The 55,941-nt window shown below is 66.5% G+C and carries 54 protein-coding genes and 1 tRNA gene (2 of these 55 cut by a window edge); 34 read left to right on the forward strand and 21 right to left on the reverse strand.

The features are described from left to right. On the reverse strand, positions 1-529 hold the 5' portion of the coding sequence (locus A7V84_RS05415) for a LysR family transcriptional regulator (RefSeq protein ID WP_063491671.1). Its footprint begins 389 nt before the window's first position; the window shows 529 of its 918 coding nt (coding positions 1-529); the start codon lies at positions 527-529; its stop codon lies off the left edge, out of view. A 24-nt stretch (positions 530-553) separates the two neighbouring features. Beyond that, positions 554-1,360, reverse strand: coding sequence for a crotonase/enoyl-CoA hydratase family protein (locus tag A7V84_RS05420; RefSeq protein ID WP_063491672.1), 807 nt, complete (start codon positions 1,358-1,360; stop codon positions 554-556). Between the two features lie 293 nt (positions 1,361-1,653). Between A7V84_RS05420 and A7V84_RS05425 the strand changes: the two genes are divergently transcribed. Genes A7V84_RS05425 through A7V84_RS05440 form a run of 4 tightly spaced genes read left to right on the forward strand, consistent with a single transcriptional unit; the run spans position 1,654 to position 5,982 of the window. Further along, positions 1,654-2,814: an acyl-CoA dehydrogenase family protein gene (locus tag A7V84_RS05425; protein ID WP_033534333.1), complete on the forward strand. Its 1,161-nt coding sequence runs from the start codon at positions 1,654-1,656 to the stop codon at positions 2,812-2,814. A 20-nt stretch (positions 2,815-2,834) separates the two neighbouring features. Further along, positions 2,835-3,821, forward strand: a complete 987-nt coding sequence (locus tag A7V84_RS05430; RefSeq protein ID WP_033534332.1) for an acyl-CoA dehydrogenase family protein — start codon at positions 2,835-2,837, stop codon at positions 3,819-3,821. 1 nt (position 3,822) lies between these two features. Continuing rightward, a complete protein-coding gene (locus A7V84_RS05435; RefSeq protein ID WP_033534331.1) occupies positions 3,823-4,983 on the forward strand; it encodes a CaiB/BaiF CoA transferase family protein in 1,161 nt (386 codons plus the stop codon). A gap of 9 nt (positions 4,984-4,992) precedes the next feature. Then, on the forward strand, positions 4,993-5,982 hold the full coding sequence (locus A7V84_RS05440) for a Bug family tripartite tricarboxylate transporter substrate binding protein (RefSeq protein ID WP_025514993.1): 990 nt from the start codon (positions 4,993-4,995) through the stop codon (positions 5,980-5,982). Between the two features lie 72 nt (positions 5,983-6,054). Here A7V84_RS05440 and A7V84_RS05445 read toward each other — a convergent pair whose 3' ends face one another. The 3 genes from A7V84_RS05445 to A7V84_RS05455 all read right to left on the reverse strand — a co-directional run bounded on the left by A7V84_RS05445 (position 6,055) and on the right by A7V84_RS05455 (position 9,011). Then, a complete protein-coding gene (locus tag A7V84_RS05445) occupies positions 6,055-6,912 on the reverse strand; it encodes an SIR2 family NAD-dependent protein deacylase (protein WP_052125645.1) in 858 nt (285 codons plus the stop codon). Positions 6,913-7,179: 267 nt separating this feature from the next. Then, a complete protein-coding gene (locus A7V84_RS05450) occupies positions 7,180-7,668 on the reverse strand; it encodes a GNAT family N-acetyltransferase (RefSeq protein ID WP_025514991.1) in 489 nt (162 codons plus the stop codon). After that, entirely contained in the window at positions 7,665-9,011 is a 1,347-nt protein-coding gene (locus A7V84_RS05455) for an amidase (RefSeq protein ID WP_033534328.1), read from the reverse strand. The genes A7V84_RS05450 and A7V84_RS05455 overlap by 4 nt, the downstream gene beginning before the upstream one ends. Before the next feature lie 102 nt (positions 9,012-9,113). Between A7V84_RS05455 and A7V84_RS05460 the strand changes: the two genes are divergently transcribed. After that, positions 9,114-9,189, forward strand: a tRNA-Asn gene (locus A7V84_RS05460). Between the two features lie 65 nt (positions 9,190-9,254). Here A7V84_RS05460 and A7V84_RS05465 read toward each other — a convergent pair. Continuing rightward, positions 9,255-10,136, reverse strand: a complete 882-nt coding sequence (locus A7V84_RS05465; RefSeq protein WP_063492553.1) for a DMT family transporter — start codon at positions 10,134-10,136, stop codon at positions 9,255-9,257. Positions 10,137-10,381: 245 nt separating this feature from the next. On the opposite strand from A7V84_RS05465, the gene A7V84_RS05470 reads away from it, so the two are divergent. The 7 genes from A7V84_RS05470 to A7V84_RS05500 all read left to right on the forward strand — a co-directional run bounded on the left by A7V84_RS05470 (position 10,382) and on the right by A7V84_RS05500 (position 19,706). Next, complete coding sequence (locus A7V84_RS05470; protein ID WP_033534389.1) at positions 10,382-11,170, forward strand: helix-turn-helix domain-containing protein; 789 nt, start codon at positions 10,382-10,384, stop codon at positions 11,168-11,170. Positions 11,171-11,311: 141 nt separating this feature from the next. Then, positions 11,312-12,688, forward strand: a complete 1,377-nt coding sequence (locus A7V84_RS05475; protein ID WP_033534327.1) for a DUF2868 domain-containing protein — start codon at positions 11,312-11,314, stop codon at positions 12,686-12,688. Continuing rightward, a complete protein-coding gene (locus tag A7V84_RS05480; RefSeq protein WP_063491673.1) occupies positions 12,681-14,084 on the forward strand; it encodes a DUF3482 domain-containing protein in 1,404 nt (467 codons plus the stop codon). Before A7V84_RS05475 ends, A7V84_RS05480 begins: the two co-directional genes overlap by 8 nt. 269 nt (positions 14,085-14,353) lie before the next feature. Continuing rightward, positions 14,354-15,958 carry an ABC transporter substrate-binding protein gene (locus tag A7V84_RS05485; RefSeq protein ID WP_025514986.1) on the forward strand — a complete coding sequence of 535 codons (1,605 nt, stop codon included), beginning with the start codon at positions 14,354-14,356 and terminating at the stop codon, positions 15,956-15,958. Positions 15,959-16,046: 88 nt separating this feature from the next. Beyond that, positions 16,047-17,018, forward strand: a complete 972-nt coding sequence (locus A7V84_RS05490) for an ABC transporter permease (protein WP_025514985.1) — start codon at positions 16,047-16,049, stop codon at positions 17,016-17,018. A 15-nt stretch (positions 17,019-17,033) separates the two neighbouring features. Further along, entirely contained in the window at positions 17,034-17,960 is a 927-nt protein-coding gene (locus A7V84_RS05495; RefSeq protein ID WP_025514984.1) for an ABC transporter permease, read from the forward strand. Between the two features lie 9 nt (positions 17,961-17,969). Beyond that, positions 17,970-19,706, forward strand: a complete 1,737-nt coding sequence (locus tag A7V84_RS05500; RefSeq protein ID WP_025514983.1) for a dipeptide ABC transporter ATP-binding protein — start codon at positions 17,970-17,972, stop codon at positions 19,704-19,706. Positions 19,707-19,735: 29 nt separating this feature from the next. On the opposite strand, the gene A7V84_RS05505 is transcribed toward A7V84_RS05500, so the two are convergent. Beyond that, complete coding sequence (locus tag A7V84_RS05505; RefSeq protein WP_033534325.1) at positions 19,736-20,638, reverse strand: TPM domain-containing protein; 903 nt, start codon at positions 20,636-20,638, stop codon at positions 19,736-19,738. Then, on the reverse strand, positions 20,635-21,228 hold the full coding sequence (locus tag A7V84_RS05510) for a LemA family protein (protein WP_025514981.1): 594 nt from the start codon (positions 21,226-21,228) through the stop codon (positions 20,635-20,637). The genes A7V84_RS05505 and A7V84_RS05510 overlap by 4 nt, the downstream gene beginning before the upstream one ends. A gap of 265 nt (positions 21,229-21,493) precedes the next feature. Between A7V84_RS05510 and A7V84_RS05515 the strand changes: the two genes are divergently transcribed. The 4 genes from A7V84_RS05515 to A7V84_RS05530 are packed head-to-tail and all read left to right on the forward strand — an operon-like array spanning position 21,494 to position 25,934. Beyond that, positions 21,494-22,951 carry a DEAD/DEAH box helicase gene (locus tag A7V84_RS05515; RefSeq protein ID WP_063492555.1) on the forward strand — a complete coding sequence of 486 codons (1,458 nt, stop codon included), beginning with the start codon at positions 21,494-21,496 and terminating at the stop codon, positions 22,949-22,951. Positions 22,952-22,979: 28 nt separating this feature from the next. Then, the gene (locus A7V84_RS05520; protein ID WP_025514979.1) at positions 22,980-23,609 is read left to right on the forward strand and encodes a LysE family transporter; all 630 of its coding nucleotides are present in this window, start codon (positions 22,980-22,982) and stop codon (positions 23,607-23,609) included. 23 nt (positions 23,610-23,632) lie between these two features. After that, the gene (locus A7V84_RS05525; protein WP_063491674.1) at positions 23,633-25,240 is read left to right on the forward strand and encodes a peptide chain release factor 3; all 1,608 of its coding nucleotides are present in this window, start codon (positions 23,633-23,635) and stop codon (positions 25,238-25,240) included. A gap of 34 nt (positions 25,241-25,274) precedes the next feature. Next, positions 25,275-25,934 (forward strand): hypothetical protein, encoded by a 660-nt coding sequence (locus tag A7V84_RS05530; RefSeq protein ID WP_033534324.1) that lies wholly within the window; start codon positions 25,275-25,277, stop codon positions 25,932-25,934. 65 nt (positions 25,935-25,999) lie between these two features. Here A7V84_RS05530 and bfr read toward each other — a convergent pair whose 3' ends face one another. The 3 genes from bfr to rpoN all read right to left on the reverse strand — a co-directional run bounded on the left by bfr (position 26,000) and on the right by rpoN (position 28,633). After that, a complete protein-coding gene (gene bfr, locus A7V84_RS05535; protein WP_025514976.1) occupies positions 26,000-26,476 on the reverse strand; it encodes a bacterioferritin in 477 nt (158 codons plus the stop codon). 359 nt (positions 26,477-26,835) lie between these two features. Continuing rightward, positions 26,836-27,114, reverse strand: a complete 279-nt coding sequence (locus A7V84_RS05540) for a (2Fe-2S)-binding protein (RefSeq protein WP_033534323.1) — start codon at positions 27,112-27,114, stop codon at positions 26,836-26,838. Between the two features lie 109 nt (positions 27,115-27,223). Beyond that, complete coding sequence (gene rpoN, locus A7V84_RS05545) at positions 27,224-28,633, reverse strand: RNA polymerase factor sigma-54 (protein ID WP_459562052.1); 1,410 nt, start codon at positions 28,631-28,633, stop codon at positions 27,224-27,226. A gap of 16 nt (positions 28,634-28,649) precedes the next feature. Between rpoN and A7V84_RS05550 the strand changes: the two genes are divergently transcribed. Both A7V84_RS05550 and leuA read left to right on the forward strand, forming a co-directional pair. Then, positions 28,650-29,297 carry a hypothetical protein gene (locus A7V84_RS05550; RefSeq protein ID WP_082832945.1) on the forward strand — a complete coding sequence of 216 codons (648 nt, stop codon included), beginning with the start codon at positions 28,650-28,652 and terminating at the stop codon, positions 29,295-29,297. Positions 29,298-29,674: 377 nt separating this feature from the next. Then, the gene (gene leuA / locus A7V84_RS05555; protein WP_025514972.1) at positions 29,675-31,378 is read left to right on the forward strand and encodes a 2-isopropylmalate synthase; all 1,704 of its coding nucleotides are present in this window, start codon (positions 29,675-29,677) and stop codon (positions 31,376-31,378) included. A gap of 51 nt (positions 31,379-31,429) precedes the next feature. On the opposite strand, the gene A7V84_RS05560 is transcribed toward leuA, so the two are convergent. Then, on the reverse strand, positions 31,430-32,719 hold the full coding sequence (locus A7V84_RS05560) for an amidase (RefSeq protein ID WP_025514971.1): 1,290 nt from the start codon (positions 32,717-32,719) through the stop codon (positions 31,430-31,432). A gap of 243 nt (positions 32,720-32,962) precedes the next feature. On the opposite strand from A7V84_RS05560, the gene A7V84_RS05565 reads away from it, so the two are divergent. The 10 genes from A7V84_RS05565 to A7V84_RS05610 all read left to right on the forward strand — a co-directional run bounded on the left by A7V84_RS05565 (position 32,963) and on the right by A7V84_RS05610 (position 42,699). Beyond that, complete coding sequence (locus A7V84_RS05565) at positions 32,963-34,006, forward strand: LacI family DNA-binding transcriptional regulator (protein WP_025514970.1); 1,044 nt, start codon at positions 32,963-32,965, stop codon at positions 34,004-34,006. Further along, a complete protein-coding gene (locus A7V84_RS05570) occupies positions 34,003-35,001 on the forward strand; it encodes an ABC transporter substrate-binding protein (RefSeq protein ID WP_033534320.1) in 999 nt (332 codons plus the stop codon). Before A7V84_RS05565 ends, A7V84_RS05570 begins: the two co-directional genes overlap by 4 nt. Continuing rightward, a complete protein-coding gene (locus tag A7V84_RS05575; RefSeq protein WP_025514968.1) occupies positions 35,001-35,816 on the forward strand; it encodes an ABC transporter permease in 816 nt (271 codons plus the stop codon). Before A7V84_RS05570 ends, A7V84_RS05575 begins: the two co-directional genes overlap by 1 nt. Positions 35,817-35,821: 5 nt before the next feature. After that, positions 35,822-36,613 carry an ABC transporter permease gene (locus tag A7V84_RS05580; protein ID WP_025514967.1) on the forward strand — a complete coding sequence of 264 codons (792 nt, stop codon included), beginning with the start codon at positions 35,822-35,824 and terminating at the stop codon, positions 36,611-36,613. Between the two features lie 5 nt (positions 36,614-36,618). Then, positions 36,619-37,602 carry an ABC transporter ATP-binding protein gene (locus A7V84_RS05585; protein ID WP_033534319.1) on the forward strand — a complete coding sequence of 328 codons (984 nt, stop codon included), beginning with the start codon at positions 36,619-36,621 and terminating at the stop codon, positions 37,600-37,602. Positions 37,603-37,610: 8 nt separating this feature from the next. After that, complete coding sequence (locus A7V84_RS05590) at positions 37,611-38,432, forward strand: phosphodiesterase (protein ID WP_025514965.1); 822 nt, start codon at positions 37,611-37,613, stop codon at positions 38,430-38,432. Positions 38,433-38,594: 162 nt separating this feature from the next. Continuing rightward, positions 38,595-39,650 (forward strand): ABC transporter ATP-binding protein, encoded by a 1,056-nt coding sequence (locus tag A7V84_RS05595; protein ID WP_025514964.1) that lies wholly within the window; start codon positions 38,595-38,597, stop codon positions 39,648-39,650. A 58-nt stretch (positions 39,651-39,708) separates the two neighbouring features. Then, positions 39,709-41,004, forward strand: coding sequence for an ABC transporter substrate-binding protein (locus A7V84_RS05600; protein ID WP_025514963.1), 1,296 nt, complete (start codon positions 39,709-39,711; stop codon positions 41,002-41,004). A gap of 13 nt (positions 41,005-41,017) precedes the next feature. Further along, the gene (locus A7V84_RS05605; RefSeq protein ID WP_025514962.1) at positions 41,018-41,893 is read left to right on the forward strand and encodes a carbohydrate ABC transporter permease; all 876 of its coding nucleotides are present in this window, start codon (positions 41,018-41,020) and stop codon (positions 41,891-41,893) included. After that, positions 41,890-42,699, forward strand: coding sequence for a carbohydrate ABC transporter permease (locus A7V84_RS05610; protein ID WP_025514961.1), 810 nt, complete (start codon positions 41,890-41,892; stop codon positions 42,697-42,699). The genes A7V84_RS05605 and A7V84_RS05610 overlap by 4 nt, the downstream gene beginning before the upstream one ends. 22 nt (positions 42,700-42,721) lie before the next feature. Here the strand turns inward: A7V84_RS05610 and A7V84_RS05615 are convergent, their stop codons facing one another. Both A7V84_RS05615 and A7V84_RS05620 read right to left on the reverse strand, forming a co-directional pair. Further along, a complete protein-coding gene (locus A7V84_RS05615; protein WP_025514960.1) occupies positions 42,722-43,039 on the reverse strand; it encodes a hypothetical protein in 318 nt (105 codons plus the stop codon). 111 nt (positions 43,040-43,150) lie between these two features. After that, the gene (locus A7V84_RS05620) at positions 43,151-43,486 is read right to left on the reverse strand and encodes a DUF1840 domain-containing protein (RefSeq protein WP_025514959.1); all 336 of its coding nucleotides are present in this window, start codon (positions 43,484-43,486) and stop codon (positions 43,151-43,153) included. A 173-nt stretch (positions 43,487-43,659) separates the two neighbouring features. Between A7V84_RS05620 and argS the strand changes: the two genes are divergently transcribed. The 3 genes from argS to A7V84_RS05635 all read left to right on the forward strand — a co-directional run bounded on the left by argS (position 43,660) and on the right by A7V84_RS05635 (position 46,745). Continuing rightward, on the forward strand, positions 43,660-45,345 hold the full coding sequence (gene argS / locus A7V84_RS05625; protein WP_033534318.1) for an arginine--tRNA ligase: 1,686 nt from the start codon (positions 43,660-43,662) through the stop codon (positions 45,343-45,345). Positions 45,346-45,351: 6 nt separating this feature from the next. Further along, a complete protein-coding gene (locus A7V84_RS05630) occupies positions 45,352-46,047 on the forward strand; it encodes an SPOR domain-containing protein (RefSeq protein WP_025514957.1) in 696 nt (231 codons plus the stop codon). Between the two features lie 68 nt (positions 46,048-46,115). Continuing rightward, positions 46,116-46,745: a thiol:disulfide interchange protein DsbA/DsbL gene (locus A7V84_RS05635; protein ID WP_025514956.1), complete on the forward strand. Its 630-nt coding sequence runs from the start codon at positions 46,116-46,118 to the stop codon at positions 46,743-46,745. A gap of 84 nt (positions 46,746-46,829) precedes the next feature. On the opposite strand, the gene metC is transcribed toward A7V84_RS05635, so the two are convergent. Then, complete coding sequence (gene metC / locus A7V84_RS05640) at positions 46,830-48,026, reverse strand: cystathionine beta-lyase (RefSeq protein ID WP_025514955.1); 1,197 nt, start codon at positions 48,024-48,026, stop codon at positions 46,830-46,832. A gap of 152 nt (positions 48,027-48,178) precedes the next feature. Here metC and A7V84_RS05645 point away from each other — a divergent pair, with 152 nt between their 5' ends. Beyond that, on the forward strand, positions 48,179-48,805 hold the full coding sequence (locus tag A7V84_RS05645; RefSeq protein WP_025514954.1) for a LysE family translocator: 627 nt from the start codon (positions 48,179-48,181) through the stop codon (positions 48,803-48,805). A gap of 102 nt (positions 48,806-48,907) precedes the next feature. On the opposite strand, the gene A7V84_RS05650 is transcribed toward A7V84_RS05645, so the two are convergent. The 4 genes from A7V84_RS05650 to A7V84_RS05665 form a co-directional block, all read right to left on the reverse strand. Beyond that, a complete protein-coding gene (locus tag A7V84_RS05650; protein ID WP_063491675.1) occupies positions 48,908-49,891 on the reverse strand; it encodes a tripartite tricarboxylate transporter substrate-binding protein in 984 nt (327 codons plus the stop codon). Positions 49,892-49,973: 82 nt separating this feature from the next. Beyond that, positions 49,974-50,714, reverse strand: coding sequence for a sulfite exporter TauE/SafE family protein (locus A7V84_RS05655; protein ID WP_063491676.1), 741 nt, complete (start codon positions 50,712-50,714; stop codon positions 49,974-49,976). Positions 50,715-50,728: 14 nt separating this feature from the next. Then, positions 50,729-52,258 (reverse strand): M81 family metallopeptidase, encoded by a 1,530-nt coding sequence (locus A7V84_RS05660; protein ID WP_063491677.1) that lies wholly within the window; start codon positions 52,256-52,258, stop codon positions 50,729-50,731. Positions 52,259-52,270: 12 nt separating this feature from the next. Continuing rightward, entirely contained in the window at positions 52,271-53,263 is a 993-nt protein-coding gene (locus A7V84_RS05665; RefSeq protein ID WP_025514949.1) for a Bug family tripartite tricarboxylate transporter substrate binding protein, read from the reverse strand. A gap of 114 nt (positions 53,264-53,377) precedes the next feature. Here A7V84_RS05665 and A7V84_RS05670 point away from each other — a divergent pair, with 114 nt between their 5' ends. Then, positions 53,378-54,295: a LysR family transcriptional regulator gene (locus A7V84_RS05670; RefSeq protein ID WP_025514948.1), complete on the forward strand. Its 918-nt coding sequence runs from the start codon at positions 53,378-53,380 to the stop codon at positions 54,293-54,295. Between the two features lie 9 nt (positions 54,296-54,304). Here A7V84_RS05670 and A7V84_RS05675 read toward each other — a convergent pair whose 3' ends face one another. Next, positions 54,305-55,363, reverse strand: coding sequence for an MBL fold metallo-hydrolase (locus A7V84_RS05675; protein WP_025514947.1), 1,059 nt, complete (start codon positions 55,361-55,363; stop codon positions 54,305-54,307). Positions 55,364-55,435: 72 nt separating this feature from the next. On the opposite strand from A7V84_RS05675, the gene A7V84_RS05680 reads away from it, so the two are divergent. After that, on the forward strand, positions 55,436-55,816 hold the full coding sequence (locus A7V84_RS05680) for a MerR family transcriptional regulator (RefSeq protein WP_025514946.1): 381 nt from the start codon (positions 55,436-55,438) through the stop codon (positions 55,814-55,816). Between the two features lie 9 nt (positions 55,817-55,825). Here A7V84_RS05680 and A7V84_RS05685 read toward each other — a convergent pair whose 3' ends face one another. Continuing rightward, positions 55,826-55,941, reverse strand: the end of a protein-coding gene (locus tag A7V84_RS05685) for a Bug family tripartite tricarboxylate transporter substrate binding protein (protein WP_063491678.1). 856 nt of this gene lie beyond the right edge of the window; only the last 116 of its 972 coding nucleotides appear in the window; its start codon lies beyond the right edge, outside the window; its stop codon occupies positions 55,826-55,828.

Here is a 55,941-nt window from a genome sequence, read left to right on the forward strand (position 1 = left end):
CCAAGGCATTGGAGCAGGGGATGGCTAGGACGAAGCGATCCTCTTCAAGCGGCACCAGGCATCCCAGCGTGTCCTGCAGCAACGGCATCCGGATGATGCCGATATCCAGTTCACCGCCATCGACCGACTCCACAATGCGCGTGGAGGTCATCTCCCGCAAGCCGAGCTCCACCCCGGGGTAGCGGGCCCGGAACACCGGAATCAAACGCTGCAACAAGCCGTAGCTGGCCGACCCCACGAAGCCGATCGACAACGTGCCGCCCGTGCCTTCGGAAGCGCTGCGGGCCACCTCGACGAGTTGCGCACCGTGGAACAACAGCTTGCGCGCCTCGCCCAGCGCCGCATGGCCGGACGGGGTCAGGGCAATGCCGCCCGGGCCGCGATTGAAAAGCTTGACGCCCAGCTCGGCTTCGAACTTCTGGATCGACACTGTCAGGGGCGGCTGCGCCATGTGCAGCCTTTCCGCCGCCCGGCGAAAGTTCAATGTTTCAGCGACGACGACAAAGTGGCGAATACGCCGAAGGTCCATGCCTGTGGCCCCTGGTTGCCCGCATCAATCGATATGCGCCCGCGTGAAAACCGGTTTGCGGCGTTCAATGAATGCGGTCACAGCCTCGCGATGATCGGCCGTTTGATGTGAAAGAGCCTGAAACGCCGCCGACATCTCCAGCAGCGTATCAAGCCGCGTATGCAGACCTTCGCGCAGCAGGCGTTTGGTCAACCTGACGGCATACGGCGGATTGGCAACGATTTTCGCCGCAATATCCATGGCCGTGCCGAGCAGATTCTCCGGCTCCACCACCCGCGAGACCAGCCCCCACTGCAGCGCTGTCTCCGCGTCCAGGGTCATCCCGGTGAACGACATTTCGCTGGCTCGCGAAAGCCCGACGATACGCGGCAACAACCAGGCTCCGCCATCGCCGGGAATGATCCCGAGTTTGACGAAACTCTCCGCAAACGTGGCGCTGGAGGCCGCAATGCGAATATCGCACATGCAGGCCAGGTCCAGCCCCGCACCTATCGCCGGCCCATTGATGGCGGCGATCAGTGGCACCTCCAGGTTGAACAGCGCCAGGGGTAGTTTCTGAATCCCGCTGCGGTAATCCTGACGGATCTGCAGGCCCTCGCGCTCGCCACTGGCCTGCTGCAGCATCGCTTTGACATCGCCACCGGCGCAGAATGCCGGCCCCGCGCCGGTAATGACCACGGCGCGCACGCTAGGATCGGCTTCGATCCGGGCGACGGCCTCCAGAAACTCGGGCACCGCGCTGTTGCCCGTCAAGGGATTGCGCCGCTGCGGCTCATTCATGGTTAGCGTGACGACATGCTCATGCTGCTCATACTTGAGGAATGCTGACATCGGTCCCCCCGAAAGTGAAGTCACACCGAGCGTAGCGTCAGCCCGAAAGCGCCGTCCAATATCAAACTCAATAAAAATGATACCGATCGGATATCACCATGGAGAACTCGATTCCAGCACTCCATCTAGGGGAAAACGTTTAGCCGGAATACGACTTTAGTATCGGTAATGGACAAAACGATATTGGACTGCATTCAGGCGATCGCCTTAGCCTTAGGCCTCCTGTCAGATCCGGTGTCTCTCATGCCAACCATCCCTGTTGCGCAGGCCGCAAACCGCAAGGAGGCAGCAGTATGAGCAGTCTGCTCGCCTCGCTCTCGATCGCCACCATCCCCGCCGAGGCCGAACACTTCAGGTCGGAGGTCCGCGCATTTCTCGACCGCCATCTTCCGGCACGTGGCGCAGATGCGCGAGCACGCTCCTGGATGGGATTCGACAGCGCATTCAGCAGGCAACTTGCCGCACGCGGTTGGGTCGGCACCACGCTGCCCCGGCGCTATGGCGGCGCCGATCTGAGCGTGTTCCATCGTTTCGTGCTGGTGGAGGAGCTGCTCGCCTCGGGCGCACCGGTATCGGCGCACTGGATCGCCGACCGACAAAGCGGGCCGCTGATTCTGAGGTACGGTACCGAGGCGCAAAAGGCGTTCTTCCTGCCCCGCATCTGCTCAGCCCGCGCTTTCTTCTGCATCGGCATGAGCGAGCCCAATGCCGGTTCGGATCTGGCCAGCGTGACAACCCGCGCAACCCGGGAAGAAGGCGGCGGGTGGCGCGTGAATGGCAGAAAGATCTGGACAACCCACGCCCAGCATTGCGACTACATGATCGCCTTGCTGCGCACCTCCGGCTCGACAGACGACAGGCACAAGGGTCTGTCGCAGTTCATCATCGACTTGCGCCTGCCCGGCGTAACGGTGCGGCCCATCGTCGACCTGACGGGCGACGCGCATTTTTCGGAAGTCTTCTTCGATGATGTCGTGCTGACCAGCGGAGCCCTGATCGGCAGCGAGGGCGCCGGCTGGGAGCAGGTGACCGCTGAGCTGGCCTTCGAGCGCAGCGGACCCGAACGCATCTATTCAAGCATTGTCCTGCTGGATCGATGGATGGCATCGCTAGCCGGCCGCCCCGACCGTGCGCGATACGAGGCAGTCGTGGGGCGATTCCTGACCCAGCTTTTCGCCCTGCGCCAGCTGTCGATCGCCGTCGCCGCGCAACTTGCCAACGGCGCCAGCCCGGTGGTCGAGGCGGCCCTGGTGAAGGACATCGGCACCGAATTCGAACAAGCCATTCCCGCCGCCATCGAAGGGCTGCTTGCCGACGATCCCACGAACGATGTCGATATGGATTTGCTGCGGGCCGCTGCCTATGTAAGCCAGGTCGCGCCCACCTTTTCCCTGCGGGGCGGAACACGCGAAATCCTGCGCGGCATGATCGCACGCGGCCTGGGCCTGCGTTAACGACGAAAGGAATGCCTGATATGTTTGCTGACGCACTTGAAGCGATGCTTCGAGATCATGCCACGCCCGCCGATGTGCGGGCGATCGAGGCCGGCGGGGATTTCCTGCCTTTGTGGCATCGCATCGTCGAGGCCGGGTTTCTGCAGTTGTTGACGCCCGAGGAGCGGGGCGGAGCCGCGGCTTGCCCACAGGACCTGTTCCCGGTGTTCGAACTGCTCGGGCGCTACGCCGTTCCATTGCCGGTCGGCCAGTCGATCGCTGCGCAGGCCTTCCTGCCCGACGGTGCCGCCCCTGCGGGCCTGATCACGCTGGCACCCGCGTTGCGCATCGCACCCGACGGACGTCTGAGCTGTCCGGCGGTTCCCTTCGGGACGATCGCCGACTTCGTCCTCGCCGAACACGACGATAGCCTGTGGCTGCTTCCTTGTGCATCGGCGCTGCGACTGAGCGTCGCGCAAGGACGCAGCCAGTGCGCCACCCTGCGCTGGGACAAGCAGCCGGCCTTCGCCCGCTTTGCACGACCCGGCGCCTGCTTCGCGGCCTTTGCGGCGGCGCTGCATGCCGCCTTGCTGGCGGGCGCAATGGAGCGGGTTTTCCAGATGACGCTCGCCTATGGCAATGACCGCGTCCAGTTTGGCCGATCGATCGGCAAGTTCCAGGCCATCCAGCATCAGCTGGCCGTCATGGCCGAGCAACTGGCCTCGGCCCGAATGGCAGCCCAATCCGCATGGGCGACAGCGCATGCGCCCACGCTATTGCAGGGAGCCATCGCCAAGGCGCGCAGCAGCGAGGCCGTGCCGGTCATCAGCGCGATCGCCCATTCGATCCATGGCGCCATCGGCATTACCGAGGAATACGATCTGCAGCTATTCACCCGACGCCTGCATGAGTGGCGCATGGCGCACGGCTCCGAGGACTACTGGCACCAGGTGGTGGGACGCGAGGCACTGCGCGGCTCAATGCCTGCGGCGGCCTTCGTGCGCACGGCTGCGCAAGGAGAGCGCTGAGATGGCCGGTCCGCTGCAAGGCTTGCGCATTGTCGACCTGACCAATGTCCTGATGGGGCCGTTCGCCACCCAGATTCTCGGCGACCTGGGAGCCGACGTCATCAAGGTCGAATCGCCTGAAGGCGACACCGTTCGTCACCTCGGCCCGATGAAGAACCCCGGTATGAGCGCGGGCTTCCTGCACACGAACCGGAACAAGCGCAGCGTCGTGCTGGACCTCAAGACCGACAAGGATCGCGCGGTCTTCCATGCCCTGATCCGCAGCGCCGACGTGTTCGTGAGCAACGTAAGGCCCGCAGCACTGCGCAGACTGGGCTTATCTGCTGAAGCGCTCACCCGGCTCAAGCCGGATCTCATTTATCTGTCCCTGGTCGGCTACGGCAGCGACGGCCCCTACGCCAATCGCGCCGCCTACGACGACATGATCCAGGCGGCCTGCGCCATTCCGACGCTCATTGCACAGGTCGGCGACGGCGTGCCGCGCTACATCCCGCTGGCCATCGTGGACCGCATCGTCGGCCAGGCTGCCGCCACCGCCATCACCGCCGCCCTGGTCCACCGCTTGCGCACCGGCCAAGGACAGTGCATCGAAGTGCCCATGTTCGAGACCATGGTGCCCTATGTACTGAGCGAACACATGTCGGGCCTGACCTACGAACCCGCCATCGCACCGGCGGGCTACCCGAGGCTGCTGGCCGCTTCGCGCCAGGCCTACCCGACCAGCGACGGTTTCGTCTGCGCACTGGTCTACACCGATCGCCACTGGAAGTCCTTTTTCACGCTCATCGGCCAGCCCGAACGCGTTCAGAACGATCCCCGCCTGGCCTCGATCGCCTCGCGCACGCAGCATATTGCAGCGCTGTACGCCGAGGTCAGCGATGCGCTCAAACGCCACCCGACCGCCTACTGGTTGCAAGCGCTGGATGCGGCAGACATTCCCGTCATGCCACTCCATACGCTGGAATCCCTGATGGACGATCCGCACCTGAAGGCAACCGGCTTCTTTCGCACCCTGCATCATCCGACCGAAGGCCCCATCCGCGACATGGCCCCTCTGGGCCGCTGGTCGGCAACACCCACAGCGACCCGGCGACCCGCGCCGACGCTTGGCGAGCATACCGAGGAGATTCTTTCCGAGCTGCACAACAACGACCATAAATAGGAGACAACCATGCCGAACTTTCGTGCACTCGCTCGTGCCCTGACAGCCGTGGCCGCGATGACGATATTCACATCCCTGCCCGTGGCACATGCCTCAGAAAAATACCCCAACAGACCGATCCGCATGATTCTCGGTTTTCCCGCAGGCGGCCCCACCGATGTCAACGCGCGTCTTTTCGCTCAAGGCATGGCGGACCAGCTGGGACAACCGATCATCGTCGAGAACCGCCCCGGGGCCGGCAGCATCATCGCCTCGAACGCCGTCCTGGCGGCTGCGCCGGACGGCTACACGATTCTGTACAACACCTCTTCGCTGGTGCTTGCGGCCATGCTCTACACCTCCGCGAAATATGACCCCCTCAAGGACTTCCAGCCCGTCATACGAACGGCAGGAGTGCCTCTGGTGGTAGCAGTGAATCCAAGCATCGGCGCGACAACCTTCGAGGCGTTCATCGACCAGGCGCGTGCCAAGCCCAAAAAACTCAACTACGCCTCATCGGGGGCCGGCACCATCGACCACCTCGCCAGCGCACTGCTGGCCACCCAGCTGGACATCGATCTGGAGCATGTTCCGTACAAGGGCACCGCCCCCGCCCTGGTGGACCTGGTCTCCGGCGCCACGCAGATGTTCTTCACGACGCAGAACACGCTCTTGCCCTTCATCCACGACAAACGACTGCTGCCGCTGGCGATCGCGTCACTGCAACGCTCGCCGCTGATGCCCGATGTGCCCACCATCAGCGAAGTCGCCGAGCTGCCCGGATTCGAGATCACTGCCTGGAACGGCATCATGGTCCCGGCGGGTACCTCGCCGGTCATCGTGGAAAGGCTCAACGCAGCCGCCAACGCCTTGCTCAAGCAGGAGGATTTCGTGGCCAAGCTGCGCGCCACGGGTGCAGAGCCGTATGGCGGCACGCCTCAGGCCTACCGCGCCTATCTGGAAGCCGAAATTGCCAAATGGCGTGCTGTGATCGAACAGGCCGGGGTGCAGCCCCAGTAAACCGGGGACACCCTGCGCTCTGGCCGGCCAGAGCGCAGGGCTGCGCTGGCCGCGCCGCGTCGAACCGGCGTGCTAGCCCGGCGTCAGGCGCTGCGCGATAGCCGTGAGCGCGGGCAGGGCGGCCAGGGGCAGGGAGACGTCGCGTGCCGGGTCGGGCACCTGGGGTTCGGCGGGATTGATGCGGATGATGGCAGCGCCGAATTCGGCGGCGGTGCGATGCGAGAAGGCGCGTGCGGTGGGAATGGCGGTGCCGGCGCCGATATCCAGGATCACCAGGCCTTCGACAAAGCGCAGCCAGCGCCGCAGGTGCTCGTACTGCTGGCGCGTGGGTTGTTCCTGCCAGTCGTGATCGTTGAACATGTAGACGTTGGGCCGCGCCAGCCCGCCGCAGTAGGGGCAGTGCGGCGGCTCGTTCAGCAGCACGCCTTGCGCTTCGTCCACCTGGGGCACGAAGCCATCGGCCGGCCAGGTTTCGTTGCAGCAAGCCTCCAGACATTGCAGGCGGTGCAGCGATCCATGGCATTCGACCAGTTGCTGGGCATCGAAGCCTGCCTGCTGGAAATGGCCGTCGACGTTGCTGGTGAAAACCGCGCCGCCCATCGGCCGGGCCTGCATCCAGCCATGCAGCATCCCGAAGCCGGCATGCGCACGGGTGGCCCGGTAGAGCGCCAGCCTGTGGCCGTAAAAGCCCCAGGCCAGCTGCGGATCGCGCCGGAAGGCCGCGGGCGAAGCAATCTCGGCAAAGCTCAGGTTCTGCCGTCCCAGGGCCGGATAGGCGCGCCAGAACCCCTGGGCGCTGCGGAAATCCGGCAACCCGGAATCGATGCCCATGCCGGCGCCAGCCACGACCAGCAGGCTGGAGGCGGCCTCGATCAGCTGCGCGGCACGAAGCAATGCCTCGCCGGGGAGTTCAACAGGGGGATGGGTCATGCGGTGCGCCTGCGGTACGGAATCGATATGACCGGTCTGGCGCCAGGCGGCTGCCTGGTCCCGGCGCAGCAGGTCTGGGCAGCCTGGGCGCGATCGGTCCGCCGGGACGCCTGACGTTCGCGTGGGCGGCAACGTCCGGTGCACAGACCGCCATGCACGGCATGGGCGGCGTCCGGTCAGCGCAGAGCATAGAGGAAGCGCGCCCGAGGACCCAGATTTTTTTATTTCCCAGGCACGCAAAGTTGCGGCCTGACGACATTCAGGGGCTCAGGCGCAGGACAGTATCAACTGCGGCCGCAGACGCTCGGGTTGCCCGGGCAGGGGCGCCGCGATGGCGCCGGCACGGCGCGCGCCCTGCGAAAGATAGAAAGGTTCGGCGTGCGGATCGGCATCGATACGCAGCAGCCCGATGCCCCGTGAACGGGCCAGCGCCTTCGCATCGGCCAGCAAAAGACGACCCAGCCCCCGGCCGATGCCATCCGGCGCCACCCACAGGTTGTCCAGGGCCCACCCCTCCTCGTCACCCGCAAGCGGCTGCAGGGAATAGAAGCCCAGGCAGCGGCCTGCGCTCTCGGCAAGCACGAAGGGGCGTTGCGCGAGGCAGCCGGCCCGAGGGGTGAGCTCGGCACGCCAGGAGGCCAGCATGGCCGCGTCATAGCCCCACACGGCCTTGGACGCCAGGGCCAGGTCGGCCAGCATCTGGCGATCCGCCAGGGTGGCCGGCCTCAGGCTGACGCCGGGCAGATCCGCGCTCATGCCGCCAGCGCCGCCTCCACGGCCAGGCCAATGGCCAGCATGCGACGATCGCTGCCGTTGGCGCCGGCCAGCATCAGGCCCACCGGCGCGCTGCCTGGCGCATGGCAGGGCAGCGACAGGGCGCAACCATCGAGGAAATTGATGAAGGTGCAGTTGCGCAGCATGCGCATGTTGGTCGCGGCGAACAGCGCGTCGTCGGCCGCCAGAGGCGCGATCGGCGGCGCGATCCCTGCGGTGGTCGGCATCGCCAGGGCATCAAAGGGCGCGATACGCGCCTGCACAGCCGCGATCCAGTCGCGGCGACGTTGCAGCAGATCGAGGTAGTCGGCCGCCGAGATCGCCTGCCCGCGCAGGATGCGCGTGCGCACGCGCGGATCGTAGCGTTCGCCCTGGCGCTGCAGCAGCTCGCGGTGCCAGGCATAGGCCTCGGCGGCGGTGAAGCCGCCCTGGGCATTGATATCGGCCAGCTCGGCGAACTCGGGGATGGCCAGCGATTCGATGCGCACGCCGGCGCGCGACAGGCGCGCCAGCGCCGCCTCGAAAGCCTGCGACACCTCGGCATCGAGGTCATCGAGCGCGACGGTGGCGGGCACCGCCAGGCGCAGGCCGGCCAGCGGCAGCGGCTGGACGGCATCGCTGGGCTCGCCCGACAGAATGGCATCCAGCGTGATGCAGCAGCGCACGCTGGCGGCCAGCGGGCCAATGGAATCCAGGCTGGCCGACAGCGGCAGCACGCCCTGCATGGAGACGCGCTGCGCGCTGGGCTTGAAACCGGTCAGCCCGCACAGGGCTGACGGAATACGCACCGATCCCCCGGTGTCCGAGCCGATCGCCGCCACCGCCATGCCGTCGCTGACCGACACCGCCGCGCCCGACGAGGACCCGCCCGGGATGCGGCCGCTGGCGCGATCCCAGGGGTTGGCCGGCGTGCCATAGTGCGGGTTCAGGCCCAGGCCCGAGTAGGCGAACTCGGACATATTGGTTTTGCCCACGATGACGGCGCCCGCGGCGCGCAGGCGCCGCACAACCTCGGCATCGGCACTGGCCGGCGCTTCGGCCCGACGCGCGATCGATCCCGAGAGCGTCGGCTCGCCACGCACATCGAACAGGTCCTTGATGCTGATCGGCAAGCCGTCGATGGCCGAGCGCTCGATGCCGGCCGCGCGCAGCAGATCGGCGGCACGCGCCTCGGCCAACGCTGCCGCGGCATACAGTCGGGTAAAGACACGGGCGCCTTCGCCCGCCTCATCCTGGGCACGCGCCAGCGCGGCCTCGGTCAGCGAAAGCGAGGTCACGCGCTTCTCGCGCAGCGCATCCCTTTGTTGATGCAAGGTCGGCAACATGATCCTGAGGTCTCCATAGCAGCGTGGCCGTCCATCATAGCGGCGCGGCCCGCCATTTGCAGGCCGGATTGTTTTGATGCATAATTGCGCCCCTCTACCTTTTCCCCGATAGCTCAGTCGGTAGAGCGACGGACTGTTAATCCGCAGGTCGCTGGTTCGAGCCCAGCTCGGGGAGCCAAATTCGAGAAGCCCGCGCATTGCGCGGGCTTTTCTTTTTGCAGGCCGCTCTGGCCGTTTACCGTTTCATGCCGGACGCACGCGCCGGCGTGCGAACACCAGCACATTGCCCGCCATGACCAGCGCCAGACCGCCGATGCTGGCCCAGGTCCATTGGTAGCCTTCGGCGTAGGTCGAGATCGACAGCGCCACCACCGGGAACAATACCGTGCAGTAGGCTGCGCGCGCCGGCCCCATGCGTCCGACCAGGGTCAGATAGGCCGTGAATCCCACCACCGAACCGATGATGGACAGGTACAGCAAGGCGCCGGTATAGGCCCAGGACGGGTCGAAATCGAACGGCTGCCCGCTCGCCACGCAACCCGCCAGCAGGATAAGCGCTCCGTACAGCATGCTGTAGGCATTGCCGCTGCCCGGGCCGATGCCCGCCCGCTGTTGGGCCGAAGAAAGCATGTTGCCGGTGGAAAAACACAGCGTGCCCACCAGCGCCAGCCCCAGGCCGAGCAGGGTTTCGTGGCTGGCTTCGCGCCCGGCCAGCTCGGGCCAGAACAGCAGCACCAGCCCAGCCAGCCCGAGGGCGCCGCCCCCCAGCACCCGCGGCGAAATCGGCGTGCCGAACCAGAGCCGTGCATTGAGCGCGTTCCAGATGGTCGCGGCCGAAAACACCACCGACACCAGGCCGCTCGGAATCCAGCGGGTGGCGGCGTAGAAGCACAGAAAGTTCAGGCAGAACAGACATAGCCCCTGGCCCAGGCACAACAGATGCCCACGCCGGTCCAGGCGTTGCAGCCGGCCGCTGAGCCACATGGCGGCAAAAAGCAGCAGCCCGGCGAGGGCGAAACGATAGAAGATGGACACCGGAATGGCCACCACGCCGAGCTGCAGCTTGATGGCAATCCAGGTGCTGCCCCAGATCAGAACAGTCAACAGGTAAAGAAAGGCGGTCACGACATCGGCCCGGTCAAGCCCGCAGAAGCGGGCGGCAGGCCGCAGTGTGGCCCCGGGCGGCGTGCCGAAGTTGCCGGATCTTGCGTTTTTGCCACGCGCGGATTGCGCCCGGCTCGCCACTGCCAGCGGGATGGCTTAGCATCGGTACTCTCATGACTGCGCCCGATCTTTCCGCCTTCTCGGTCTTTCGCACCCTGGCGTCCACCACAGCGACCCTGCATCGCGCCACGCTCCTGGGCGACGGCCTGGCAGTCGCCCAATGGGAGCGCGAGCAACGCGAGGTGATCGGATACGAGGCGCCGGGCCACCATACCGTGTCGCTGTATCTGCAAGGCGGCGAGCAGTCCTTTCGCATCGGCTGCGACGGCTTCGGCGGCGCGGGCAAATTCTGCGTGCTGCCTGACGAGCACCGCTCAAGCTGGAGCATGACCGGTCGCGTACGCTTCATGCATCTGTACATCGCGCCCGAACGGCTGGCGCGAGAAACCGTGCTGCGACTGGATCGGGAACCGCGCAGCCTGCAGGTGCGCGACCAGACCTACGTCCAGGCCCCCGAACTGACGCGCGCCAGCCGCCAGTTGCTGGCCCTGGACTGGCACGAGCCGGCCCAACGACTGGCCGCCAGCAGCGCGGCCGAACTGATGCTGCACCACCTGCTGAGCAACGGCACCGAAACGCGCCGCGCCGCCCGGCCGCGCGGCGGGCTCGCTCCGGCGGTGCGCCGGCGCGTACGCGACTACATCGACAGCCATCTGCACGCGGCGCTCAGCCTGGATGAACTGGCCGGCGTGGCAGCGCTGTCGACCTATCACTTCGCGCACATGTTCCCCGTCTCCTTCGGGCTGACGCCGCACGCCTGGGTGCAGCAACGGCGCATCGACCATGCGCGCGGGCTGCTGGCATCGGGCGATCTGGATCTCGCCGCGATCGCGCAACGCACCGGCTTTGGCAACGCCAGCCACCTGAGCCGCCGCTTTCGCCAGGCGACCGGCGTGACGCCAGGCGCCTACCGGCGCTGGCTGCGACACGGCTGATCCGGCGCTGCCGACGGCGTCCGGCGGTCTACAATGGCGCAGCCCCGAAGACTGCACCAGGGCGGGGATCACCGCCCCGCCGGGAGACGATATGGCCCTCGCATTCCGCCCCTCATCCCGCCGCTGCGGCAAGGCCCGCGCATGAGCACGCCGACCTACGGTTTGACGGCCCACTGGCTGGCCGAAACGCTGCGCCTGCGCGAAGAACACTGGGGTCCGTTGCAGGATCAGAACGAAGTCCGGCGCCTGCGTCAGGCTGAAGGCAGCTTCGCAGACCGCGTGCTGCAGCGCGCCGGCCTGATCGCGCAACGCGAGGGCCTGGACCGCCTGCTGGCCAGCTGGCGCCAGGGCGCCGTGCTGGCGCTGCTCATCATGATGGCCGTGGTGCTGCTGGCCGGCGCGGCCACCGCCTACGGCGCGCTGGGCGACGGCAGCCGGCCCGTCAATGTGCTGTGGGCGCTGGGCGCGCTGCTGGGCCTGCACGGCCTGATGTTCCTGCTCTGGCTGGCCAGCTTTCTGCTGCCCGCGACTCGTGCCACCGGCCTGGGCCGGATGTGGCTGTGGACTACGCGCAAACTCGCGCGCGGGCCGCACGCCGCGCTCATCCCCCAGGCCCTGCTGAATCTGCTGGCACGCGCCGGGGCCCTGCGCTGGCTGCTGGGCGCGATCAGCCATCTGTTGTGGCTGGCCGCCCTGTGCGCAGCACTCACGACGCTGCTGGTCATGCTCTCGACCGCCAGCTACCAGTTCATCTGGGCCACTACGCTACTGCCGCCGGAGACTTTCGTGCGCCTGACCGCCTGGGCCGGCTGGTTGCCGGCGCAGTTCGGCTTCACACTGCCCGACCCGGCCATGGTGCGCGCCAGCGACGGCCTGCAGGCCTTGCCGGCCGCAGCCCAGGTGCAATGGTCGGTCTGGCTGCTGGGCATGCTGGTGTGCTGGGGCATCGTGCCGCGCCTGCTGGCCGCGCTCGGCTGTCTCATCATGAGCGCACGCGCGCTGGCCCGCCTGGATATCGATCCCGACCTGCCCGGCTACGCCGTGCTGCGCGAGCGCCTCACGCCGGCCGCGCAGGCTGGCGGCGTGGATCGGCCCGCCGAACCCTTGCGCCATCCCATGATCGACGCACGCGGCACGCCCGGCGGACGGCCCGTCTATGCCAGCCTGGAACTCGCTCCCGATCATGCGCGCCCGACCGTGCCGCCGGACAGCATCTTTGACGCCGGCAACCTGGACAGCCGCGCAGAGCGCAATGCCCTGCTTGATGCGTTGGCCGCCGAGCCGGCCTCGCGCCTGCTGCTGGTGTGCGACGCCGGCCAGACACCGGACCGCGGTTCGCTCTCGCTGATCGCCGCCCTGGCCGCGCACGCCGGTCAGATGCGCATCTGGCTCAGCGGCCCGGGGCAGCGACGTCCGCAATGGCGTGAACGGCTGCAGGCCGCCGGCTTGCCGGCGCAGGCCATCGATGAAAGCGCGCACCCCCCGCTTGACTGGCTGCAGCGGGGCAACCATGACTGAACGCCTGCGCATCGCCGTCGTCGGCCACAGCAATACCGGCAAGACTTCGCTCCTGCGCACGCTCACGCGTGATCCCTATTTCGGCCAGGTGGCCGACGAAGCCGGCACCACCCGCCACGTGCAGGGAGCCCTGTTGCGTCTGCCCGGCGAAGGCGAAATCGAATGGTTCGATACTCCCGGCATGGAAGACAGCGTGGCCCTGCTGGAATATCTCGACCTGGTGGCGCCGGCCAGCGAAAGGCTGGACGGGCCGGCACGCATCCAGCGCCTGCTCGATACGCCGGAGGCGCGCGGCCGCTACGAACAGGAAGCGCGCGTATTGGACAAGCTGCTGGCCTGCGACGCCGGCCTGTATGTCATCGACGCCCGCGACCCGGTGCTCAGCAAGCACCGCGACGAGCTGGCCTTGCTGGCCGCCTGCGGCCGCCCCCTCCTGCCGGTGCTGAATTTCGTGCACGCGCCCGGCCACCGGGCGCACGAGTGGCGCGCCGCGATGGCGCGCCTGGGCCTGCATGCGGTGCTCGAATACGACACCGTGGCTCCGCCCCTGGACGGCGAGCAGCAACTCTATGCCCGCCTGGCCGTGCTGCTGGACGCGCACGCGCTCATGCTCACCCGGATGGCCGCCGCGCTGGCGCAGGCCCGCGTGGCGCGCCGCCAGACCGCCTGCCGGCTGGCCGCCGAACTGCTGATCGACGTGGCGGCGCTGCGCCTGCCCTGCGCCAACGATGCGCAGGCCCTGGAGCAGACCGGAGCGGCTCTGCAGGAGCGCGTACGCCAACGCGAACAGGCCTGCGTGCAGGCCCTGCTGGCGCTCTACAACTTCCATCCTGGCGATTACCGCCCCGACGCGCTGCCACTGAGCGGCGAACGCTACGGCATGGATCTTTTCCATCCCCAGGCGCTGAAAGACATGGGGGTGCAGATGGGAGTGGGAGCGGCCGCCGGGGCCATGGCGGGCGCGGCGGTCGATCTGCTGTCGGCCGGCCTGACGCTGGGCACCGGCACATTGATCGGCGCGGCCGCCGGCGGGCTGTGGCAAGGCGTCGAGCGCTGGGGCAAGCGGGTGGCCGACAGGCTGCGCGGCCATCGCGAGCTCAGCGTCGACGACCCGGTATTGCGTTTGCTGGCCTTGCGCCAGCAGCAGCTGATCGAAGCGCTTGAGCGCCGCGGCCATGCCGCCAGCGCCCCCATCGCCTTGCCCCGGGCCGAACAGTGGCGCAGCGGCGCCCTGCCTGCCGCCCTGCAGGAAGCGCGCAGCCGGCCGCAATGGTCGGCCCTTGCGCCAGGCTTCGAGGACGACGCAAGGCGCAAGCAGCAGATCGCTGCACTCACGCAGGTACTGGCTGCGCCAGAGGCCGGACAGCCGTCGCGCGAGGCCGCGCAAACCGAGTGATAACCCCAACCCAAAACGATTGACGCTTAAACAAACGGCTCTATAAGATGCTCTTGCACACGGGCGCGGCCATCATCGCGCTCCACCTGACAAGGAGCCGGTCATCACAGAGTTCTCCGCCAGGATTCACCTCGCGCCGCGCGGCAACGCCGCGGACGTCCCTTCTGTCGATCTTCCCGCTTTCTGAGTTGTACGCCTGACCCGGCCGCCATGTGCGCGGCCGGCCCTGTCACTGTCGCGCTTGACGCATCACACGGAGTACGAGGGCTATGCGTATCACATCTGCATTGAAGTATTCGGCCATGGCGCTGGCACTGAGCGCCGCCGCCCTGAGCGGCACCGTCCAGGCCAAAACGCTGCGCTGGTCATACCAGGGCGACGCCACCACGATGGACCCGATGGCGCTGAACGAAACCTTCACGCTGGGTTTCCAGGGCAATATCTACGAAACGCTGGCCGGCTATGACGGCGACCTGAAACTGGTGCCGCTGCTGGCCGAAAGCTGGACCAACCCCGAGCCCAACAAATGGGTATTCAAGCTGCGCGAGGGCGTGAAGTTCCATGACGGCTCGCCCTTCACGGCCGATGATGTGATCTTCTCCTGGAAGCGCGCGCTCACGCCCGGCTCCGACATGAAGGCCTATGCCTCCAAGGCCGCAGACATCAAGAAAGTGGATGACTACACCATCGAAGTCACCACACCCACGCCCAACCCGATTCTTCCGCGCGAGTGGACCTTTCTCTACATCATGAGCAAGGACTGGTCGGAGAAGAACAAGACCACCGAAGCCACCAACGTCAAGGGCGACAACCAGGGCAACTACGCCAACCTGCACGCCAACGGCACCGGCCCCTTCATGCTGGTCGAGCGCCAGCCCGATGTGAAGACCGTCCTCAAGCGCTACGACGGCTACTGGAACAAGGACATCCCGACCAACGTCGACGAGGTCGTCTTCCAGCCGATCTCGCAGGAAGCCACCCGCGTGGCGGCGCTGATCTCCGGCGAGATGGACATCGTGCAACCGGTGCCGGTTCAGGACTGGAAGCGCCTGGAGGACGCCAAGGGCGTCAAGCCCCTGTCCGCCCCGGAAGCGCGCGCCATCTTCATCGGCATGGACCAGCACCGCGACGAACTGCTGTTCTCCGACGTCAAGGGAAAGAACCCGTTCAAGGATGCGCGCGTGCGCGAAGCCGTGGTCCTGGCGGTCGACACCAAGGCCATCAACGACAAGATCATGCGCGGCGCGGCGCAGCCGCTGGGCTCGCTGGTGGCCACTTCCGTCAACGGCTACAACGACTCCTATGGCGCACCCACCAAGACGGATATCGAACGGGCCAAGAAACTGCTGGCCGAGGCCGGCTATCCCAAGGGCTTTTCCGTGACGCTGGACTGCCCCAACGATCGCTACGTCAACGACGAGAAGATCTGCCAGGCGGTGGCGGGCATGCTGGCGCGCGTGGGCATCAAGATCAATCTGCTGGCGCAGAACAAGTCCAAGTACTTCGGCAAGATCCTGCTGCAGGCCGGCAACGACACCAGCATGTACATGCTGGGCTGGACGCCCAGCTCGACCGATGCGCACAACGTGCTGCTTAACCTGGCCAGCTGCCGCGACGCCAAAACGGCCGCCGGCCAGTTCAACCTGGGCGGCTACTGCAACCCCAAGGTCGACGAACTGCAGCGTCAGATCGGCGTGGAAACCGATCAGGACAAGCGCAACGCCATGATCAAGGAAGCCTTCGAGATCGTGCGCAACGACTACGGATATCTGCCGCTGCATCAGCAGCCGATCTCCTGGGGAGTGAAGGACGATATCAAGGTGGTGCAGCGCGCCGATGACGTGCTCGATCTGCGCAACGTCGTGATGCCTTGACTGCAGCGTCGGGCGGACCGGTGACGCAGATCACCGGCTGCCCAAAGTGGCCGCCCCTGGCCGCCACCTTTTCACAGGGGTCCGGAATATGCTTGGTTTCATCGCGCGACGTCTTTTTCAGTCGCTGATCGTGATGCTGGCGGTCGCCCTGATCGCCTTTGCAATGTTCCGCTACGTGGGCGACCCGGTCGCCAGCCTGGTGGGGCAGGACACCACCCAGGAGCAGCGCGCCCAGCTGCGCGCCGAGCTCGGCCTGGATGATCCGTTCGCCTTGCAGTTCGGGCGCTTCGTGGGCAATGCCGTGCAGGGTGATTTCGGCATGTCGTACCGCCACCGCCGCCCGGTCTCGGAGTTGCTCGAAGAGCGCTTTCCGGCCACCCTGGAACTCGCCTTCATCTCGGCGCTGATGGCGTTGGTCTTCGGCATCCCGCTGGGCATCTACACCGCGCTGCGGCGCGATGGCCTGATCTCCAAGACCTTCATGGCGCTGTCGCTGGCTGGCATCTCGCTGCCGACCTTCCTGATCGGCATTCTTCTGATCCTGGTGTTCGGCGTGCAACTACGCTGGCTGCCCAGCTTCGGGCGGGGCGAAGTGCTCAACCTGGGCTGGTGGACCACCGGCCTGCTCACGCCCTCCGGGCTCGCAGCGCTCATCATGCCCGCCATCACGCTGGCGCTGTTTCAGATGACGCTGATCATGCGGCTGGTGCGCGCCGAGATGCTGGAGGTGCTGCGCACCGACTTCATCAAGTTCGCACGGGCGCGCGGGTTGCCCGAACGCATGATCAACTTCCGTCATGCGCTCAAGAACACCATGGTGCCGGTGATCACCGTCACCGGCCTGCAACTGGGTTCCATCATTGCCTTCGCCATCATCACCGAAACGGTGTTCCAGTGGCCGGGCATGGGGCTGCTCTTCATCCAGGCCATCAGCACCGTGGACATCCCCGTCATGGCGGCCTACCTGATCCTGATCGCCTTCATCTTCGTGATCATCAATCTGGTCGTGGACATGCTGTATTTCGCCGTCGATCCACGCCTGCGCGTGCAAAGCAAATAGGGAGGGCCGCTGCACATGATCGCCCGCATCGCACCGCTTTTCGCCCGCGCCGCCGACAGCGACCTGTGGCACAGTTTCAAACACTCGCCATCTGCCATCGTTTCGGCCGCCGTCACACTGCTGATCGTGCTGGGCGCGGTGTGCGCGCCCCTGGTCGCGCCGCACAACCCCTTCGACCTGGCGTCGCTGAACATCATGGACGCCAACACACCGCCGGCCTGGGCGGAGGAGGGCTCGCCCGACTTCCTGCTGGGCACGGACGACCAGGGGCGCGACATCCTGTCGGCCGTACTCTACGGCGCACGCGTGTCGCTGCTGGTCGGCGTGGCTTCCGTGCTGTTCTCGATGGTGCTGGGGGTCTCGCTCGGCCTGATCAGCGGCTACATGGGCGGCCGGGTGGACAGCATCATCATGCGTATCGCCGATATCCAGCTGTCGTTCCCGACCATCCTGGTGGCGCTGCTGATCGACGGCGTGGCGCGTGGTCTGCTGCCGCGCGACCTGCATGACCAGCTCGCGGTCTATGTGCTGATCTTCGCCATCGGCATCTCCGGCTGGGTGCAGTATGCCCGCACGGTGCGCGGCTCCACGCTGGTCGAACGCAACAAGGAGTACGTGCAGGCGGCCCGCCTGATCGGCATCGGTCCCTTCGCCATCCTGCGGCGCCACATTCTGCCCAACGTGATGGGCCCGGTGCTGGTGATCGCCACCATCCATCTGGCCGTGGCCATCATCACCGAAGCCACGCTGTCGTTCCTGGGCGTGGGCGTACCGCCCACCGCTCCGTCTCTGGGCACGCTCATCCGCATCGGCAACAGCTATCTGTTCTCGGGCATGTGGTGGATCTCGGTCTTCCCGGGCGTGGCCCTGGTGGCCCTGGTGCTGTCCGTCAATCTGCTGGGGGACTGGCTGCGCGATGCGCTCAATCCCCGGCTGCGCTGAGGTTGCTGAATGGCCTTGCTGAACATCGACAACATCCGCATTGAATTCCCCAGCCGGCGGGGCACCCTGGTAGCCATCGACGACGTCTCGCTGCACGTGGAGAAAGGAGAAATCCTCGGCGTGGTGGGAGAATCCGGCGCCGGCAAGTCCACCATCGGCAATGCCGTGATCGGCCTGCTCCAGGCGCCCGGACGCCTGGCTGGCGGTCAGGTGCGCCTGCAGGGCGAGCGCATCGACGACCTGCCGCCGGCGCAGCAGCGCAAACTGCGCGGCAAGCGCATCGGCATGATCTTCCAGGATCCGCTGACCTCTCTGGACCCCTTGCAGACCGTGGAAAGCCAGCTGGTCGAAACCATGCAGGTGCACATGGGCGTGTCGGCGGCCGAAGGCCGGCGACGCGCCATCGAGCTGCTGGATCAGGTAGGAATCGATCAGCCCGAGCTGCGGGTCAGCCAGTATCCGCACCAGTTCTCCGGCGGCATGCGGCAGCGGGTGGTGATCGCCCTGGCCCTGTGCTGCGAACCCGAGGTGCTGATCGCCGACGAACCCACCACCGCCCTGGACGTCTCCATCCAGGCCCAGATCCTGGATCTGCTGCGCAAGCTGTGCAAGGAACGCCAGGTCGGCATGATCCTGATCACCCACGACATGGGCGTGATCGCCGAGATCACCGACCGGGTGGCGGTGCTCTATCGCGGCAAGCTGATGGAGGAGGGCACCACCGCCAAAATCCTGGGCGACCCCGACCATCCCTATACCCGCAGTCTCATCTCGGCCGTGCCGCGTCCGGACATCAAGCTGCAACGCTTTCCGCTGGTGACGTATATCGAGGATGTGCGCCAGCCGACCCAGCCCATGGATCTGGCCACCCACTGGCTGGGGCAGCGGCGCGACTTCGGCGCCGGCAGCCAAGAAGACCTGGTGCAGGTGCGCGACCTGGGCATGCGCTTCATGCTCAAGCCAGCGCTGCTCAAGCGCAACCAGCGGATGCTGGATGCCGTGAAAGGCGTCAATCTGAGCATCCGCGAAGGCGAGGTGTTCGGCCTGGTGGGGGAGTCCGGCTCCGGAAAATCGACCGTGGCGCGCCTGATCTCCAACCTCTACGAGCCGACCTCGGGATCGGTGTGGTTCGACGGCACCGAGCTGACTGCGCTCAGGAACGAAAAGGCACGCAATCCGTTCCGGCGCCAGATCCAGATGGTGTTCCAGGACCCCTATTCATCGCTCAACCCGCGCATGCGGGTGCTGGATATCGTGGCCGAACCGATCCGCTTTCACCGGCTGGCCGACAGCGAGGCGCAAACGCACAGCATCGTCGCCGACCTGCTGGACGTCGTGGGGCTGGGTCCGCAGGCCGCGCAGCGCTTTCCGCACGAATTCTCGGGCGGGCAGCGCCAGCGCATCTGCATCGCGCGCGCCCTGGCCACGCGGCCGCGCTTTCTGATCTGCGATGAACCGACCTCGGCGCTGGATGTCTCCATCCAGGCCCAGATCCTCAATCTGCTCAAAGATCTGCAGGAGCAGCTCAAGCTGACCATGCTGTTCATCAGCCATGACCTGCCGGTGATCCGCCAGATGTGCGACCGGGTCGGTGTCATGCGGCACGGCCAGTTGCTGGAGGTGGCCGACACCGAAACCCTGTTCACCCGGCCCGAGCACGACTACAGCCGCCACTTGTTGAGCCTCATGCCCCAGTTGCAGGGGATGTCGCGCGCCGGCCTGGACGAACTGACGGCGGTGGCCTGATACCTGCCGCGGCCGCCGCCACGGGCCTGCTACCAGCGGCCCGAGGCGCCGCCTCCGCCACTGCGCCCGCCGCCGCCGCTGAATCCGCCGCCGCCGCCACTGCTGCGCCCGCCGCCGAATCCCCCGCCAAAGCCGCCACCGCCACGCCCACCGCCGCCACCGCCGCGGCGGTTGCGCAGGGCACGCTTGAGGCCGGTCAAGCCCAGTATCCAGCTCAATGCCGCCACGCCCACTCCCGCGCCCAGGCCCACCAGCAGGCTGCCGCTCACGAAGGCGCTCGCCACGCCGGCGAACAGGCCGCCGACCAGCGGCGGTGCCGCCACCAGCACCACCAGCAGGAACAAGCCGACGTCCAGCAGGTTTTCCCACAGCGATCCGCCGGAGGAGGCCTGGCTCTCCTGCGGGGGTGGCGGCGGAAGCGATTCTCCATCGATCAGGGCGATCAGGGCCTGCACGCCCGCCTGGATCCCGGCGGCGTAGTCATCCTGCCGGAAATGGGGGATCACCTGCTCGCGAATGATGCGTCCGGCCAGCACATCGGAAATGGCGCCCTCCAGGCCATAGCCGACCTCGATGCGCATGGCGCGGTCATCCTTGGCCACCACGAACAGCACGCCGTCATCGATCTTGCCGCGGCCCAGGCGCCATTGCTCAAAGACCCGCGTGGCGAACTGCTCGATGCTCTCGGCGCCCGTGGTCGGCACGATCAGGACCGCCAGCTGCGCCCCTTTGCGCGCCTGCAGCGCGGCCAGCTCCTCGTCCAGGGCCTGTCGCTGCGCCGGCGCCAGGGTGCCGGTCAGGTCGGTGACCCGCTGGGTCAGGGCCGGCACCGGCGTCTCGACGGCCGCGCCGGCCGGCCCGCCCGCCATCAGCAGGCAGGCCAGCAGCCCGAACAGCATCCCCAGGAGAGATCTGCGTGCGACGAGGATCATTGGTTGCTGAACTTCACTTCGGGCGGACGCGAAATGGCCGCCTCATTCTCGACGCCGAAATTAGCCTTGGGCGCGTAGCCGAAAATCTTGGCGGTGATCACCCCCGGGAACTGACGCACCAGCACGTTGTAATCACGCACATCCTGCACGTAACGCCCGCGCGCCACGGCGATGCGGTTCTCGGTGCCTTCGAGCTGTACCTGCAGGTCGCGGAACAGGCCATCGGCCTTGAGCTGGGGATAGTTCTCCGACACGGCGATCAGGCGCGAAAGCGACGAGCTCAGACCCGCCTGCGCCTGCTGGAAACGCTCCACGGCCGCGGGGTCTTCCAGCTGATCGGCGGTGATCTGCACGCTGCCCACCTTGGCGCGCGCTTCGGTCACCTGCGTGAGCACCTCACGTTCATGGGTCATGTAGGCATCCGCCACCTTGACCAGCTGCGGCACCAGATCGGCCCGGCGCTGATACTGGTTAAGCACCTCCGACCACGCCGCCTTGACCTGTTCATCGGCGGCCTGCATCGCGTTATAGCCGCAACCCGACAACAGCATCGTCAGGGACAGCATCCAGGACCAGGCCAGCACACGCATCGTTCGCATAAGATTCCCCAGGGTGAAAACTCTCGCATTACAGCACCAAAGGCAGCGACAAGTGTATCGCTGCCTGTTACAGCTTCGTCCATCGATAACGGGCGCTTCGGTTACAATCCACAGCCGTGTGCATTGCCAATCAGCACACGTCTCAAGGCGCCAAGCCGCCGTGCCGGATTCCAAGCCGGCATATCCTGTTCTCCTCGTTCGTCCGCCTGGATTGGAGTCTCTCAACTTGAGCGACGGGCTGCCGCTGGAGTTGTTGTTGTCTACCTATTCTTCTTTCGCCGACCTCGAGCTGGCTGACACCCTTTTGCGTGCCATCGCCGAAACCGGCTATACCGCCCCGACGCCCATTCAGGCGCAGGCCATTCCCCAGGTACTCAAGGGCGGCGACCTGCTTGCCGCCGCCCAGACGGGCACCGGCAAGACCGCCGGCTTCACCCTGCCCATCCTGCATCGCCTGATGCAGAACAAACCCGCCAAGCGCACGCCCGGCCGGCCGCGCTGCCTGATCCTGACCCCGACCCGCGAACTGACCGCCCAGGTGGCCGAGTCGGTGCAGGTCTATGGCAAATACACCGGCCTGAGCTCCATGGTCATGTTCGGCGGTGTGAACATCAACCCGCAGATCAGCGCGCTGCGCAAGCCCCTGGACATCCTGGTGGCCACCCCGGGCCGCCTGCTGGACCACGCCGGCCAGAAAACCATCGACCTCTCGGGCGTGGAAATCCTGGTGCTCGACGAAGCCGACCGCATGCTGGATATGGGCTTCATCCGCGATATCCGCAAGGTGCTGGCGCTGTTGCCCAAGTCGCGTCAGAACCTGCTGTTCTCGGCCACCTTCTCCGACGAGATCCGCGAGCTGGCCCGCGGCGTGCTGAACAATCCGGGCGAAGTGTCCGTGACCCCGCGCAACACCGCCACCGAACTGGTCACCCAGACGGTTCACCTGGTCGATCAGGCGCACAAGCGCGACCTGGTCAGCCACCTGATCCGCGAAAGCGGCTGGCATCAGGTGCTGGTGTTCACCCGCACCAAGCATGGCGCCAACCGCCTGGCCGAAAAGCTGGTCAAGGACGGTCTGTCGGCGGCCGCCATCCACGGCAACAAGAGCCAATCGGCCCGCACCCGCGCGCTCGCCGGCTTCAAGGACGGCAGCGTCGCCGTGCTGGTCGCCACCGATATCGCCGCACGCGGGCTGGACATCGACCAGCTGCCGCAGGTGGTGAACTTCGAGCTGCCCAACGTGCCCGAAGACTACGTGCACCGCATCGGCCGCACCGGTCGCGCCGGCGCCACGGGCGCAGCGGTCTCGCTGGTCGACGACAGCGAGATCAAGCTGCTCAAGGCCATCGAGCGCCTGATCAAGAAACCCATCGAACGCCGCACCGTGGCCGACTGGACCCCGCCGGTCGGCGGCGCCGAACGCGACGACGACGACCGTGATCGTGAACGCGGCCCGCGCGGACGCGGCAATGGCGGCGCACGCGGCAACGGTGGGCGCGGCGGCAACGCTGCGGGCGCCCGCAGCGGTGGTGGTGGTGGCAATGGCCGCGCGCCGCGCAATGAAGGCCGCAGTGCTGCGCCGCGCAGCGCCAACAGCAGCGCCGCCCGTGCCCCGGCCCCGGGCGCTTCCCGCGAAGCCCGCCCGGCCGCCAAGCCGGCAGCGTCCCGCAATCCCCGCAACGCTCCCGGCCGGGGCGTGCTGCTGGGCAAGTAAACCGCCAACCCTGCGCTAGGAACGCGCCATGAGCCTCTCGACCTGGTTGACCTTTTTCGTGGCTGCCTGGGCCATCTCGTTCTCTCCCGGAGCGGGGGCCATCTCAGCCATGTCATCCGGGCTCAAATATGGCTTTGCGCGCGGCTACTGGAACACGGCCGGGCTCATCCTGGGCATCCTGTTCCAGTTCCTGGTGGTAGCCGTCGGGCTGGGCGCGGTGCTGGCCACCTCGGAGATGGCCTTCTCGGTCGTCAAGTATCTTGGGGTGGCCTACCTGATCTACCTGGGTGTGCGCCAGATCCGCACCGATGCCGCGCCGGTCGCGGTCGACACCGGCAACCCCCGGCAGTTCTCCATCCGCGAGCTGGTGCTGCGCGGGTTTCTCATCAACACGATGAACCCCAAGGGCACCGTGTTCCTGCTGGCCGTCGTGCCGCAATTCGTCGATCCGCTGCGCCCCCTGACCGCGCAGTACGCGGCGCTGGCCGGCACGCTGGTCTTCACCGATCTGGTCGCCATGGGTTGCTATACCCTGCTGGCGGCCAAAGTGCTGCGCCTGCTGCGCAGCGCCCACCATATCCGCTGGATGAACCGTATCTTCGGCTCGCTGTTCATCCTGGCCGGGGTGTTCCTGGCGACTTTCCGCCGTCACACCTGATTGCGAGCGCTTCTATAACCGCTATGAACCTCACTCAAGAAGTCGCGCGGCGACGCACTTTCGCCATCATTTCCCACCCCGACGCGGGCAAGACCACGCTGACGGAAAAACTGCTGCTGTTCGCAGGCGCCATCCAGATCGCCGGCAGCGTGAAGGCTCGCAAGGCCTCGCGCCACGCCTCCTCCGACTGGATGGAGATCGAAAAGCAACGCGGCATCTCGGTGGCCTCCTCGGTCATGCAGATGGAGTACCGCGACTGCATCATCAACCTGCTGGACACCCCGGGCCACCAGGACTTCTCCGAAGACACCTATCGGGTGCTGACGGCGGTCGACGCCGCGCTCATGGTGATCGACGCCGGCAACGGCGTGGAGCCGCAGACCAAGCGTCTGCTGCAGGTCTGCCGCGCACGCAACACCCCCATCATCACCTTCATCAACAAGCTCGACCGCGAAGTGCGCGAGCCGCTGGAACTGCTGTCCGAGATCGAAAGCCACCTTGGCATGGACACGGTGCCATTCTCCTGGCCGGTGGGCATGGGCAAGTCCTTCGGCGGTGTGTTCGATATCCGCCGCGACCGCATGCGCCTGTTCCGCCCGGGCCAGGAGCGCCGCGACGATGACGACGCCTTCATCCAGGGCCTGAACAACCCGGAGATCAGCCAACGCTTCGGCCAGGCCTTCGAGCAGGCCAGCGGCGAGATCGAGCTCATCACCGAGGCCTCGCCGCCGTTTGACCATGCGGCCTTCCTGGCCGGCAAACAGACGCCCGTATTCTTCGGTTCGGCCATCAACAACTTCGGCGTGCAGGAAGTGCTGGACGCGCTGGTGGAACTGGCGCCGGCGCCCGGGCCGCGCCACGCCATGGAGCGCGAGGTCCAGCCCGAGGAGCCCAAGTTCTCCGGCGTCGTGTTCAAGGTGCAGGCCAACATGGACCCGGCCCACCGCGACCGCGTGGCGTTCGTGCGCGTGAGCTCGGGCCGCTTCGAGCGCGGCATGCGCCTGAAGGTGGCGCGCACCAACAAGGAGATGCGCCCCAATAACGTGGTGTCCTTCCTTTCGCAACGCCGCGAACTGCTGGACGAAGCCTATGCCGGCGACGTGATCGGCATTCCCAACCATGGCGTGCTGCAACTGGGCGACGTGCTGACCGAAGGCGAAACCCTGCACTTCACCGGGCTGCCTTTCTTCGCACCGGAACTGTTCCAGGCCGTCGAAGTGAAGGATCCGCTGCGCACCAAGCAACTGCGCGTGGGCCTGACGCAGCTGGGCGAAGAGGGCGCCATCCAGGTGTTCCGCCCCGAAGTCGCCGGCGGCGCGCTGCTGCTGGGCGCGGTCGGCCAGTTGCAGTTCGAAGTGGTCGCTCACCGCCTGAAAACCGAGTATGGCGTGGACGCCCGATTGATGCCTTCACGCTACACCATGGCGCGCTGGATCACCTCCGAAAACCCCAAAGCCTTGCGCAAGTTCATGGATGCCAATGCTGCCCATATCGCCTATGATGTGGTCGACGCTGCGGCGTTTCTCATCGGCTCGCCCGCGCAATTGCGCGTGGCAGAAGAACTGTATCCGGAAGTGAAATTCCACGCGATGCGCGAGCATAGCGGTAAGGTTTTCGGAGAGCAGGCCTGAGCCGATCAGCGCCGCAACACAAACGAGGGTAGCAATGTCTTGGCGTCTATTGTTCGCAACGCTTCTGATTGCCCTGGGCATCGCGGCCTGGGGAGGTCTGCAACTCGGAGACTGGCTGGTGGCCCATGCGCCGGCCGCCAGTGCCGCGCCTGGCCAGGATCCGCTGGGCAGCGAGCAGGTCATTCTCGACGCCAACGGGCGTCCTTATGTCGCGCAACCGCCACAACCCCGGGTCGACGGCACCCTCGGGGTGCCGCATCAGCCGGCAGCCCACGAATGGGCGGTGAACACCGTCTCGCTGTTCGACAGCAACACCGATCCTTCCGTGAACATCTCGCGCGGCAGCATCTCCATGGATCGCGCCCGCCAGCTGGCCGCCGGCTCGGACCTGCCGACCGGCCCCTCTGACGTCTCGACGCTGGATCTGGCCCAGCCGCCCGGCATCGCCCCCCCGGCAAACGCGCCGATCCAGCAGGGTGTGGCGCGCATCAACCCGCCGGTGGCCCTGGATACGCCCCGGAATGCCCCCCGCGCGGCCGGCAACTGGCAGGATCAGCTGCGCCAGGAACTCAACCACTGCGCCACGATGGGCTTTTTCGAGCGCCCCAGTTGTGCCTGGGCCGCCCGCAACAAGTACTGTGCCCCCAACAACGCCTGGGGCACGATCTCGGAATGCCCGCGCCGGCACGAGTGAAGCGATCACGCCAGAAAAAAGCCCGTTTCATATGAAACGGGCTTTTTTCTTCTTGCCGGCGGGTTTTAGTCGTCGGCTTCCATCTGGGTCTGCAGGTAGTTCTGCAAGCCGACCTGGTCCACCAGGCCGATCTGGGTTTCCAGATAGTCGATGTGCTCTTCGGTGTCATCGAGGATGTCCTGCATCAGGTCGCGCGAAACGTAGTCACGCACCGACTCGCAGTGGGCAATGCCTTCCTTCAGGGTGGCCTGCGCGGTCAGTTCGACCTTCAGGTCACAGGCCAGCACCTCGGGCACGTTCTCGCCGATCAGCAGCTTGTGCAGATCCTGCAGGTTGGGCAGACCGTCCAGCATGAAGATGCGCTCGATCAGGCGATCGGCGTGCTTCATTTCCTCGATCGACTCTTCGTATTCATGCTTGCCCAGCTTCTTGAAACCCCAATGGTTCAACATGCGGGCATGCAGGAAGTATTGGTTGATCGCGGTCAACTCGTTGGTCAGCTGTTTGTTGAGAAACTGGATAACCGTTTTATCGCCCTTCATGATGTACTCCTAATCTGGCGGATCGGCGCGCTCCTGGCGCGTGCAACCCCGGCAGACTACCATCGCGGGCAGCCCATCGCCTAGCGTTCGGCCCTATTTGGTAAATGGCTGTGCGAGCGCGATCCGAAAGCGGTTGGCGAATAAGAATGAATAGCGGTATTTGATGCAATGGCGCACGCTTTGCGCATCCATGCGGCCTGGAGGAGGCCGGATGAACCCTTGCCGACTTCTTTTGCCCGCCATGACGGGGGATTTCAGGCGCCAGCCCGGGGAATTTCAGGGCGTTTGGCGGGGTGAAAATAAACAACGCCTGCCGACCGTGCGTCGGACGGCAGGCAGACCAATGCGGCGGACAGCGATCAGCCGACGGCGGCGCGGGCCAGCGACGCGGTATTGGCGGCAGGCTGCTCGGCGTCGATGACGGCCGTGGGCTGGCTGACGGGCACCGCAATCGAGCGCACATCGCAAACGCTGGAGGCGCGTCCGCCGGGCAGGTATTCGCAGGCCGTGGGGCCGCAGCGGCCGCAGCAGGAAGCCACGCCCAGCTCGAATTGGAGATCGCCCAGCGACGTCGCACCTGCGTCCACGCAAGCGCGGACTTGGCGTTCAGTGACGGCGTTGCAGATACAAATATACATGAGAACAATTATCACCAATAACTGTGGCGTGTGCAAGTACTGGAGATGAATTCTGATGCTGCGCCGCCGCATGTAAGCGGCTGATAAATAGGGACAATCTTGATGCCGATCAACGCCCCGCCTGCGCGCGCCGTACCGTCGCCGGCGCGATGCGCAGCAGTTCACGGTACTTCGCCACGGTGCGTCGGGCGATCACGATGCCTTTGTCGGCCAACTGCTGGACAAGCTGGCTATCCGAGAGCGGCCGGCCCGGCTCCTCCTCGGCCACCATCTGCCGGATATGCGCCTGCACGGCCGTGGCCGACGTCGTCTCGCCGCTCTCGGTCGCCACGCCGCTGCCGAAAAAACGCTTGAGCTCCATGGTCCCGTACGGCGTGAGCATGAATTTCTGGGCGGTGGCGCGCGAAATGGTCGACTCGTGCAAGCCCAGTTCGCCGGCAATGTCCTTGAGGATGAGAGGACGCATCGCGGCAGGCCCTTCGCTGAAGAAGGCCGCCTGATGCGCCACGATGGCCTGCGATACCCGCAGGATCGTATCGAACCGCTGCTCGACGTTGCGTATCATCCAGCGCGCCTGCTGCAACTGGCCTTGCAGGCTGGCATAGGCGCTCTCGCGCCGGTTCGCCAGCAGGTTGGCGTAATGCTGATTGATATGCAGGCGCGGCATGACCGCCGGATTGAGCACCGCCTGCCATCCTGCGGCGCGGCGATGCACCAGGACATCGGGCACGGCAAAATCGGCCGCCGGGGCCGTCCAGGCCCGCCCCGGACGCGGGTCCAGGCGCACGATCAGGGCGCGCGCAGCCCGCAGGGTAGCGTCATCCACCGCCAGAGCCTCGCGCAGCCGCTGCGGGTTGCCGGCAGCCAGCAGCGGCAAATGGCCGGCGCACAGTCGCCTGGCGCACTCCAGCACCTGGACGTCGGCCGCCTCGGGCAGGCATGCGGTATCCGGCTGGCGCAATTGCAGCGACAGGCACTCGGCCAGATCGCGCGCGCCGACGCCCGGCGGCTCGAAAGACTGCAACAGTCGCAATGCGGCACGCAGCTCGTCGTCGTCGATGTCCAGTTCGACCGGCAACCACTGCCGGATTTCCTCCAGCGGCGAGGCCAGATAACCGTTGTCGTCCAGTTCGTCGATCAGCAGGGCGGTCAGGGCGGCATCGCGCGGCGCAGCGCGAGTAAGCGCCAGCTGACCCAGCAAATGCTCGCGCAACGTCGTCTCGCGCGCCGCCTGGGGCAGATCGTCATCGCCGCCGCCCGCCTCGTCCAGACGCCGCTGCGACGCCTCCCAGGCATCTTCCAGCTCGGCGGCTGCGGACTCGCCCGAAGCCGCCTCGGCATCCTGCGGCGCGGCCACATCGTCCTCGGCGCGCTCCAGCATGGGATTGTCGGCCAGGGCCTGCGCAATCTCGGCCTCCAGCTCCAGCGCCGAAAGCTGCAACAATCGAATGGACTGTTGCAGCTGTGGCGTCAATGCCAAATGCTGTGAAGCGCGAAGTTCTAACGCAGGACGAGTCATAGGTACAATATTTTGCATGATGACTCAGACCTCGCCCGAACGCATCCGCCAGGACGGCCGCCAGATCGGCCAGACCCTGTTCAAACTGGCTCTGCCGCGACTGGTGCTGCGCGCCATCGTGCTGGTGATTGCCGCCGTCATCTGGCTGCTGGTCAGCTCGTGGCTGCTGTCTTTCGGCAAAACCATGAGCTTTGACAATCTGCAGAGCCTGGGCCAGCAGACCGTAGAGTTGCTGACCCGCATCAATCCCTATGTCTGGTGGGGCGTGGTGGTCCTCTGGTCCCTTATCGTCTTCTTCAGCGCCCGCGGCTGGCTCTACGCCAGTCTGGCGCGCGGTCGCATGCGGGTCGTGCCGGCGACTGAACTGGCCGCCCTGCGTGCCCGCCTGAGTCCCGAGGTAGTCGATGTGCTGCGCTGGGTGTGGGGCGAACGCGACGAACCGTTCACGATCGGCGACCTGCAGCGCAGCCACCAGGAAGTGCGCCGCAACCGCATCGGCAAAATCGCCCTGGTCCGCGAACAATCCGCCATCCTGGATCAGGCTGGCATCCCCGCCGAAGCCGTGACGCCGGCTGTCGCAGGCAGCGGCCGCAGCGAACCGGGCATGGCCCGCAGCCGGCCGGCCGGCGAGGCCACCGAGCCGCATCTCAGCCCCTACCGCTGAACATGGCGGCGCGATGCGGATTTGCGCATCGCGCCAAAATGTGTTTGACTTACGCCTATGGTCATCGCACGCAAGCCCACCCTCATCGCCGCCGGAGCCCTCAGCGCCCCGGGCTCGGCCGTGGCTGCGTCGCCCCTCTTCGCCTCGTCCATTCTGGACGCGCGCGCCATCCTAGCGCTATCGCTACACCTACCGATCGGTTGCCGGGCCTAGTGCCCAGTGGTAGCTCGGCAGCCACGCTCGCCACGCGTTTTTTTCCGCTGATTAGAATCTGAATTCGGCCGCCACCCTGGCCGACGCCGGTCTGGAACCGCCACCCCTGGTTCGCCGCGCCCGCACTGTCCCGGGATTCAACAGAAACCGTCAAAGGTGTATCGATGCTCGCCAACCCCGCTTCCAAATACGTACCCTTCCAGCCCTTCGCCCGTGACTTCTCCGAGCGTACCTGGCCCAGCCGCCGCATCACCGCTGCCCCGATCTGGATGAGCACCGATCTGCGTGACGGCAACCAGGCGCTGATCGAGCCGATGAGCGTGGAGCGCAAGGTGCGCTTCTTCGAGCAACTGATCAAGATCGGCTTCAAGGAAATCGAGGTGGGCTTCCCCTCGGCGTCGCAGACCGACTTCGACTTCGTGCGCAAGCTCATCGACGAGAAGCGCATCCCCGAGGACGTCACCATCATCGTCCTGACCCAGTCGCGCCAGGACCTGATCGACCGCACCATCGAGGCCGCCGCCGGTGCCAAGCGCGCCATCGTTCACCTCTACAACGCCTGCGCTCCGGCCTTTCGCAAGATCGTGTTCAACATGAGCAAGGACGAGATCAAGAACATCGCCCTGACCGGCACGCGCATGGTCAAGGAAGCGATGGCGCGCCATCCGGAAACCGACTGGCACTATCAGTACTCGCCCGAAGTGTTCAGCACCACCGAGCCGGAGTTCGCGCTCGAGGTGTCCAACGCCGTCGCCGAAGTCTGGGGCGCTACGCCCGAGCGCAAGATGGTGCTCAACCTGCCGGCCACCGTGGAGGCGACCACGCCCAACCTGTACGCCGACCAGATCGAGTGGATGCACAAGAACCTGGCGCGCCGCGACAGCATCATCCTGAGCGTGCACCCGCACAATGACCGCGGCACCGCCGTGGCCGCCGCCGAATTCGCCGTGATGGCCGGCGCCGACCGCATTGAAGGCTGCCTGTTCGGCAGCGGCGAGCGTACCGGCAACGTGGACCTCGTCACGCTGGCGCTGAATCTCTACACGCAGGGCGTGCATCCGGGCCTGGACTTCTCCGACATCGACGAAGTGCGCCGCTGCGCCGAATACTGCAACCAATTGCCGGTCCATCCGCGCCATCCCTATGCCGGCGACCTGGTCTTCACCGCGTTCTCCGGATCGCACCAGGATGCCATCAAGAAGGGCCTGGCGCAGCAGAAGGCCGATGCCGTCTGGGAAGTGCCGTACCTGCCGATCGATCCGGCCGACCTGGGCCGCAGCTACGATGCCGTCATCCGCGTCAACAGCCAGTCGGGCAAGGGTGGCGTGTCCTACCTGCTCGAACAGGAGCACGGCCTGGTCTTGCCGCGCCGCCTGCAGATCGAATTCAGCCGCGCCATCCAGCGCGTCACCGACGAAACCGGCCGCGAGGTCAACAGCCAGGACGTCTACACCATCTTCGCCCAGGAATACCTGGAGCAGGCCAGCCCCTGGAAGCTGATCCGCCACCGCATCGACGGCAACCCGTCGGCCGGCGAAGGCAAGCAGTTCACCATCGAAGCCGAGCTCGAGTACAACGGCGAACGCCGTGTCGTGCACGGCAGCGGCGATGGCGCCATCTCGGCCTTCGTGGCGGCGCTGGACATCCCGGTGCGCATCATGGACTACCATGAGCACGCCATCGGCACCGGCACCGACACCCGCGCGGCCAGCTATGTCGAAATGCGCGTGGGCGATTCGCCCACCGGCTTTGGCGTCGGCATCGATCGCGATATCGTGACGGCCTCGTTCCGTGCGGTGCTGGGCGCGGTGAACCGCCACCTGGCCGCACAGGCCACGCAGGCGTCCGAAGAAACGGTTGCCGCCTGAAGCGCCTGAGCCCATGAAAAAGCCGGTTCCCTGGAACCGGCTTTTTTTCGTCTAGTCGCGCTGGCTCAGAACGCGATGCATCCAGCGCGCGATGCCGAGCAGTCGATGATCGGCCTGTGGCGGCCCCACCGCCTGCAGCCCCACCGGCAGGCCCTGCGGGCCGCTGGCAAACGGCAGATGCACGGTCGGGAATCCGAACAGCGTCCAGACGCGGCAGAAGAGGGGGTCGCCCGTGCCCTGATCAAGAAAAGGCGCCTCGCCCGTGGTGCTGGGCCCCAGCACCACGTCATAGCGCTCGAACCACTGCAAGGAGCGCTGGCGCGTCAGTTGGGCGCGCGCCTGATGAACCTGGTTTTCCTCGGCCGTAATGGCTGCGCCCGCCTCGACGATGGCCATGAGCCGGGGACTCAATTGCCCCCCGTACTCGGCCCGCTCGAATGCCAGCGACCGCGCCGTCTCGAACGCCATGATGTCGGCGTGCAGTTGCACCAGGCCGCAATCCTGCGCCGGCAGTTCGATTTCCTCGACCTGAGCGCCCGCCCGGGCCAGAACGCTTGCGGCCTGCTCGAAGGCCTCGCGGGTTTCCGGCAACGCATGGCGCCACTGGAAGGTACGCAGCATGCCCACGCGAGGCTGCGGCACATCCTGAAGATCGAGCAGACGCGCATCTCCCAGCAACACCGAGGCAAGCAGGGCGGCGTCATCCACATTGCGCGCAAACCCGCCCAGGGTGTCGAGGCTGTCGCACAGGAGTTTCGAGCCGGCACGGGGCACGCGCCCGAAGGTGGGCTTGAAGCCCACGATGCCGCAATAGGCAGCCGGGCGCACGATGGATCCGGCCGTCTGCGAGCCCAGCGCCAGCGGCACCATGTCGTCGGCCACGGCCGCAGCCGAACCGCTGGATGAACCGCCCGGAGTGCAGGACAGGTTATGCGGGTTGCGCGTGGGCCCCGGCTGATAGGAGGCCAGCTCCGTGGTGACGGTCTTGCCCATCACCAGTGCCCCGGCGCTGCGGCACAGCGCCAGCGCGGCCGCATCGGCGGCCGGCTGATGCTGGGCATAGATGCTGGAGCCGTAGCGCGTGGGCAGGTCGTGCGTATCGAGCATGTCTTTCACGCCCAGGGGCAACCCATGCAGGATCCCTCGCAACGAGCCGGCATCCAGCGCCCGGGCCTGTGCCAGCACCTGATCGGGCACGAGTTCGGCCCAGGCACGCACATCGGGCTCGCGTTGTTCGATACGCGCCAGGCAGGCGCGCGCCATCTGCTCCGCGCTGAGTTCGCGCCGCTGCAGACGCTGCACGGCCTCCAGCGCACCCAATTGATTCAAAGCCTTCGCCATCTCTCCTGCATCCCCTTTCGAACGCCTTGCCCGTCATGTCCTGATCATTGGCGCAGCAGCAATTAGTGTAGGAGCAAGCCGGCGTGCTGAGCAAAAGGGAAAACCCCTTCACAGGCCGGTTTCTCCCGCAAAACCCGGCACTATCCTCGAATCTGATTTCAGTCCTGCGTCTGGAAAGCGCGCAAATGCCGTGACATATCGTTGTCACCTCATACATGCATTATTTCCCTCGGTGCTTATGCCGTGAAGTCGAAGGTCGATCATCCCATCCGTTTATCCATTGTCGAAATCGCACGCAAGGCCGGCGTCTCCAGCGCCACGGTGTCACGTGCATTCAACCGCCCCGAATTACTCAAAACCAGCACGCTTGCCCATGTCGAGAAAATCGCAGGCGAGCATGGCTTTCGACCCAATCGCGTCGGACGCAGTCTGCGCCAGGGTTCGACCCGTACCCTCGGGCTGCTGCTGCCCACGCTGAAGAATCCCGTGTTTGCCGATTGTTTTGAAGGCGCCTGCCGCCAGGCCCAGCATGCCGGCTACAGCGTCATGGTCGCCACCAGCAACTATTCCCCGCGTGATGAGATGTCGGGCCTGAAGGCCCTGATCGACCATCAGGTCGACGGTCTCATCCTGACCCTGGGCGCGGCCATCACCGGCACCCTGCAACGCTTGCTGCAGGATAGCGGCGTGCCCTACATCCTGGTCTACAGCGCCATCGAGGGCGTGCCCTCGGTCGGCATCGACGATCATCGCGCCGGCCAGGATCTCATCGATCTGCTGGTCGGCCTGGGCCACCGCCGCATCGCCTTCGCCTCGGGGCCGCTGCGCAGCTCGGACCGCGCCGTGCGCCGTCTGCTGGGCGCGCGCCAGGCCGCGCAACGCCACGGCCTGCCCGAACTCGGTCACCTGCTGATGCGGGAGCATACCCACGCGGACGCCCGTGTCGTGAAACAGGCCCTGCAGGCGGGCTCGCCGCCCAGCGCCCTGATCTGCTCCAACGACATGCTGGCGCTCTCGCTGATCGCGCGTTGCCGCCAGCTGGGCCTGCGCGTGCCACGCGATGTCTCGGTCTGCGGGGTCGATGGCATCACCTTCGGCACCATGTCCGACCCACCGCTGACCACCGTCGTACAGCCCAGCGAGGAGATCGGCCGCAGCGCCTGTCAGTCCCTGCTGATGCATCTACGCGATCAGCGCGGCATGCACTCCACGCGGGTCGCGCACCACATTTCCCCAGGCGGCACCGTCCGCCCGCTCTCTCCCCCTGACTCCGGAGGATTCCCATGAAACGCATGCTGACCGCGGCACTGGCCGCCCTGGCTTTCGCCAACGTCCAGGCCCAGACGGCCAACGCCATCTGCTACAACTGCCCGCCCGAATGGGCCGACTGGGGCACCGCCCTGAAGGCCATCAAGGCCCGGACCGGCGTGACCGTGCCGGCAGACAACAAGAACTCCGGCCAGGCGCTTGCCTCGCTGGCCGCCGAGCGCAAGAACCCCGTGGCCGACGTGGTGTACTACGGCGTGAGCTTCGGCATCCAGGCCGCCAAGGACGGCCTGGTGCAGCCCTACAAGCCCGCGCTCTGGAACGACATCCCCGACGGCATGAAGGATCCGGACGGCAAGTGGTTCGCCATCCACTCCGGCACGCTGGGCTTCATGGTCAACGTCGATGCGCTCAACGGCAAGCCGGTGCCCGCCTCCTGGGCCGACCTGCTCAAGCCGGAATACCGCGGCATGGTGGGCTATCTGGATCCGGCCTCGGCTTTCGTGGGCTATGTCGGCGCAGTCGCCGTCAACCAGGCCATGGGCGGCACGCTGGACGACTTCACGCCCGGGCTGGAGTGGTTCAGGAAAATGCAGCAGAACAAACCCATCGTGCCCAAGCAGACTTCCTATGCGCGGGTGCTGTCGGGCGAGATCCCCATCCTCATCGACTACGACTTCAACGCCTATCGCGCCAAGTACAAGGATCAGGCCAACGTCGCCTTCGTGATCCCGGCCGAAGGCACCATCGCGGTACCTTACGTGATGAGCCTGGTGGCCGATGCGCCGCACGCCGACAACGGCCGCAAGGTGCTGGATTTCACGCTCTCCGATGAAGGGCAGACCATCTGGGCAGAGGCCTTCCTGCGCCCGGTGCGCCCCGGCGTGGTGTCGCCGCAGACGCAGGCCAAGTTCCTGCCTGCCAGCGAATACGCACGCGCCAAGACGGTCGACTACGCCCAGATGGCCAACGCCCAGCGCGGTTTCTCCGAGCGTTACGCCAAAGAGGTGCAGTGATGCGTCGCCGCGGTTGGTGGTGGTTCGCGGCGCCGGCCGCGGCGGTCTTTCTCGCGTTCTGGCTGCTGCCCATGGTGGCGCTCGCGTGGCTGGGCACGGAAACCCGGGATGGCCGCTCGGCCTACCTTACCGTGCTCACCAGCTACATCTATTGGCGCAGCCTGGTCAACACAGTGCTGCTGTCGCTGGCGGCAACCGTCTTCACGCTGCTGCTGGCGCTGCCGGTCGGGCGTTTCCTGGCCTGGCACCGCAGCTTCGCCGGACGCAGCACCCTGGTGGCGCTGCTGACCTTCCCGCTGGCCTTTCCCGGCGTGGTGGTGGGCTTTTTCATCATCCTGCTGGCGGGCCGCCAGGGCATCATCGGCAGCCTCACCAAATGGATCAGCGGCGAGCCGGTGGTGTTTGCCTACGGCATGGCGGGCCTGTTCCTGGGGTATCTCTATTTCTCGCTGCCGCGCGCCATCGGCATGATCTCGGCGGCAGCCGAAGGCCTGGACAACAGTCTGCTGGAGGCCGGCCGCAGCCTGGGCGCCTCGGCCTGGCGGCGCTTCGTGGACATTGAACTGCCGGCGCTCACCCCGGCCCTGATCGGCGCCGGCGCCATGAGCTTTGCCACCAGCATGGGCGCCTTCGGCACGGCCTTCACGCTGGCCGCCCAGATCGACGTGCTGCCCCTGACCATCTACAACGAGTTCACCAACTACGCCAACATTCCCGTGGCCGCCGCACTGTCGGTGCTGCTGGGCGTGGCGTCGTGGGCGGTGATGTATGCCGCCCACGCCTATGCCGGCCAGCGCAGCGGCGCGGCGGCCTGAGTCCCATGAGCATTCTGCATTCCCGTTTCGATACACGCCTGGGCCTGGCGGTGACGCTGGCCGTGGCTTCCTTTCTCATTGGCCCGGTGGTGCTGTCGATCGTGGCCGGCCTGACGCGCAACTACTTCGTCGGACTGTCCAGCGGCCTGACGCTGCGCTGGATCGGCGAGGTGTGGGCGCTGTATGCCGACACCATCTGGCGCTCGATGCTGGTCGCCGCACTGACGCTGGTGATCTGCACCGTGCTGGGCGTGCCGTTGGCCTGGGTATTGGCGCTCTATCCGGGCCGCCGCGCGCGCGCCTTCGAGGAGCTGCTGACGCTGCCGGTGGCAGTGCCCGGCCTGGCCTCGGCCCTGGCGCTGATCATTTCGTGGGGCACCGTCAGCGGGCTGCGCAGCAGCGTCTGGTTCATCGTCATCGGCCACGTGCTGTTCACCCTGCCTTTCATGCTGCGCGCCGCACGCGCAAGCATGGGCGCCGAGCTGGCCGTGCTGGATCAGGCCGCCGCCACGCTGGGCGCAGGACGCCTGCGCCGCTTCGCGACCATCGTGGTGCCCAACGCCATGCCCGGCATCCTGACCGGCGCGCTCAGCGTGCTGACGCTGTCCATCGGCGAGTTCAACCTCACCTGGCTGTTGCATACCCCGCTGACCAAGACGCTGCCCGTCGGGCTGGCCGACAGCTATGCCTCGATGCGGCTGGAGATCGCCTCGGCCTACACCCTCGTTTTCCTGCTCATGCTGCTGCCCCTCATGGTGGGCCTGCAGTGGCTGGGCAACCGCCATTCCCGTACCTGACCGACATGACCTCCCTTCCCATCACTTTGAAGCATTGCGCCAAGACCTGGCCCGACGGCACGCGCGCCCTGCACCCGCTGGACCTGGAGATCGCCGGCGGCGAGATCCTCGCGCTGCTGGGGCCTTCCGGCTGCGGCAAGACGACGCTGTTGCGCATCATCTGCGGCCTGGAGCAGGGGGATGTGGGCAGCCAGGTGCACTACGGCAACGAAGACGTCACGGCCTTGCCGCCCGAAGCGCGCGGCGTGGGGGTGGTGTTCCAGAACTATGCGCTGTTCCCCAACATGAGCGTGGCGCAGAACGTGGCCTACGGGCTGCGCGTGCGTGGAGCGAGCCCGGCCGAACAGGCGCGCCGCGTCCAGGCCATGCTGGCCCTGGTGCGGCTGCAGGGCATGGGCGAGCGCCGGGTCTCGCAACTGTCGGGCGGCCAGCGTCAGCGGGTGGCCCTGGCGCGCGCGCTGGCCATCGAACCGCGCGTGCTGCTGCTGGATGAACCACTGACGGCACTGGACGCCAAGCTGCGCGAACAGTTGCGGGTGGAGCTGGCGCAGATGTTGCGCGAACTGGGCATTACCACCATCATCGTGACACACGATCAGGATGAGGCCATGGTGCTGGGCCATCGCATCGCCGTGATGTCGGCGGGCCGGCTCGAACAGATAGGGGACGCCCAGACCTTGTTTACCCAACCCGCCACCGATTTCGTAGCCGATTTCTTCGGCACGCTGTGTCAGGTGCACGCCGACCTGCGCGACGCCCGGCTGGTGCCGGGCGCAAGGCCGCTGCGCTTCCGGCCGCATCATGTCCGGTTGCTGCCGCCGGCCGCCGATGCGCTTGCCGCCCGCATCGACGCGCGCTTCTACATGGGCGCATCCATCCGCTTCGAACTCTCCCTGCCCGACGGCCAGCGCCTGAGCGCGCTGGCCCCGGCCGACTCGCCGCTGCAGGCCGGCCAGCACGTCAGCATCGCGCTCGACGCCCAACTTTGAGGACTCCCATGCTCATTGCACAAATCAGCGACCTGCATATCCGCATGCCTGGCCAGAAGGCCTACCGCCGCGTGGCCACCGACCGCTACCTGCCGCCGGCGGTGGCGGCGCTCAATGCGCAGCAGCCCGCCCCTGACCTGGTCATGATCACGGGCGACCTGACCGATTTCGGCCGCCCCGCCGAGTACCGCTATCTGCGCGACATGCTCGATCCGCTGCGCGCGCCGTACTATCTGCTGCCGGGCAACCACGACGAGCGCGAGGCTTTGCGCAACGCCTTCCCGGACCATGGCTATCTGCAGCAGCCCGGGCCATTCCTGCAGTACACCATCGAAGACCAGCCGCTGCGCATCATCGTGCTGGATACGGTGGTGCCGATGCAAAGCCACGGCATGCTGTGCGAGCAGCGTCTGGCCTGGCTGGATGCGCGCCTGCGCGAGGCCCCCGAGCGCCCGACGGTCATCGCCATGCACCATCCCCCGTTCAAGACCGGCATCGCCCACATGGACGCCATCGGCCTGCTCGAGGGCGCCGATGCGCTCGAATCGTTGGTAAAGCACTACAGCCACATCGAACGCATCATGGCCGGCCATTTGCACCGCACCATATTCCGCCGTTTCGGCAATACGGTGGTTTCAACCTGTCCGGCGCCGGCCCATCAGGTGGTGCTCGATCTTCGCCCGCAAGGCCCGTCAGCCTTCAATCTGGAGCCGCCTGGCTACCATCTGCACCACTGGAACGAGGGCCATCTGGTGACCCACCATGCCCATATCGGGGAATACCCGGGGCCCTACCCATTTCACGAGAACGGCGAGCTGATTGACGACTGAAATCGGCCCGTCATCTTTGCGCTGCACAATGAAAAGGATTTCAATTGCGTCCAGAATGGGAGTCCATCGTGATGGTCGTAGCGTCGATCCCTGACGCGCGGCCGGCGGCGAACCATGGCGCAGCAGTATGAGGCAGCATCCGCGCCTTTATTCGAAGAGACCATGTCGACCTTAGTTCTGGAGCGCCTGACCAAGCAGTACGCCGATACGGCGGCAGTACAGGAAGTGGGGTTTGAAGCGGCAGCGGGCAGTTTCACCGTGCTGCTGGGCCCATCGGGTTGCGGCAAGTCCACCACGCTGCGCATGATTGCCGGCCTGGACATGCCCACCTCCGGACGCATCCTGATCGGCGGCCAGGACGTCACCCAGCTGCCGCCCTCGAAGCGCCGCATTTCGATGGTGTTCCAGTCGTATGCGCTGTTCCCGCATCTGTCGGTGCGCGAGAACATCCTGTTCGGGCTGCGTGTGCGCAAGGAGCCGGCGCGCGACTTCGATCGCCGCCTGGCGCGGGTGGCCGATCTGCTGGGCCTGTCGAAGCTGCTCGATCGCAAACCCTCGCAACTGTCCGGCGGACAGCAACAGCGCGTGGCCCTGGGGCGTGCCGTGATTTCCGAAGCGCCGGTCTGCCTCATGGACGAACCGCTCTCCAACCTGGACGCGCAGCTGCGCCAGGAGATGCGCCGCGAAATCCGCGCCTTGCAGCAAGAGCTCAACATCACCATGGTGTACGTCACGCACGACCAGACCGAGGCCATGAGCATGGCCGATCAGGTGGTGCTGCTGCGCGGCGGGCGCATCGAACAACTGGCCACGCCCGATGTGCTCTATGCGCAACCGGCCAGCGAATTCGCCGCGCGCTTCATCGGCACGCCCCCGATGAATCTGCTCAAGCTCGACTCTCTGCATGGCCAGCTGGTGCTGGCCGGCACGCACGGCCCGGCCATCGCTGGCGCGCCGCCCCAGGCCAGCACGCTGGGGCTGCGGCCTGAACACATGCGGCTGGACCCGGATGGCCTGCCGGCCACGCTGGACAGCGTCGAGTACTTCGGCGCCGACTCGATCGCGGTATGCCGCATCGGCGCCAACACCGGCGTGGCCGTGCGCGTGGGCGGCCATCTGCGGGCGAACCCCGGCAGCGCCGTTGGCCTTGCCTGGGACGCCACGCAGCAGCACTTCTTCGATGCGCAAGCCCGTGCAGTAACCCCGCCGCGCGCCTGAGCGCCTGCGGCACGAGTCTGGCTCGCGCCAGTTCCTCCTCTCGAATAGGACAGTCATCATGCGACGTTTCGTTCTCAAGACCCTGGCAGCCGGACTGACCGGCCTGATCCTCGGCGCGCCCGCCATGGCCGATGGCAAGCCGGTGGAAGTCGAGTTCTACTACCCCGTCGCGGTGGGCGGGCCCATCACCAAGATCGTGGACGACATGGTGACGGACTTCCAGAAAGAAAATCCGGACATCCGCATCAAGCCCATCTATGCCGGCACTTACCAGGACTCCATCGCCAAGGCGCTGACCGCCTTCAAGGGCGGCAACCCGCCGCAACTGGCGGTGCTGCTGTCGACCGACATGTTCACGCTGATCGACGAAGACGCCATCGTGCCGATCGATGGCCTGGCCACCAGCGAGGACGACAAGAAGTGGCTGTCGGGCTTCTACGATGCCTTCATGCAGAACAGCCGCACGGGCGGGCACGTATGGGGCGTGCCGTTCCAGCGTTCGACCATCGTGATGTACTACAACAAGGACCTGTTCAAGGAAGCCGGCCTGGACCCCGAGCGCGCACCGGGCACCTGGGACGAACTGGTCGAGATGGGCAAGAAACTGACCAAGAAGGATGCCTCCGGCAACGTCACGCAATGGGGCGTCGAGATCCCGTCGGCAGGCGCCTTCGCCTACTGGCTGTTCCAGGCCCTGACCACGCCCAACGACGCGATTCTCATGAACGAGGCGGGCAACGAGGTCTATCTGGACAAGCCCGGCGCGGTCCAGGCGGCCAAGTTCTGGCACGACCTGTCGAACAAGCACGGCATCATGCCCAAGGGCACCATCGACTGGGGCACCACGCCCAAGGACTTCCTGGAAAAGAAAGCCGCCATCATCTGGACCACCACCGGCAACCTGACCAACATCCGCAAGAACGCCGACTTCCCGTTCGGCGTGGCGATGATGCCCAAGGAAAAGCGCGGCGGCAGCCCCACGGGCGGCGGCAACTTCTACATCTTCAAGGGCGCCAGCCAGGCACAGCAGGACGCCGCGCTGAAGTTCGCCAAATGGGCCACCGCGCCCGAGCGCGCCGCCGACTGGAGCATCGCCACCGGCTACGTCGCGGTCACCCCGGCAGCCTGGGAAACCGACAAGATGAAGCGCTATGTCCAGGAGGTGCCCGCAGCTGCCGTGGCGCGCGATCAGCTGGCCGTGAGCGTGGCCGAGTTCTCCACGCACGAGAACCAGCGCGTGACCAAGACGCTGAACGACGCGCTGCAGGCGGCCTTGACCAATGCCAAGACGCCGGAGCAGGCGCTGGCCGATGCCCAGCGCGAGGCCGAACGCATCCTGCGTCCGTACCGCTGACCGTCGCAGCACGATGAGCCGCTCCTTACAGGCGATCTACGGCTGGCTGCTGTTGCTGCCAGCCGTCGTGCTGCTCGCCGCGTTCACTCACTACCCGGCGCTGTCCACGCTGTGGCACAGCTTTTTCTCCACCCCGCGCGGCAAGCGGGCAGCCGTGTTCGTGGGCTGGGAAAACTATGCCGTCATGCGCGACGACCCGGTGTTCTGGAAAGCCCTCTGGAACAACCTCTGGTTCGCGCTGGGCACGATCCCGACCTCGATCGCGATCGCGCTGGCCATGGCCCTGTGGGTGAACCGCAAGCTCGCCGGACGCGGCTTTCTGCGCATGGCCTATTTCACGCCCACCGTCCTGCCGATGGTGGCCGTGGCCAATATCTGGCTCTTCTTCTATACCCCGCAGTACGGCCTGATCGCCCAGGTCATGCAGTGGTTCGGCCTGCCGGGCTACAACTGGCTCGGCAGCCGCGATACCGCGCTGCCGGCGCTGATGGTCGTGACGGTCTGGAAGGAGTCGGGCTTTTTCATGATCTTCTACCTGGCGGCGCTGCAGACCATCTCGCCGTCGCTGCGCGAGGCCGCGCTGCTGGAGGGCGCCTCGCGCTGGCAGTACTTCCGCCGCGTGCTGTGGCCGCTGCTGATGCCGACCACGCTGTTCGTGCTGGTCAATGCGCTGATCAATGCCTTCCGGCTGGTCGACCACGTCGTGGTGATGACCCGTGGCGGGCCCGACAACGCCAGCACGCTGCTGCTGTTCTACATCTACCAGGTGGGGTTCAGTTTCTGGGATACCGCCTACGCCGCCACGCTGACCGTCGTGCTGCTGGTGCTGCTGGCCGTCACCGCGCTGGTGAAATTCCGTTGGCTGGATCGCAGGACACACTACCAATGAATGCCAAGTCCGATCTCCTCGACACGCTGGGCGCCTGGATTCTGGGGCTGTTGTGGATCCTGCCGCTGGCCTATGCCATGTGGGCGGCGTTTCACCCGCCTGCCTACGCCACACGCTTTGACCTGACCGCGCCGCTGACGCTGGACAACTTCGTGCAGGCCTGGAATGCGGCGCCGTTCCCGCGTTACTTCCTCAACACCTTCCTGCTGGTGACCATGGTGCTGGCCGCGCAGCTGGTGCTCTCTACGCTGGCCGGCTACGCCTTTGCGCGGCTGGAGTTTCCGGGCCGCGATCTGGTGTTCATGCTGGTGCTGCTGCAGCTGATGATCATGCCCGACGTGCTGCTGGTGGAGAACTACCGCAGCATGAGCTGGCTGGGGCTGCGCGATACGGTGGTCGCCATCGGGCTGCCGTATTTCGCGTCGGCCTTCGGCATCTTCCTGCTGCGCCAGACCTTCAAGACCGTGCCGCGCGAACTGGAAGAAGCCGCCCGGGTGGAGGGCGCCTCGCCCATGCAGATCCTGCTCAAGGTCTACGTGCCGCTGGCCAAGCCGGTGTACATCGCCTACGGCCTGGTGTCGATCAGCCACCACTGGAACAACTTCCTGTGGCCGCTGATCATCACCAACTCGGTGGAGTCGCGCCCACTGACGGTGGGTCTGCAGGTGTTCGCCTCGACCGATCAGGGGATCGACTGGTCGATCATCACGGCGGCCACCTTGCTGTCGGCCGCACCGCTGCTGGTGGCCTTTCTGCTGTTCCAGCGCCAGTTCGTGCAGTCGTTCATGCGCGCCGGCATCCGCTAGGGCCGGCACGCCCCGGCGCAGGTCAATAACCGACGGTCAGGCCGGGCAGATCGACCGTGATGCGCGGCCGATCCAGTGCCAGCGCGGCATTCTCGGCGAATTCCCGGCCCCGGCGCTCGTCGGAAGACAGCGTGTCGTGGCCCAGCGCATCGGCCACGCCCATGATCTTGTCCAGCAACAACACCTTGCCGCTCGGACGCAGGGGTTCGCAGCCGAGCATTTCCCAGGTGCTGTCGAACCAGTCGCGCGCGGCCATGCCAGCTTGCTGGGACGGTTCGACGTGCACGCTGAAGTCAAGCGAGCGGCGGGCATCGAAAATGATGGTGACTTCGCTGCGCATGGAGGTCTCCTGGAGTTCGGATAAAGGGGGTCGGACGGATGCCGACCCGACGATGACAGACGCAGTATGCAGAAGTTGCCGGCCCGGGTTTGTCAGCCCGGCGACATTGCGTCACCAGCCCCGGCTGACCTCCCAGGTCAGGTCGGCACGCGCGGCCAGCGACTGGCGCATCATGTCCAGCAGCGGATAGGCGCGCTGCTGCAGGCTGACGGCGCGGTCCACCGGGTGCACCGGCTCGTCGGCCTCGTCATCTTCGGGCGGCGGGGTCTGGCCGGCCACGGCGGCCTCCAGCCCGGCGATGGCCGCCGGCAATTGCTCGGCCGTGAACACGCCGCGCTCGGGAATCTCGCCGCCCGGGATCTTGCCCGCTGCCTTGAGCAGGGGCGCGGCGTCCTCGGTGCGCATCAGGACCTCGGCCGTCGCCTTGGAATGAAAAGTGATCAGCATTGCTACTCTCCGGAGAGGGGAATTTTCATACACTACCCCATCAGTCCCCCTCTGCCAACTGCGCGCGGCAGCGGCTGACAGCCGGGTTCGCGCTATCATTTAGGCACTTCCCGCGGGCGCGCCGGACTTCCGGCGCCGCGTTCCCGCCCCCTGACTTTTTCCACAGATCGCCCATGCTCCCCGAGCAACAACATCAACTCATTTCCCTGCTACAGGAAGCCGTCGCCGGCCTGCTGCCAGACGCTGCCCCGACCATCCTGCTGGAGCGCCCCAAGGCCGCCGCCCATGGCGACGTGGCCACCAACGTGGCAATGCAGCTGGCCAAGCCCGCCAAGCGCAATCCGCGCGAGCTGGCCCAGGGCATCGTGGAGGCACTGCTGGCCCACCCCCAGGCCCGTGGCCTGATCGACAGCGCCGAGATCGCCGGCCCCGGCTTCATCAACCTGCGCCTGACCGCGCAGGCCCGCCAGGCCGTGATCGCCGCCGTGGCCGCGCAGGGCGAGGCCTTCGGCCGCGCCGCCAAGACCGGCGAGAAAGTGCTGGTGGAGTTCGTCTCGGCCAACCCGACCGGCCCGCTGCACGTCGGCCACGCCCGCCAGGCTGCGCTGGGCGATGCCATCTGCCGCCTGTTCGACGCCAGCGGCTGGGACGTGACGCGCGAGTTCTACTACAACGACTCGGGCAACCAGATCCACAACCTGGCCGTCAGCGTGCAGGCGCGCGCCCGCGGCGTGCAGCCCGATGCCCCGCAATGGCCCGCCGATGGCTACAAGGGCGACTACATCCTGGACATCGCCCGCGACTTCGCAGCCCGCGCCTCGGTGCAGGCCGCCGACGGCGAGCCGGTGCAGGCCAGCGGCGACCTCGACAACCTGGACGACATCCGCGCCTTTGCCGTCGCCTACCTGCGCCGCGAACAGGACCTGGACCTGCAGGCCTTCGGCCTGAAGTTCGACAATTTCTTCCTGGAAAGCTCGCTCTACACCTCCGGGCGCGTCGAGCGCGCCGTGCAGACGCTGATCGCCAACGGCCATACCTATGAAGACGGCGGCGCGCTGTGGCTGCGCACCACTGAACTGGGCACCGGCGACGACAAAGACCGTGTCATGCGTAAAAGCGAGGGCGGCTACACCTATTTCGTCCCCGATGTGGCCTACCACCAGGCCAAGTGGGAGCGCGGCTTCCATCACGCGATCAACATCCAGGGCAGCGACCACCACGGCACCGTGGCGCGCGTGCGCGCCGGGCTGCAGGGCCTGGACGAGGGCATCCCCAAGGACTTCCCGGCCTATGTGCTGCACAAGATGGTCAAGGTCATGCGCGGCGGCGAAGAGGTCAAGATCTCCAAGCGCGCCGGCAGCTACGTCACGATGCGCGACCTGATCGACTGGGTTGGCCGCGACGCGGTGCGCTACTTCCTGATCCAGCGCCGCGCCGACACCGAGTTCGTGTTCGACATCGACCTGGCGCTCTCCAAGAGCGACGAAAACCCGGTGTACTACATCCAGTACGCCCATGCCCGCATCTGCACCATGATCAACGGCTCGGGCGAGCAGGATGACGCCATCGCCGCCGCCCCGGTCGATGCGCTGGTCGCACCCACCGAATTCGCGCTGATGCAGCGGCTGTCCGAGTTCCCGGCCATCGTGCGTCTGGCCGCCCAGGAACTGGCGCCGCACCACATTGCCTTCTGGCTGCGCGACTGCGCCTCGGACTTCCACGCCTGGTACAACGCCGAGCGCGTGCTGGTCGATGACGCGGCGCTCAAGCTGGCGCGCCTGCGTCTGGCGGCCACCACCCGCCAGGTGCTGGCCAACGGACTGACTCTGCTGGGCCTGTCCGCCCCGCAACGCATGTAGGTGTCCATGGCGACGAAACGCAAATCCGGAGGTTCCCAAGGCGGCAGCACGCTTTACGGCGTGCTGGCAGGCCTGCTGATCGGTCTGGTGCTGGCTGCCGCTGTGGCCTTCTATGTCACCAAGGCGCCTGTCCCCTTCGTGGACCGCGCCACCCGCCAGGGCAGCGCCACCGAACGGCCCATGGATCCGCGTACTGCGCCCGATCCCAACCTCGGTCTGTACGGCCGCGACGGCCCCGCCGGCCTGCCTCCCACCGGGCCGACCGCCACCACCCCGGTGCCGCTGCCCAGCAACCCCAAGCAACCGGTCGATGACCTGGGCGCCCTGATCGCCACGCTGCCCAGCCAGAGCCGCGAGGCGCCCGCCCCCTCCGGCACGCAGGCAGCCACGCCAGCCGCCGCGCCCAAGGCTGCCGCCAAACCTGCCCCTGAAAAACTGGCCAGCGCAGCGCCTTCCCCGGCTGCGGCAAGCGGCAGCTATTATCTGCAGGCGGGCGCCTTCCGCACGTCGGGCGACGCCGAATCGGTGCGCGCACGCATCCTGCTGCTGGGGCTGCCTGCCAATGTGCAGCGCGCCACGGTCAGCGGCACCGAATGGAACCGGGTGCGCGTCGGCCCCTTTGCCAAGCTGGACGAAATGAATCGGGCACGCAGCCGCCTGGCGGCCGAGAAAATCGAGTCCACCGTGGTCAAACAGCAATAGATCAGACTGCTCAAATGAACTTCCAGGCCTGCTTCCCGGTCTGAACCGCTTTCTCAAGAGGAATCCGCATGTCGTCTCTCTCGCTTCCCCGTGTGCTGGCCGCTGCCGCCCTGGCCGCGACGACCTTCTTCGCTGGCCCCAGCATGGCCCAGGACGCCGGCTATGTCCCGGTAACGCCGGCCCAGCCGTCAGACACCCCGGGCAAGATCGAGGTGCTGGAATTCTTTGCCTATACCTGCCCGCACTGCGCCGCCATCGAGCCCATGGTCGAAGACTGGGTCAAGACCAAGCCGGCCGATGTCGAATTCAAGCGGGTGCCGCTGGCCTTCAATGCCGGCATGAAGCCGCTGCAGCAGTTCTACTACACGCTCATGGCCCTGGACCGCCCGGACCTGCACAACAAGGCCTTCAACGCCATCCACGGCGAGCGCAAGCGCCTGTTCGACAAGAAAGCCATGGGCGAGTGGGCCGCCGAGCAGGGCGTGGACCGCGCCAAGTTCGACGCCGTGTTCGACTCCTTCAGCGTGCAGACCCAGGTCGAGCGCGCCAACCAGCTGGCCCAGGCCTATCACGTCGAAGGCACCCCCTCCTTTGCGGTGGGCGGCAAGTACATGACCTCCCCCGTGCTGGCCGGCAACAGCTATGACGGCGCCATCCAGCAGATCAACAAGCTGATCCCCATGGCGCGCGGCCAGTAATGCCGCGCGCATGAGAAACCCCCCAGCCCCGGCATCCGGGACTGGGGGGTTTTTTCATTGCACCCGCCAGGGATGCCCTGACGTTCAGGCTGCCGCCGCGCGCTCCAGCGCCTGGGTCAGATCGGCGATCACATCGGCAGGAGACTCCAGGCCGATGTGCAGGCGCACCACCGGGGCGTCGCCACCCTGCCAGTACGCATGGCGGGCGAGGTCCTTGGGGCTGACCAGTTGCACCAGGCTTTCGAAGCCTCCCCACGAAAAACCGATGCCGAACAGCGTGAGCGCGTCCACGAAGGTACGCGCGGCCTGCGGCGAGAGGTTCAGCTGCACGGCCAGCATGCCATTGGAGCCGCTGCAATCGCGCTTCCAGAGCGCATGGCCCGGATCGGAAGGCAACGCGGGGTGGAAGACGCGCGCGACTTCCGGACGGCCCTGCAGGAACTCGCTGACCTCCAGCGCATGGCGGGCATGCTGGTTCATGCGCACCGGCAGGGTGCGCACGCCGCGCAGGGCCAGCCAGGCGTCATCGGCGCTGACCGAGTAGCCCATGGCGTACTGGGTGCGGTTCAGGCGTTTGGCAATCTCGGCGTCATTGGTGACCACCGCCCCAAGCATCAGGTCGGAGTGGCCGCCGATGTACTTGGTGCCGGCGATCACCGAGACCTGCGCGCCCAACGTCAGCGGACGATAGATGTAGCCCGAGCCCCAGGTATTGTCGGTGCCCAGGATCAGCTTGTGGCGCTGGGCGAACTCGGCCAGCGCGGGCAGGTCCAGCATTTCGAACAGCAATGAACCGGGCGCCTCGACATAGAGCAGCTTGGTATTGGGCCGGACCAGCTTTTCGAGATCGTCGCCGGCCCCGTAATAGGTCAGTTCGATGCCCATGCGCGAGAGCACCGCCGCGTCCAGTTCGCGCACCGGACCATAGACGCAATCGGCCACCAGCGCATGATCGCCGGCCGACAGCAACGACATGAAGGCCAGGGTGACGCCGGCCAGGCCCGAGGGCGCCAGGTAGCAATGCGTGCCGCCTTCGAGCTGGCAGAACACGTCTTCCAGCGCCGCATGCGTATCCATGCCGATGCGGCCATAGGTCAGCGCGCGATCGCCGCTGCCCTTGCGGCTCTGCGCGCGCTCCAGCATGTCCAGGTTCTTGAAGCGCACGGTGCTCGCGCGCATGGAGGGCAGATTGACCGGCGCAGTGCCGGTCTGGGGATCGAAGGGCGCAGTGCCCAGGTGCTGAAGCAGCGTATCGATATGCGCAGAGGAGGTGTCGGACATGGCAAAAGGCTGGGACGAAGGGGAAAGCGTGCAAGGGTAGCAGGATAGCCCGCCGGCGAAAGCTTATCGATATTACCCAGAGTCAGGGCGGCAACGATGCCTTATCATGCGCCCACCCCTTCTCACGCGCGGCCACGGGCCGCGCCTGCCGCATGTTGCCCCTGGACACCCTAACCGCCTTCTTCGGCATCGCCGTGCTGCTGGCTCTGACGCCCGGTCCGGACAACCTCTTCGTGCTGATGCAATCTGCGCTATGGGGACGACGGGCCGGCTTTCTGGTGGTGCTGGGCCTGTGCACCGGTCTGCTGGGGCATACCGCCGCCGTGGCGGTCGGCCTGGCCGCCGTGTTCGCCGCCTCGCCGCTGGCCTTCCATGCCCTCAAGATCGCCGGCGCGGCCTACCTGCTCTATCTGGCCTGGCAGGTGCTGCGCGCCCCGGTAGGCGAGGGCGGCGCGAATCGCGTCCCTGCCCTCAGCAGTGCGGCGCTGTACCGGCGCGGCATCATCATGAACCTCACCAATCCGAAGGTGCTGCTGTTCTTTTTTGCCTTCCTGCCGCAATTCACCCAGCCTTCGGCCGGCCCGCTGGCCGGGCAGATCATCGAACTGGGCGCTGTCTTCATGCTGGCCACGCTGCTGATCTTCGGCGCGATCGCATTTTTCTCGGGCGCCTTTGGCCAGATGCTGCAACGCTCGGCCCGCGCGCAGCGCTGGCTGAACCGGCTGGCCGGCGTGGTCTTCATCGGCCTGGCCCTGCGGCTGGTCAGCACCAGCCGCTAGGCGCCGGTTCCCAATCGCCTGTTCGCCTCCGGGATCCGCGTGATTGGACCGCCTGCGTGGCGATGCCGTCACCAAACCGCCGGTCGGCCGTCGGAAGCATGCCTACTGCAGGGCCTTGAAGCCTGAGGCCTGGACCACGGGCTGCCACGTCTGGCGCTGCGCCTGGATCAAGGCGGCCAGCTCAGCGCCCGGCTTGCCGGTCGGGACCAGCCCCAGCTGGGCGATACGGGCCGAGAACGCCGGATCCTGCACGATCCTGATCAGGGCTGCCTCCAGTTTTTCCGTCACCGCCCCGGGGGTGCCGGCCGGCACGAACGCCGCATACCAACCGGAGGACTGCTCGAACCCCGGGGCGCCGCTTTCGCCCAGCGTGGGCACGTCGGGCAGCAAGGCGGAACGCTCGGTGCCGGTCACGCCCAGGTACTTGATCTTGCCAGCACGGGCCAGTTCGCTGCTGGCCGCCACGGTGTCCATGCCGATGGGCAGCACGCCGCCGATTTGGTCGGTCAGCATCGCTGGCGCGCCCTTGTAGGCGATGGGCATGAGGTTCAGGCCGCTGTGCCGGCTCCATTGCAGCAGGCCGAAATGCAGCGTGCCGCCTAGCGAGACCATGCCCACGCCGACGCTGTCGGGGTGCTTCCGAACCCAGGCCAGGTATTCCTGCATGGAGGAATAGGGACTGTTGCTCGCAGTCGACGCGACCAGTGGCGTATCGGCCAGATGCGCTACCGGGACCAGATCTTTGTCGGCGTCATACTGCAGCCTGTCGTAGGTCAGGGGAAACAGCACGAAGGGGGGCGCCGGGGAAATCAGGATGGTGTTGCCGTCCGGCGGCGAACGCTTGACCGTCTGCAAAGCGATCTGAGTCCCTGCGCCCGGCTTGTTCTCGACGATCACCGATTGCCCCAGCTCGGACTTCAGTGCTTCGGCGAGGGCGCGCGACATGTTGTCCAGCGCGCCGCCGGCCGAAAACCCGATCACGATCCGGACCGGGGCATTGTCTTGCGCGTGCGCGGTCCAGGCGCCGCCGGCAAGCGCGATCGCCAGCGCGATCGGCGCATATCTGGATAGGTTCAGCTTGAACATGGTCTCCTCGCTAATCGGGTTTTCTCGTGGGGGCTGCTGCGTCATCGTGAATACCGTGCGGACCAGCGTCTTGCCGGCGGGGCTAGCCTGGCTGCAGGGTATGCACGACCAGGGTCAGCCCGCTGACCACCAGCAGGCCGCAAATAAGTTTGCGCAGGGCCGCCGGCGATACATGGCGAGCCCAGCGATGGCCCAGCAGGACACCGCCGACCGCCACCCCGGCCAGCGCCAGCCAGCGCGTCCACAGCTCGGGCTGCGACAAACGACCTGCCCAACCCATGGCCAGCAGCACCGAACAGGCACTGACCGTAATGACCAGCGGCGTGCTGGCGCGCAATGCGTGTACATCGGACAAGCGTCGGCTCAGCCAGGCAACCACCAACGGCCCGGCAGTGCCGAACAGCATCTCGACCACGCCGATGGCGCCGCCCGCGGCCAGGGCCCACGGCGCGGCGGCTGGCGGCCGTGGCCGCGCCGGGCGCGGCCGCAGCGCCCGGGCGCCCACCGCCGCCACGTACAGACCCAGCACCAGCACGGGCCAGCGGGCATCCAGCGAGCGCGACAGCCACAGGCCGGCCAGCGCGCCGGCCACCATGCCCGGCAGCAGGCGCCGCAGTTCGGCGAAATCGACCTGCCGCAGGTTCAGGCCGCCCAGCAACAAGGAGGCCATCACGTCCAGCAGCAGGGTCAGCGCCACCACCTCGGGCAGCGGCCAGCGCCAGGCAAGCAACGGCACGACGACCAGCGCCGAACCGAAGCCGGTAATGCCCAGCACTACGTAGCCGAGCAGCACCGCGCACGCGGGGAAAAGCAGCTCACTCATGGCCAGGACCGGAGTCAGGCATTGCCGGCCAGCCAGCTTTGCGCGTGCTCCAGCGTGGCATCGGCGTCAAGCGGATAGATGGGGCGGCTCAGGTGCTTGAACGGGAAGATCCCGTAGTCCGAGCTGCATACGCCAGGACCGCCGACCAGGACGATATGTCTGGCGAACGGTTCGAAGCCGGCGCGAAAGTGCTGGCGCGACTTGAGCAATACATAGCGGGACTGCGCGGGATCCACGCCGGCATGGGTGAAGACGCCCGTGTCGTATGGCTCTTGCGGGCGTTCGGAGATGAAGACGCGTACGGTGCCCACGCGCAGCACCGCGGTGCGGCCCAGACTCAGGCGCACGCCCGTGAACATCGGGCCGGTCACGGTGTAATCGCCGTCCGTCAGGCGTTCGACCACGCCGCTCAGGCGCAGCGGCCGACCGGCCAGGCCCAGGGCGGGCATGTCCGTCTTGCCGCCAACCTCAAGCGTGACATCGGCGCCCACGCCCTGCTCGAACAGGGCGGCGACCGCGGCCGGATCGCAGAAGGGGCCCGCCACCACGTCCTGCAGCCCCTGGCGCAAGACCTCCTCCAGCACGTCCATCACATCGGTGGTGCCGCCGGCGCCGCAGTTGTCGCCGTGATCCACCAGAATGACCGGACCCTGTTCCAGCGTCCTGGCGTGGGCGATCGAGTCCGCCACGGGTTCGGACGGGAAGACGAAGTCGGCCCGGCGCGACCAGGCCAGGTCGCACAATTCGTCGAGCAGGCGCCGCGCCGCGTCAACGCGCGCGCGCTCGGCGACGATGACCACGGACAGACCGGCGCAGGCGATGTCGGCCAACGGAAAGCCGCCGAAGACCGAGGCGTTGCAGACCTCCCCGTCGCGCTCGGCCTGCATGGCCCGCTCCATGATGTCCTTCATCGGTTGCATGGCGGGAGTCTGGCGCAGCATATGCGTGAGCATCGGCAGGCGACGCCACAGCACGACGGGCTGGCTGCGGCCTTCCAGAAGCGCGCGGATGCTGCGACCGACGCGCGCGCCGGTTTCGTACACGTCCACGTGCGGATAGGTGCAGTAGCCGGCGATGGCGGTGGCGTTGCACACGAGCTCGCTGCTGAAGTTCGCATGAAAGTCGAGCGCCACGCCGATGGGCAGGCCCGCCGGCGTGCAGGCGCGCAGGCGGCGCAGCAGTTCGCCTTCCGCGTCGGGATAGCCGTCGACCACCATGGCACCGTGCAGGTCCAATAGGATGGCGTCGCACCCTTGCCGGGCACTGTCGAGCACCGCCTCGCACAGGGCCTCGAAGGCCGCGCGGCTGACCAGGCCGCTGGGCACCGCGCTGGCATAGATCGAGAAATCGACCTCGGCGCCCATCTCGCGCGCCAGGTCCAGATACGCGGCCGCGGCATTATTGGTGCCTTCGCAGGCAAGACGCGCGGCCTCTCCATAGGCCGGGCCGCTGCCGCTGGTGCCGCGCCGGAAGTCGCTCAGCTCGGTGCCGACGGGCGAGAAGGTGTTGGTTTCGTGGCGAATCAGCGCAATGACAAACTTCATGAACAGGCTTCCTTATTGCTTTTCCAGGCCGGATTGCTCGATCAGCGCGCCGTAGCGCTGGGTTTCCTGCGTCAGGAAGGTTTTGGCTTGGGCAGGCGGCAGCAGCACGGTATCCAGGCTCAGCATGTCCAGCGTCCTGGCAAAATCCTCGTCCTTGACGCCCGCCTGCAGGGCGGCAAACATCCGCTCAAGCACAGCAGGCGGCGTGCCGGCGCGCACGACCACCGACAGGTTGGATCGCACCGCCAGGGCCTTGGGGTCCTTGCTTTCCTGTGCGACCGCCTGGGGAAACTCCGCAAGCGGCCTGTCCTGCAGGACGGCCACAGGCAGCACGCGGGCGGCGCGCGCCTGGCCGATCGAAGAGCCCACCACATCCACGTGGGCGTCGGTATGGCCACCGATCAGATCGGCCACCGCCGGGGGCGAGCCGCGATACGGAACGATCTCGAACTGCAGGCCATTGCGCCGGCGCCAGTTGTCCAGGGCCAGATAGGCGGCGCCGCCTACGGTATTGACGCTGATGGATATCTTGCCGGGATGGGCGCGAATCGCCTGAACCAGCGCGTCGAAGCTACGGTACGGCCCCTGCGGATTGACGATCAGCCAGTGCGGATAGGTATTGAGTACCGTTACCGGCGTGAAGTCCCGATCGGCGTCGTAGGGGGCGTCCTTGAGCAGCCACTGATTGATATTGAGCGTGTTGTCGCTGGCCATGAACAGGGTGTGGCCGTCGGCCGGATCGCGCAGGACCGCCATGGCGCCGGGCACGGTGGCGCCCCCCGAGATGTTCTCCACGATGACGGTGGTCTGGGGGAAGGCCTTGGTCAGCTTGCTGGCCACCATGCGGCCCATGACGTCGGCAGTACCGCCCGCCGGGTAGGGAACCACGACCTTCATTGTGCGGGTCGGCCAGTCGGTTTGCGCCAGGGCCGGGTTCAGGCCCAGCAGAGGGGCCAGGCAGGATGCGATTGCCAGGCCCATGACCCGGCGACGGATACGATGCATTTCATGTCTCCTGTGGCAGCTGGATTGCTGCTCGCTAGTTCTATGCGTAGGAGTCTAGAAAGCCAGTTGATTAATGTCTAATATATATAGAATCTATTTCTATATAGTTTTGATATGGACGAGCACCGTCTCAAATGCTTTGTCGCGGTCTACGAGGAAGGCAGCGTGTCAGCCGCGGCGGTGCGCCTGCACATGACCCAGCCGCCGCTGAGCATCCTGCTGCGCAAGCTGGAAGATGAGCTGCAGGTCGGGCTGTTCGATCGCGGCGGACGCCGACTGGTGCCCACGGCGACCGGCGAGCTGTTCTACCTGCGTGCCAAGTCGATGTTGGCCAATCTGCAAACCATCCGCCGCGAGCTGCGCGAGGTCGAGCAGGGCGCACGCGGGCTGGTGCACATAGGCTGCTCCACCGCGGCCAGCTTGTTCATCGTCCCGTGCATCATGGAAGATCTGGCCGCCCAGGGCCTGGAGATCATGCTCCATGTGCACGAAGGCGAACTCGGCTACATGCTGCAGCAGCTGCGCGAGCGCAGCCTGGATCTGACCATCTGCCGCAGCCAGCACGTGGCCCCGGACCTGGAGAGCCAGGTCATCATGGAAGAGCCTTTGTTCGTGGCCCTGCCGCCGGGCCACCCGCTGGCGGGCCGCGAACGACTGCGGCTGGCCGATCTGCGCGACGAGCGCTTCCTGCTGCACCGCTCGCCGCTGGGCACGGGCATTTCCGATATGGTCCTGCGGGCGTGCAGGAACGCGGGCTTCGCGCCCAACGTGGTGTATTGGGGCGGCGAGACGCTACCCATGTTGCTGATGGCGCAGCGTGGCCTGGGCATCGCGTTCGCGCCGCAAAGCTTCGCGCAACTGGGCGTGCAGGGGCTGCCCGCCCTGGTGCCGGTGGCCGATGCGGAATTCAGTACCCACCTGAACATGATCTGGCCGCGCCAGCAGGCGCTCTCGCCCATCGCCAGCCGGGTCAAGGAACTGATCGTGAAACGTTTCGGCCCGGGCGGCGACGCGGCTCGCGCCGCGCCCTAGGCGCCCGCCTCAACAGGCGCGAAAGCGCAGCACGCCGTCGGGATCGGCCTGGCGCGCCAGGCGGCCTTCGAAATACAGCGCGTGCAGATGCGCCAGCGCTTCGCCCATGGCGAAGGTCAGCTGATGCAGGTCGAGCTTGCGACGAAACAGCACCGGCACGATGTCAGCCGCCGAGCAGGGCGCCTCGCGACAGGCCTGCATCACCTCATCGAGGCGATCGGCATGATGGCTGTGCTGCTGCGCGATACGTTCATGCAGACCACGGAACGGCCGGCCATGGGCCGGCAGCACCAGGGTGTCCTGCGGCAGATCGCCATAGGCATTGAGCGAGCGGAGATACAGCGGCAGGGGGTTGGCCTCGGGCTCGTAATCGAACACGCTGACGTTGGTAGAGATGCGCGGCAGCACCATGTCGCCGGAGATCAGCACGTTGAGGTCCGCACAGAAAAACGCCATGTGCTCGGGCGCATGGCCATAGCCGGCAATGGCGCGCCAGACGTGGGCGCCGATGCGGATCATGTCGCCGTCCATCACACGGCGGTAACTGGCCGGTACGCTGGGCACGAGATTGGGGTAATAGCCCGAGCGCTGGCGGATCTGCTCCTGGGCCTCGAGGTCGACCAGGCCGTGGCGGGCGAAGTGCGCCACCGCGCCTTCGCCGCCGGCGGCGCTGTTGCCCCGGCCGGACCAGAGCGACGCCACCATGAAATCCGTCATGCTTATCCACAAGGGGGCCTGCCAGCGCTGGCACAGCCAGTCGGCCAGCCCCATGTGGTCAGGGTGCATGTGGGTGACCAGCACCCGCAGCACCGGCAAGCCGTCGAGTTCGCGCTCGAACACCTGTTGCCACAGTTCCTTGACCTCGTTGCGCGAAATGCCGCAATCAACGATAGTCCAGCCCTGGCGGCCATCCTGCTCATCGCGCAGCAACCAGAGGTTGATGTGATCCAGCGCGAACGGCAAGGGCATGCGTATCCACTTTACGCCGGGCGCCACCTCCAGCGCATGACCGGGTTCGGGCTGTTGATCGCCCCAGGGATACTGCAATTTCTGCTCATTCGGATTCATGGTCTGTCTCCCGCGCTTGACCTTGGGGTCAAGTCATCATAATTTACGTTTACGTAAACTGCCACACGCCGCATGCCCACGTCAACCTGGACCATCTCTGAACTCGCACGCGAGTTCGACATCACGCCCCGCACGATCCGCTTCTACGAGGATCAGGGCATCGTGAGCCCGCAGCGCGAAGGCCGCAACCGCATCTACGGCACGCGCGACCGCACGCGCCTGAAGCTGGCCCTGCGGGGCAAGCGGCTCGGGCTGCAGCTCTCGGAGATCTGCAGCCTGATCGATATGTACGATGGTCCCGGCGACAACGTGCCGCAGTTGCGCCAGTATCTTGCCGTGCTGAGCCAGCATCGCGCCACGCTGGAGCAGCAGCGGCGCGACATCGACGACACCCTGGCCGAAATCGCCGTCCAGGAGCGTCAATGCCAGGACCTGCTGGCCCGCAAGTCCTGAATCCAGGCGTCATTCGGCCTTGATGCCATTGTCCTCGATGATCTGGCGGTTGGCCTCGAACTCCTGCTCGACCTGCTTGGCGAAGGCTTCGCCTGCGCCGGTGCCGGGCTGCAGATACGATTTGC

Source organism: Bordetella trematum (assembly GCF_900078335.1).
Lineage (GTDB): Bacteria > Pseudomonadota > Gammaproteobacteria > Burkholderiales > Burkholderiaceae_B > Bordetella > Bordetella trematum.

What these genes read in the sequence shown, in the direction of transcription:
- A7V84_RS05645 (WP_025514954.1), top strand. Translation starts at nt 48,179, where the DNA reads ATGTTGCCCCTGGACACCCTAACCGCCTTCTTCGGCATCGCCGTGCTG.
- A7V84_RS05530 (WP_033534324.1), top strand. Translation starts at nt 25,275, where the DNA reads ATGTCTTGGCGTCTATTGTTCGCAACGCTTCTGATTGCCCTGGGCATC.
- A7V84_RS05620 (WP_025514959.1), bottom strand. Translation starts at nt 43,486, where the DNA reads ATGCTGATCACTTTTCATTCCAAGGCGACGGCCGAGGTCCTGATGCGC.
- A7V84_RS05475 (WP_033534327.1), top strand. Translation starts at nt 11,312, where the DNA reads ATGAGCACGCCGACCTACGGTTTGACGGCCCACTGGCTGGCCGAAACG.
- A7V84_RS05490 (WP_025514985.1), top strand. Translation starts at nt 16,047, where the DNA reads ATGCTTGGTTTCATCGCGCGACGTCTTTTTCAGTCGCTGATCGTGATG.
- A7V84_RS05595 (WP_025514964.1), top strand. Translation starts at nt 38,595, where the DNA reads ATGTCGACCTTAGTTCTGGAGCGCCTGACCAAGCAGTACGCCGATACG.
- A7V84_RS05580 (WP_025514967.1), top strand. Translation starts at nt 35,822, where the DNA reads ATGAGCATTCTGCATTCCCGTTTCGATACACGCCTGGGCCTGGCGGTG.
- A7V84_RS05450 (WP_025514991.1), bottom strand. Translation starts at nt 7,668, where the DNA reads ATGAGCGCGGATCTGCCCGGCGTCAGCCTGAGGCCGGCCACCCTGGCG.
- A7V84_RS05560 (WP_025514971.1), bottom strand. Translation starts at nt 32,719, where the DNA reads ATGGCGAAGGCTTTGAATCAATTGGGTGCGCTGGAGGCCGTGCAGCGT.
- A7V84_RS05505 (WP_033534325.1), bottom strand. Translation starts at nt 20,638, where the DNA reads ATGATCCTCGTCGCACGCAGATCTCTCCTGGGGATGCTGTTCGGGCTG.
- A7V84_RS05650 (WP_063491675.1), bottom strand. Translation starts at nt 49,891, where the DNA reads ATGTTCAAGCTGAACCTATCCAGATATGCGCCGATCGCGCTGGCGATC.
- A7V84_RS05605 (WP_025514962.1), top strand. Translation starts at nt 41,018, where the DNA reads ATGAGCCGCTCCTTACAGGCGATCTACGGCTGGCTGCTGTTGCTGCCA.
- A7V84_RS05430 (WP_033534332.1), top strand. Translation starts at nt 2,835, where the DNA reads ATGTTTGCTGACGCACTTGAAGCGATGCTTCGAGATCATGCCACGCCC.
- A7V84_RS05540 (WP_033534323.1), bottom strand. Translation starts at nt 27,114, where the DNA reads ATGTATATTTGTATCTGCAACGCCGTCACTGAACGCCAAGTCCGCGCT.
- A7V84_RS05585 (WP_033534319.1), top strand. Translation starts at nt 36,619, where the DNA reads ATGACCTCCCTTCCCATCACTTTGAAGCATTGCGCCAAGACCTGGCCC.
- A7V84_RS05550 (WP_082832945.1), top strand. Translation starts at nt 28,650, where the DNA reads ATGATGACTCAGACCTCGCCCGAACGCATCCGCCAGGACGGCCGCCAG.
- A7V84_RS05590 (WP_025514965.1), top strand. Translation starts at nt 37,611, where the DNA reads ATGCTCATTGCACAAATCAGCGACCTGCATATCCGCATGCCTGGCCAG.
- A7V84_RS05575 (WP_025514968.1), top strand. Translation starts at nt 35,001, where the DNA reads ATGCGTCGCCGCGGTTGGTGGTGGTTCGCGGCGCCGGCCGCGGCGGTC.
- A7V84_RS05510 (WP_025514981.1), bottom strand. Translation starts at nt 21,228, where the DNA reads ATGCGTGTGCTGGCCTGGTCCTGGATGCTGTCCCTGACGATGCTGTTG.
- A7V84_RS05655 (WP_063491676.1), bottom strand. Translation starts at nt 50,714, where the DNA reads ATGAGTGAGCTGCTTTTCCCCGCGTGCGCGGTGCTGCTCGGCTACGTA.
- A7V84_RS05665 (WP_025514949.1), bottom strand. Translation starts at nt 53,263, where the DNA reads ATGCATCGTATCCGTCGCCGGGTCATGGGCCTGGCAATCGCATCCTGC.
- A7V84_RS05570 (WP_033534320.1), top strand. Translation starts at nt 34,003, where the DNA reads ATGAAACGCATGCTGACCGCGGCACTGGCCGCCCTGGCTTTCGCCAAC.
- A7V84_RS05445 (WP_052125645.1), bottom strand. Translation starts at nt 6,912, where the DNA reads ATGACCCATCCCCCTGTTGAACTCCCCGGCGAGGCATTGCTTCGTGCC.
- A7V84_RS05420 (WP_063491672.1), bottom strand. Translation starts at nt 1,360, where the DNA reads ATGTCAGCATTCCTCAAGTATGAGCAGCATGAGCATGTCGTCACGCTA.
- argS (WP_033534318.1), top strand. Translation starts at nt 43,660, where the DNA reads ATGCTCCCCGAGCAACAACATCAACTCATTTCCCTGCTACAGGAAGCC.
- A7V84_RS05630 (WP_025514957.1), top strand. Translation starts at nt 45,352, where the DNA reads ATGGCGACGAAACGCAAATCCGGAGGTTCCCAAGGCGGCAGCACGCTT.
- metC (WP_025514955.1), bottom strand. Translation starts at nt 48,026, where the DNA reads ATGTCCGACACCTCCTCTGCGCATATCGATACGCTGCTTCAGCACCTG.
- A7V84_RS05680 (WP_025514946.1), top strand. Translation starts at nt 55,436, where the DNA reads ATGCCCACGTCAACCTGGACCATCTCTGAACTCGCACGCGAGTTCGAC.
- A7V84_RS05525 (WP_063491674.1), top strand. Translation starts at nt 23,633, where the DNA reads ATGAACCTCACTCAAGAAGTCGCGCGGCGACGCACTTTCGCCATCATT.
- A7V84_RS05670 (WP_025514948.1), top strand. Translation starts at nt 53,378, where the DNA reads ATGGACGAGCACCGTCTCAAATGCTTTGTCGCGGTCTACGAGGAAGGC.
- A7V84_RS05635 (WP_025514956.1), top strand. Translation starts at nt 46,116, where the DNA reads ATGTCGTCTCTCTCGCTTCCCCGTGTGCTGGCCGCTGCCGCCCTGGCC.
- rpoN (WP_459562052.1), bottom strand. Translation starts at nt 28,633, where the DNA reads ATGACTCGTCCTGCGTTAGAACTTCGCGCTTCACAGCATTTGGCATTG.
- A7V84_RS05485 (WP_025514986.1), top strand. Translation starts at nt 14,354, where the DNA reads ATGCGTATCACATCTGCATTGAAGTATTCGGCCATGGCGCTGGCACTG.
- A7V84_RS05660 (WP_063491677.1), bottom strand. Translation starts at nt 52,258, where the DNA reads ATGAAGTTTGTCATTGCGCTGATTCGCCACGAAACCAACACCTTCTCG.
- A7V84_RS05495 (WP_025514984.1), top strand. Translation starts at nt 17,034, where the DNA reads ATGATCGCCCGCATCGCACCGCTTTTCGCCCGCGCCGCCGACAGCGAC.
- A7V84_RS05440 (WP_025514993.1), top strand. Translation starts at nt 4,993, where the DNA reads ATGCCGAACTTTCGTGCACTCGCTCGTGCCCTGACAGCCGTGGCCGCG.
- A7V84_RS05480 (WP_063491673.1), top strand. Translation starts at nt 12,681, where the DNA reads ATGACTGAACGCCTGCGCATCGCCGTCGTCGGCCACAGCAATACCGGC.
- bfr (WP_025514976.1), bottom strand. Translation starts at nt 26,476, where the DNA reads ATGAAGGGCGATAAAACGGTTATCCAGTTTCTCAACAAACAGCTGACC.
- A7V84_RS05520 (WP_025514979.1), top strand. Translation starts at nt 22,980, where the DNA reads ATGAGCCTCTCGACCTGGTTGACCTTTTTCGTGGCTGCCTGGGCCATC.
- A7V84_RS05610 (WP_025514961.1), top strand. Translation starts at nt 41,890, where the DNA reads ATGAATGCCAAGTCCGATCTCCTCGACACGCTGGGCGCCTGGATTCTG.
- A7V84_RS05675 (WP_025514947.1), bottom strand. Translation starts at nt 55,363, where the DNA reads ATGAATCCGAATGAGCAGAAATTGCAGTATCCCTGGGGCGATCAACAG.
- A7V84_RS05500 (WP_025514983.1), top strand. Translation starts at nt 17,970, where the DNA reads ATGGCCTTGCTGAACATCGACAACATCCGCATTGAATTCCCCAGCCGG.
- A7V84_RS05600 (WP_025514963.1), top strand. Translation starts at nt 39,709, where the DNA reads ATGCGACGTTTCGTTCTCAAGACCCTGGCAGCCGGACTGACCGGCCTG.
- A7V84_RS05615 (WP_025514960.1), bottom strand. Translation starts at nt 43,039, where the DNA reads ATGCGCAGCGAAGTCACCATCATTTTCGATGCCCGCCGCTCGCTTGAC.
- A7V84_RS05435 (WP_033534331.1), top strand. Translation starts at nt 3,823, where the DNA reads ATGGCCGGTCCGCTGCAAGGCTTGCGCATTGTCGACCTGACCAATGTC.
- leuA (WP_025514972.1), top strand. Translation starts at nt 29,675, where the DNA reads ATGCTCGCCAACCCCGCTTCCAAATACGTACCCTTCCAGCCCTTCGCC.
- A7V84_RS05425 (WP_033534333.1), top strand. Translation starts at nt 1,654, where the DNA reads ATGAGCAGTCTGCTCGCCTCGCTCTCGATCGCCACCATCCCCGCCGAG.
- A7V84_RS05455 (WP_033534328.1), bottom strand. Translation starts at nt 9,011, where the DNA reads ATGTTGCCGACCTTGCATCAACAAAGGGATGCGCTGCGCGAGAAGCGC.